Origin of the sequence: Oceanobacter antarcticus (assembly GCF_044962685.1) — a bacterium.
In the GTDB taxonomy this organism is placed as follows: Bacteria; Pseudomonadota; Gammaproteobacteria; order Pseudomonadales; family Oceanobacteraceae; genus Oceanobacter; species Oceanobacter antarcticus.
In genome coordinates, this window is sequence record NZ_JBBKTX010000017.1 from 1 (window position 1) to 57,671 (window position 57,671).

A 57,671-nucleotide genomic window follows, 5' to 3' on the forward strand; every position below is an offset into this window, starting at 1 on the left:
ATATATGTCAGAACTGCCACTGTCATCGCAACGAACAAGTGATGGTTAACAGGAAATAAATCAAGGGCATATGGCAGGTGTCAGGGCCAAGTCATCCTTGATATTGGGGAAGCGTCTATATGTCCCCTATTGAAGAAGGAGTATAGAGAGGAATGGATGCAACGAAGCAGATTTATCGATTAAAGACAGAGCGAATCCTGAGTTCGGAAATTTCTGGGACAGAGTTTGGATCTGTTGGACTTTATGACGGCTGTTTCGGATATGGTGAATAAATACCTTTCGAAAATACTTTTTCTACAGCTTCGTTATATTTTAGGAGTGAAGGTGAGGTTACTATTATTAATGTTGGCGATTTTCTTGTCAGAACAATGCTGGTCGCAAGATGTGCCTGAACATGCATCAAAAAATTCATATGGAGATGGCTGGGCGTGCAATGAGGGTTTTTATAGATCGGGTCGTCAATGCCAAAAAGTCAAAATACCGAAAAATGCAGGATTGGATGTATATGGTAGTGATTGGAAGTGTAATGAAGGATTTAAGAGGGTCGATAATGCGTGTTTGGTAATGATTCAAGGAGAACAGAAGCAACCGCGTGAGAAAATAAAAATACTGACGACGAAAATGCAACGCCTTGCAGTTGGAACTTGTAATTATAGCGCTGATGGCTCGAGTGTTTTTTGTGGTGGTCAGTCTGTAAAATGTGCATATAGCGCTGATGGTTCGAGTGTTTCTTGTGGTGGCCAGTCTGCAAAATGTGCATATAGCGCTGATGGCTCGAGTGTTTCTTGTGGTGGTCAGTCTGCAAAATGTGCATATAGCGCTGATGGCTCGAGTGTTTCTTGTGGTGGTCAGTCTGCAAAATGTGCATATAGCGCTGATGGCTCGAGTGTTTCTTGTGGTGGTCAGTCTGTAAAATGTGCATATAGCGCTGATGGTTCGAGTGTTTTTTGTGGTGGCCAGTCTGCAAAATGTGCATATAGCGCTGATGGTTCGAGTGTTTCTTGTGGTGGCCAGTCTGCAAAATGTGCATATAGTGCTGATGGTTCGGATGTTTCTTGTGGTGGTCAGTCTGAAACTTGTGCATATAGTGCTGATGGTTCGGATGTTTCTTGTGGTGGTCAGTCTGAAACTTGTGCATATAGTGCTGATGGTAAAGATATGTCTTGTACTTGCGACTAAAATGTAACAAGGCACTTAAACGGAACTCTGAATTCAGGTAGCAAATCGGAGCGATTTACCATTTCTGGTCATATTTTGAAACAAATCGCAGAGGTAATCGATCATGAGTCAGCGAGATGTCGGTGCTGAGATCTTGGGCGGCATTAGAGAAATACAGCAGTACAAGAAAGGCAAGGTTCAATTCAAAACGAGGGTGGTCAAAGTTCTGTGTCAGCTCCTTCTCACAGATCCACGTAGGCGTCAATACCGGCAGTGTCCACACAGGGCAGGCTAGTTAAAATGGCAAGCCAAAAATTTCAGTGATACTATAGTGGCACTTTGATTTTTGAGGGCAGAAAGATGAAGGTTGAATTGGTGACCACCCTAAAGAGGCAAGCTACTAAAATCCTTGCAGATCTACATACGTCGAAAGAGGCCGTTTTAATTACTGAACATGGCGAACCATCAGCCTATCTTGTGGATGTTCAAGACTATGAGTTTATGCAACGTCGGTTGGCTCTACTAGAAGCTCTTTCAACAGGAGAAAGGGCGGTACTTGATAAAAAGACGTTGACTCATGCCCAAGCTAAGGAACGAATGGGTAAATGGCTAAAATAGTCTGGACGGAAGCAGCTCTTGATCAGTTGGATAACGTTGCTGAATATATTGCTTTAGATAAGCCGGATGCAGCAAGAGAACTTGTAGCTAGAGTCTTCAAAAAAGTAGACCGCTTGGAGCAGTTTCCGAACTCAGGGAGAGAGCCGCCAGAACTTCCTGACTCTATTTACCGAGAAGTTGTATGTAACCCATGCCGAGTTTTCTATCGTTGTGATGGAAATAATGTGCTTATCCTTCATCTTATGAGAGATGAAATGCAATTGAGGAAGTACTTACTGAGTGATGAGTATGGCAGCAGCTAACAAAGCCTTGCAGGCGGTTCAAGGCATGCCGTCTGCCTTATTGCTGCGGCAAAGTCAGCCAGCATGTCCTGGCCGCTGAAGAGCTGCGTTAGACATTCAGGGGCTGCGTGTTGTAATGGATGCGGAGCATGGTGGGCAGCGGGTCATCAGGTCGACCAGTGGCTTTGACGGGGTGATATTGGCCCCGTTTTTTCTCGAGCTGGGCCCAGGGAATCAGCGGATCCATCTTTTCCAGAAAGATTTTACGACGGGTTTGGCGTTTTTTGTTCTGCTCTTCGAGTTCGGCGAAGGTCATCTGAGTCGTGTTCAGTCATGCTGCTGACTGATCAGGCGATTGTCGCTGATTCGAGTGTGTTTTCAGAGCGTCCCTAGGGGTGATTCAGTAACAACGTCAGCGCGACCAGCAATAAAAGAACACCCATAATCACATCCAGCATCTGCCAGTGACGGGGTGAGCTGAGATAAGGTCTGAGCTGACGGGCAGCAATCACCAGCGTGCCAAACCACAACGCCGATCCGCAGGCTGCGCCCACGACAAACAGGCCCGGATGACTTTGCTGGGCACCGACACTGCCAATTAATACCACGGTATCCAGATACACATGGGGATTGATCAACGACAACATCATCACCTGGCCGGCACTGCGCCAGCGCTTGACCGGCTCCGATGCCGCAGCAACCACCAGGCCATCATTACCTTGCAGTGCCCGTCCAAAAGCTTGCAGCGCCAGCCACAGCAGCAGGGCAATACCGAGCCAGGTTAGCACCGGCACCAAACCCGGCATCAGGGTCTGGATATAATCCAGACCAAATACTCCGGTGGAAACGAGCAGGATGTCCAGCGCCACACAGACGCCCGCGATGGTCCAGGGGTTCTCTCCATGCAGGCTTTTTTGTAACACCCAGGCATTTTGTGCCCCGATGGCGACGATCAACCCCATGGTAATGGCAAAGCCAGTGATGAGCGGTTGTAGATTCAAGAACAGATCAGACAAAAGCAGGGTGCTCCAGTACTCAGAAAACGCAGCGATCATAGTGGCAGCCGCAATACCGCTCCGCCCCCAGGCAGTAGCTGGCAGGCGGATGCGTGGCAGAGTAGGGAGAGACCTGATATAAGTCCAAGTCATAAATCTAATGAGATATTAGAAGGTCTTATGATTGACTACCGCGCTCTGGAAGCCCTGGTCGCTGTGATTGAAACCCGTGGGTTTGAACGCGCCGCACAACGACTGAGTGTCAGCCAATCGGCGATTAGCCAGCGTATTCGTCAGCTGGAATTCAAACTTGGCCAGCCGGTATTACTGCGCACCACACCGCCGAAACCTACCGAACTGGGGCAGCGCCTCGCCAACCATTTGCAGCAGGTGCAACAGTTGCAACAAGGTTTGCTGTTGAACGAAGAGGCAACCGGGCAATCCGTGCGGATACGCTTGGCGGTGAATGCCGACTCCCTGGATACCTGGCTGGTTCCCGCGCTGGCAGCGGCACCAGGCAGTGACAGCATGGACTTTGAGCTGCTGGTGGAAGATCAGGACGTTGGCCTGCGACGGATGAAAAATGGCGAAGTCATGGCCTGTATCTGCGCCGCCGACACTCCGGTTAATGGCGGCCTGGTGCAGCCGCTCGGCATCCTCAGATACCGGGCCTTTGCCAGCCCCGGTTTTGTCGCACGGTATGGTGCTGGTCAGCCGCTGTTAATGCCGCAACCGCCACTGGCACAATTGCCTTGCCTGATTTTTAACCAGGACGACCGTCTGCAGCATCGTTTTTTGCAGGCGCTGTGCCCGCAACAACCGGAACCGCAGCGTTATCATATTTCGCCCACCTCCGAAGGGTTTGTTCGTATGGCGCTGGAAGGCCTCGGCTACGGCATGATGCCGCAACTGCAAGTCGCCAAATACCTCGAAGAGGGCACGCTGGTGGATGTGGTACCGGGTTATCACTTGGATGTGCCGTTGTACTGGCACTACTGGCAAACCGAAAGCCCGGTGATGCGCGGATTGAGGGCAGCGGTGGTGACGATGGCACGAGATCGTCTTATTCTGGCGACTGCATCCGCTTAAGCCAGTGCCCATGTCTCTTACCATATTTTTTAATCGGCGATACCTGCCAAGCCAGTAAAAAAATATCAGCTAGGGTGTATGAGCGGAACGCGTAATATACCCAATCAGTGTGATGTAATACGCCTTCGGCTATTACATCTTGCCTACTTCCCCGGTTTGCCTGGCTCGTTACTTGATCTGACTGAGCCGCCACACGCCGAAGACCACCAGTGCCATACCGGCGATGCTGAGCAGCGACAAACTTTCACCCAGAAAAATCACCGCCAGCGCTGTGGTGGCTACCGGGCCGATTGTGCCGCTCATGCTGGTGCGTTCAGGGCCGATTCGGGCAATGGCGGCACTGATCAGGAAGGAAGGCAGCACCGTGGCAATGATTGCCAGTGCGGCAATTCCCAGCCAGATGGTGGCTGAATACTCTGGCACCAGCGGGTAGTCCACGCCGGTTAACCAGGAATCCACGCGTTGATGCACCAGAATCGCCAGCGTTGCCGAGGTCATGGCGATGCAGGTGAACAGAATGCTGCCAAGCTGGCGAATCGAGTTTTTGCTGAAGAGCAGATAGCAGGCAAAGGTCAACGCCGCGCTGAATACCAGTCCGGCCCCCATCATCAGCTGGTCGTTATTCACTCCGGGAACGGCTGCCAGCATGTCCATGTCATGACCGTACATCAGGGTCAGGCCGCCGTAGGTGATAAGTAGGGGCAGAATGATGGCTGCTTTGAAGGTCTGACCAAAAAACAGCATGCCCAGTATGACAACCATGGATGGGTAGGCGTACAGCACCAGCCGTTCCAGCTGGGCGCTGACGTATTGCAGCCCATACAGGTCGAGTACGGATGACAGGTAGTATCCCAGCAAGCCGATGCTGGCGGCTTTCAGCAGATGCCTGGTGGCCGGTTTGCTGGCCAGTCTGGCCCAGGCCAGATACCCCATGATCAGATAGAAGGGCAGAGCCATCGCCATACGTAGCCAAATGAGTGGCAGCACCTCAACGCCAAGGCTGTACAGCCACTTGATCAGAATGGGCTTGGTGGAAAACAGCGTGGCGGCACACAGGGCAATGATCAGGCCGAAACGCTGATCGTTCTGGGTGGCTGCAGATGAATAGCGGGCAGTCATATTGCATACTCATTCAGGCGGGGTTGGGATCACGGCGTGAAGGCTGGATGTTTGGCTGGTGGGTATGAGGATCTGGCTGAGGCAATCCGACCGGTCGCCGCCATCAGTCCAAGATGGCGAGAATATGGGCGAAACAGGGTAAATCATCGGGTTTTGCTGCAAACAGTCGAGCTATTGACGAAATTACCATGACTTTACTGCCCGGAACAGGCCTAAACAAATTTACCCGAATTGGCGAATCTGCTAACCTGCCCTCCCATCTCGAGTGAAGGTTCTGCACCTTCCGTTTTGATTTATCACCTCTTTTCGCGGACCTTCTATGACACGATTTATCTTTGTCACAGGTGGTGTTGTTTCTTCGTTGGGGAAAGGCATCGCTTCTGCATCTCTGGCTGCCATTCTGGAAGCCCGTGGCCTCAAGGTCACCATGCTCAAGCTTGACCCTTATATCAACGTCGATCCCGGCACCATGAGCCCCTTCCAGCATGGCGAGGTGTTTGTTACCGAGGACGGCGCTGAGACCGATCTGGATCTTGGCCATTACGAACGTTTTATTCGCACCACCATGTCACGTCGGAATAACTTCACCACTGGCCGCATCTACACCGATGTACTGGCCAAGGAGCGGCGTGGTGACTACCTCGGCGGTACTGTGCAGGTGATTCCGCACATTACCGATGAAATCAAGCGCCGGGTACTTGAAGGCGCTGAAGGCGCGGACATCGCGCTGGTCGAAATTGGCGGCACCGTCGGCGATATTGAATCCCAGCCGTTCCTTGAAGCGGTGCGGCAGATGAAAGTCGAGCTTGGCTCGCGCCGGGCGTTGTCTATTCACCTGACGCTGGTGCCTTATATCGCCACCGCGGGTGAGACCAAAACCAAGCCGACCCAGCACTCGGTAAAAGAGATGCGCACCATTGGCTTGCAGCCCGATGTGCTGATCTGTCGTTCCGATCACAAGATTGAAGCCTCGGCGTTACGCAAGATCGCGCTTTTTACCAACGTTGAAGAACGTGCGGTGATTCCGCTGGAAGATGCCGACACCATCTACAAGATTCCGCGTCATCTCCACGACGCCGGGCTTGATGATCTGATCGTTGAGAAATTTGACCTGTCCTGCAAGGATGCCGACCTGTCTGAGTGGGATGCCGTGGCGGATGCCAAGCTGAATCCGGAAAAGGAAGTCACCATTGCCATGGTCGGCAAGTACATGGATTTGCTGGATGCCTACAAGTCGCTGATCGAAGCGATTGATCATGCCGGTATCCAGCACCGTGCCAAGGTACATATCCGCTACATCGACGCCGAAGATGTTGAACGCAAGGGCGTTGATATTCTGGCCGGTGTGGATGCCATTCTGGTGCCTGGTGGCTTTGGTAACCGGGGTGTGGAAGGCAAGATCCGCACGGTACAGTACGCCCGCGAAAACAAGGTACCGTATCTGGGTATCTGTCTGGGCATGCAAGTAGCCGTTATTGAATTCGCTCGTAACGTGGTTGGCTGGGCGGATGCCCATTCGTCTGAGTTCAGCACCGAGACCACGCATCCCGTGGTTGGCCTGATTACTGAATGGACAACCGCCGAAGGCACGACAGAAGTCCGTAGCGAAGCATCGGATCTGGGCGGCACCATGCGTCTGGGTGGCCAGGAATGTGTGCTGTTGCCCGATTCCACCACCTCGCAGGCCTACGGTCAGGATGTCGTACTTGAGCGTCATCGTCATCGTTACGAAGTGAACTCGTCGCTGGTGACAGAGCTGGAAGCCGCTGGCTTGCGGATTTCCGGCCGTTCTGTTGATGGCGAGCTGGTGGAAGTGGTTGAAGTGGCTGATCATCCCTGGTTTGTCGGCTGTCAGTTCCATCCGGAGTTTACGTCGACCCCTCGTGATGGCCATGGCCTGTTTTCCGCCTTTATCAACGCGGCACTGATACACCAAGAAAAAATATAACGACCGGCAATCCTGCCCGACTCAACGGAGTCGGGTCAGAGCATTCAATTTGCCAATTACTCATGGAGAAACCTTATGGCTAAGATCGTAGACATCAAGGCACGCGAAGTGCTGGACTCCCGCGGTAACCCGACCATCGAAGCGGACGTTACTCTTGAAGGCGGCTTTTTTGGTACCGCATGCGCTCCTTCCGGTGCATCGACAGGAACCCGTGAAGCGCTCGAACTGCGTGATGGCGACAAGAGCCGTTACCTGGGCAAGGGCGTATTGACAGCGGTTGCCAACGTCAACGACATCATCAAGCCTGCTCTGCTGGGGATGGACGCCACCGGACAGCGCGCTCTGGACGAAAAAATGCTGGAGCTGGACGGCACCGACAACAAAGCCAAGCTGGGTGCCAACGCCATTCTTGCCGTGTCTCTGGCAGCCGCCAAGGCTGCGGCTGTTGCCAAGGGTGTTGAACTGTACGAACACATTGCCGACCTGAACGGCACGGCTGGCCTGTACTCCATGCCAGTGCCGATGATGAACATCATCAACGGCGGTGAACACGCCGACAACAATGTCGATATTCAGGAATTTATGGTGCAGCCCGTGGGTGCTCCGACGTTTGCTGAAGCCCTGCGTGCCGGTGCTGAAATTTTCCACAGCCTGAAAAAAGTACTGAGCAGCAAGGGCCTGAGCACGTCTGTTGGTGATGAAGGTGGTTTTGCACCCGACCTGGCCTCCAATGCCGATGCTTTGGCGGCTATTCAAGAAGCCGTTGCCGGAGCCGGTTATGAGCTGGGTAAAGACATTACCCTGGCGCTCGACTGTGCATCGTCTGAGTTTTATAAAGACGGCAAGTACGACCTGAAAGGCGAAGGCAAAGTCTTTAGTGCAGAAGAGTTCTCGGACTATCTGTACGACCTGTGTGAGCAGTACCCGATCGTGTCTGTCGAAGATGGTCAGGACGAATCGGACTGGGCAGGCTGGAAATACCAGACTGAAAAGCTGGGTGCCAAGGTGCAGCTGGTCGGTGACGACCTGTTTGTGACCAACACCAAGATCCTCAAAGAAGGCATCGAAAAGCACATTGCCAACTCGATCCTGATCAAGTTCAACCAGATCGGTTCGCTGACCGAAACCCTGGAAGCGATCAAGATGGCGAAAGATGCCGGTTACACAGCGGTGATTTCGCACCGCTCCGGTGAAACCGAAGATACCACCATTGCGGATCTGGCGGTGGGTACCTGTGCGGGCCAGATCAAGACCGGTTCGCTGTGTCGTTCTGACCGGGTTTCCAAGTACAACCGCCTGCTGCGGATTGAAGAGCAGCTGGGTGCCAAGGCCCCTTATAATGGCCTGAAAGAGATCAAGGGTCAGTAATCGACAGCTGATCAGCTAACAAAGCCGGGCCTCTGCCCGGCTTTGTGCGCCTGACTTCCGGACATGCCATGAGCACTATTACCCAGCGCGCTATGTTACTCATCGGTACACTGTTAGTACTGGTTCTCCAGTATCGCATCTGGTGGGATGACAGTGGCGTGCTGGCCAGCCGGACGCTTGAACAGCTGATTGAGCGTATTGCTGAAGATATCGACGTATTGCAGGGTCGCAACGACCAGTTGAAGCTGGAAGTGGCAGACCTGCGCGATGGCAGCGCGATTCTGGAAGAAAAGGCCCGTGAAGACCTGGGCCTTGTACAGGATGGTGAAACCCTGATCCTGTTTGTCGAGCCACAACAGTGACGGTCTGGCCATTAGTTGTCGCGGCGGGTGTTGGCCGTCGTATGCAAGCCGATCGCCCGAAACAATATCTGCGTCTGAATCAGCGCCTGCTGATGGACTATACCCTCGATACCCTGCTGAGCTATCCGGGCGTGACGCGTCTGGTATTGGTGCTGTCCGCACACGACCCCTATTGGCCCGCCAGTGAATTTGCCCATGATGCACGGATTCTGCGTGCCGCTGGTGGTGCGGAACGTTCTGACTCGGTATTAAATGGACTACGTACCCTACAGGCGATTGCTTCAATGGATGACTGGGTGATGGTGCATGATGTGGCGCGTCCGTGTCTGCAACACAGCGACCTCGATGCCTTGCTGGCGCAGCTGACATTCCCCGGTGCTATTCTGGCCAGCCTGACACGAGACACTATGAAGCGTGGCCGTCTCAATGCCGCAGGACAAACTGAAATCAGCGCCACCGTTGAACGCGAACAACTCTGGCATGCCTTGACGCCGCAGGTGTTTCCGCTGGGGTTGTTGATTCGTGCGCTGGAGTTCTGCCTTGAGCAGGGCGTAGCGGTGACGGATGAAGCCTCAGCCATCGAGCACCTCGGCCATGCCCCCAGGCTGGTGGAGGGGCGGGCAGACAATATCAAGGTTACCCGCCCGGCGGATCTGGCGCTGGTGGCATTTTATTTACAGCAGGCCCGGTCTGGGCCAACCAATAAACGAGGTGGGTTGTGAGAATTGGCCACGGTTTTGACGTCCACGCTTTTGAAGATGGCGACTTTATTACTCTGGGTGGAGTCGAGATCCCTCATGATCAGGGACTCAAGGCCCACTCTGATGGGGATGTTGCCTTGCATGCGTTGGCCGATGCCCTGTTGGGCGCTGCCGCGCTGGGTGATATTGGCCAGCATTTTCCCGATACCGACGCGCAATGGGCCGGGGCCGACAGTCGTATGCTGTTGCGTCACGTGGTTTGCCTGCTGGCGGATCGGGGTTATGGAATCGGCAATGTGGATATCACGATTGTTGCCCAGGCCCCGAAAATGGCCCCCCACATTGCGCTGATGCGTCAGACGATTGCTGCTGACCTGAATGTGCGTCTGGACGATGTCAACGTCAAGGCAACCACCACTGAAAAACTGGGGTATGTCGGCCGCAAGGAAGGCATTGCGGTACATGCCGTTGCGCTGATTATGGCAACGCCCTGAGTATTGCAACGAATTGACTGATCTGATTGTAAACCCATTGGCCAGGCCGACCACCGTCGCCAGCCCTGAACGTTGAGTACACCATTCATTGACTGATTCCACCCATATCCATACCACGACTGCTACTCCTGTTTTGCCATTAGCGACCGAGGGAGCCACTACATCGGTTGACTGGCCTATTGGTTGGCCTGCCGCACTCCCGGATACCGGCGCGCGCGGTGTACTCAAGTTTGTCCCGGACGATTTTGTCGTGGATGAACTGCCGCTGGCGTTGCCTCAGGGGGAAGGCGAACACATCTGGTTATGGGTCGAAAAGCGCGGTGCCAATACCGCCTGGGTGGCCGCCGAACTGGCGCGTTATGCTGGAGTCCGGGAGCTGGATGTCGGCTTTGCCGGTCTCAAGGATCGTTATGCGGTAACACGGCAGTGGTTCAGTATTTATTTCCCCAAAGGCGAAACCCCGGATTTTTTGGCTCTGCGACACGACGAGTTTCGCGTGTTACAGCAGCAGCGCCATAACAAAAAACTGCGGCGTGGTGATTTGCTCGGCAACCACTTTGAATTATTAATCCGAGCGGTGGAAGGCCCGATTGAGGCGATAGAGGCCAATCTGACGGCGATTCGTGATCACGGCTACCCCAACTACTTTGGCCCCCAGCGTTTTGGCCATGGCGGCGCTAATGTTCCCCAAGGTATTGCCATGCTGCGCCGCGAAATCCGGGTGCGGAATGCCAGCAAAAAAAGCCTGTATCTCTCGGCTGTGCGATCCTGGCTGTTTAATCAGGTGGTGGCGGCACGTGTGGTGGCCGGTGACTGGGTTGTCCCGCTGGAAGGAGAGCCGCTGACTGCCAGCGGTACGACCACGGCCCCCCTGTGGGGGCGCGGCCGTTCATTGGCCACGGCGCAGGCATTAGCTTTCGAAGACGCTGTGCTGGCACCCTACACCGAAGTGCTCGACGCGCTGGAACACAGTGGCTTGAGCCAGGAACGGCGGGCGCTGGTGGTGAAGCCGGAACGGATGAGTTGGCAATGGCAACAAGCCGACGACCAGACTCCCCAATTGCGAGTCTGTTTTTCCCTGGGAGCCGGTTATTATGCGACGTCACTATTACAAGAAGTGCTGGCGGTGAGTGAGCCGGATCGTATGCTGGCGGTCGCGGCAGACACCACTGCGGCAGGAGAAAACACATGAGCCGGTTGATGCTTTCCAATGACGATGGTGCCCATGCGCTCGGTTTGCGCACGCTGGCCAATGCCTTGCAGCAGGCGGGCTATTTGTTATCGGTGATTGCTCCCGACCGCGACCGCAGCGGTGCCAGCAATTCGCTGACCCTGGATCGCCCGCTGCATCCGGTATTGCTCGAAAACGGTTTTTATTGTGTCAACGGCACCCCGACCGACTGCGTACACCTGGGTACCAACGCACTGTTCCGCGATCAGTGTGAACGGGTGGTGTCTGGTATTAATGCTGGTGCCAATCTCGGCGATGACGTCTTGTATTCCGGCACGGTCGCGGCGGCGATGGAAGGTCGTTTTCTCCGTAAAACTCCAGTGGCGGTATCATTGGTCGGCAAACAGCATTTTGATACCGCCGCTCGTGTGCTGGTAGAACTGCTGCCCCGGCTGGAGCAGCTGCAATTGCCACCGCATTCGGTGATTAACATCAATGTGCCAGATCGGCCATACAGCGAATTACGGGGTCAGCGGATTACCCGTCTTGGTCATCGCCATCGTTCTGACAATCCGGTACTGGCCACCAACCCGCGTGGCAAAGAGTGTTACTGGATTTCTGCCGCAGGCGAGGTGGCTGATGCCGGGCCGGAAACCGATTTTTTTGCCGTGGAAGCGGGGTATGTTTCGATTACCCCGATCCAGATGGACATGACCCAGCACACCGCGCTGGAACATATGCAAACAGTGCTTGGCTAATGGAGGAGTGCGGTTGGATACGCAGCAACTGAGCGGAATTGGCATGACATCCCAGCGTACCCGTAATCGGCTGGTACAGCGCTTGCGGGAAGCGGGTATCAGCAATGAACAGGTACTCAGCGTGATGGCATCGACACCCAGGCATGTGTTTATCGACGAAGCCCTGGCTCACCGTGCCTATGAAGACACGGCCTTGCCGATTGGTTATGGCCAGACTATCAGCCAGCCCTATACCGTTGCCCGTATGACCGAAGAGTTGCTGGGCAACCAGCGTCGGTTGGGACGGGTACTGGAAGTTGGCACCGGTTGCGGTTATCAGTCGGCGGTATTGTCACCGCTGGTGGAGCAGCTGTTTAGTGTCGAGCGTATCGAACCGCTGTTTTCCCGCGCCAGAAACCGTCTTTACGATCTGAAATACCGTAACGTCCATTGCTCACTCTCCGACGGTAGTTGGGGCTTGCCAGACAAGGGGCCGTTTGACGGTATCCTGGTGGCTGCCGCTCCTGAACAGGTGCCTTATGCCTTGCTGGAGCAACTGGTTGACGGGGGCCGCATGGTGATTCCGCTGGGCGGCGAACAGCAAAAATTGACCCTGATTTCCCGCGATGGTGACGAGTTTGTCACCCGTATCCTGGAAGATGCGTTGTTTGTCCCTTTTCTGTCCGGGGTTCAGCGTTAATTTTCTTTTTCTGTTAACAAGGATTAGTCATGCACCACCTCTGGTTGTTTCTGAAAGGTATTGCAATGGGATCGGCAGACGTCGTTCCCGGTGTATCGGGAGGTACGATTGCTTTTGTGACCGGCATTTATGATCAGTTACTGGGTTCCATTCGCAAAGTGGATGCCCAGGCGCTGGTACTGCTGTTCAAACAGGGGCCAAGGGCGGCCTGGCAACATATAAATGGTACTTTTCTAGTGGTGCTGGGGGCCGGTGTACTGACCGCATTGCTGAGCCTGGCCAAAGGCATTCACTTTTTACTGCTGCATTACCCGGTCTGGTTGTGGGCGTTTTTCTTTGGCTTGATCATCGCCTCTGTGTTTCACGTTGGCCGTGAAATCCGCCAGTGGAATGCTGTTACGCTGGTTCTGCTGGCCGCTGGGGCCGTGGTTGCTGGCTGGATCAGTATGGCATCTCCGACGTCAATTGAAGCCACGCCATTCGTGGTCTTTCTGGCGGGCAGTATCGCCATCTGTGCGATGATTCTGCCCGGTATATCGGGCAGTTTTATTTTGCTGTTGATGGGGTTATATGAGCCGATTCTGGGGGCGCTCAAGAATCTTGACCTGGGTATTATGGCGTTGTTTGGTGCCGGTGCCGTGATCGGACTGCTTTCTTTCTCCCGTTTGCTCAGTTGGCTGCTGGCCGGCTGGCGAGAAGCCACATTTGCCGTGCTGACCGGATTTATGCTCGGTTCTCTGGTCAAGGTTTGGCCCTGGAAGGAAACCCTGTCAACCCGGCTGAACAGCAAAGGTGAAACCGTACCCTTCCTGCAGCAGAACATCCTGCCAGAGCCGGGAGCCGATCTGTTATGGGCGTTATTGCTGATGGTCACGGGTGCGGCGCTGGTGTTGCTGCTGGAATGGGTTGCCAATCGCCAGCAAGACGATCAATTAACAGCCTGTTAACGGTATGGGTAATGCGTCCCCGCCGCTGATATCTGGCTGACATTCAATAAAGGAGTAGACCAGGCTGGCGGCAAGTCCAGATGAAAAATAATCTCAATAGTAATAATTCTGAGATATGGGTTTCTTTTTTAGACCTTATTGGAATATAGAATGGTTATTTAATGTCTTGTTGTTAGATTGGTTCAAAAATGCACCTATTAACGGAAATCTGTCACTTCAGGGTGTCAAGAATCAACCGCTCAGGAAAAACCATGAAGCGCCTGACTGCTGTCACTACTGCTGTCACTCTCGTCGCGATTGTTGCCATCACGTCTGGTTGTACAACTGGCAGTGGATTTGTGTCAGTGGAACAAAAATTTGGCAATTCTGAACGACCGGTCTATAAAAAGACGGAGCGTGTCGAAAAATCGTCAGGTTTTCATATCGTCGAAAAAGGCGACACTCTTTATTCAATTGCCTGGCGTTACGGCGTGGATCATCACGATTTGGCCAAAGCGAACGGCATTACCAGTCCCTATACCATTTATCCGGGTCAGAAAATTGACGTCCGAGCAACGGCAGCTGCTGTTGTTACGATAAAAAAACCCACTCCTTCAAGAAGTGTCAGTAAACCGGCAGCTTCGGTGTCAATTCCGCCGACACCGGTTGACGTTCCTGTGGTAACTGGTCAAAACCCGCCAGAACCTGTCGTGGAGAGCACTCCAAACGACTGGGTATGGCCGGTACCGGGCAAAATAATGGCTCAATTCTCAACCAAAAAGCCCGTTAACAAGGGGATTGATCTGGCCGGTGCCATGGGGGAATCTGTGTCTGCAGCAGCGGCAGGAACCGTGGTGTATGCCGGTCAAGGCCTTAGGGGTTACGGCAATCTGGTGATCATCAAGCACGATGAAACCTACCTCAGTGCATACGCCCACACCAGTCGAATTCTGGTTAGCGAAAAAGAAGTTGTTAAAGCTGGACAGATAATTGCCGAAACAGGTTCTACCGGTACCGATAAAGTGAAACTTCACTTTGAGGTCCGCAAGAACGGTAAACCGGTCGACCCGCTGTTGTACTTGCCAAAACGGTAAAGTCCCAGTCGGGATTACTTACCAACCGTTCTGGCACAGTTCCTGTTTAACTATCAGGACAACAAGACAAACCAAAAGGCGGGGAAAAATCATGGCGGTACAACAGCAGCGTGATGTCAACGAAGATATCCTGGATGAGCGTGACACAGCCACTTCTGGCTCAGACGATCATCAAACGGATACGGCACCAGAACGTTTTGCAGCCGACAGCTCCTACAAAGCAATGGATGCCACTCAACTTTACCTGAATGAAATCGGCTTCTCGCCGTTGTTGTCTGCGGAAGAGGAAGTGCATTACGCACGTCTGGCCCGCAAGGGTGACGCGATGGGTCGTCGACGTATGATTGAAAGTAATCTGCGTCTGGTGGTAAAGATTTCCCGTCGTTATATCAATCGTGGGCTGGCGTTGCTGGATCTGATTGAAGAAGGCAATCTGGGTCTGATTCGTGCCGTGGAGAAGTTTGATCCTGAACGCGGCTTTCGTTTTTCAACCTACGCGACCTGGTGGATTCGTCAGACCATAGAACGCGCCATCATGAATCAGACCCGTACCATCCGTTTGCCGATTCATGTGGTCAAGGAACTGAATGTTTACCTGCGTGCGGCACGAGAGCTGACCCAGAAGCTGGATCATGAACCGAGTGCAGAAGAGATCGCCGAACTGCTGGAAAAGCCGGTGGCCGACGTCAAGCGCATGCTCAAGCTGAATGAACGCGTTACCTCGGTTGATACGCCACTGGGGGTGTCTTCCGACAAATCCATACTGGATACCATTGCCGATGAACGCAGTGCCGATCCAGGTGAAGAGCTGCAAAACAACGATATTCAGAACAACCTGGAGCAGTGGATTGACGAGCTGCCAGAAAAACAACGGGAAGTGCTGTCGCGCCGTTTCGGGTTGCGTGGTCATGAAACCAGTACGCTGGAAGATGTCGGTCGTGAAATTGGCCTGACTCGTGAACGCGTGCGTCAGATCCAGGTTGAGGCGTTAAAACGTCTGCGCGAAGTGATGGAAGGTCAGGGTCTGAACGCAGAAACCTTGTTTGGGGAAGCGTGACGCTGATGACTCCGAGGGGGTCGGAGTCATCAGCTTCGGGTTGTGTATAACCTGATCACCCGTTAGTCGTACCGCCTGCGGTTAACGGGTGCTCATTGGTTTTTTGGGCTGGGTTTTCTGAACGGGTTCTCTGAATTCGGTGTTTCGAGCCTGACTGGCTCACTCAGGGCGATCAGTACTGCAAAAAAATACCTCACGCCTCAATCAGACAGACCTCAATCAGACAGGCCTCAACAAGTCAGCGTATTAACGCTCCAGCTGACCAATCTTGTTTTCAACACCATCCCATTCTTCTGCATCGGGTAGCGGTTCTTTGCGCTCGGCGATGTTGGGCCATATTTCTGCCAACTCGGCGTTTAGTTCAATAAACTGTTCCTGACCTGCCGGGATTTCGTCCTCGGAATAAATCGCTTCGGCCGGACATTCCGGTTCGCATAATGCGCAGTCGATGCACTCGTCCGGGTGGATCACCAGAAAGTTGGGTCCTTCGTAAAAACAGTCGACCGGGCAAACTTCTACACAGTCGGTGTATTTGCATTTGATGCAGTTGTCGGTGACAACAAAAGGCATGGAGTATCTCCTCATATCGCGCCGGGTACAGTCAGCGCATGGCGTAATCGGTTATATACCCGAGTTCTTTGCTCAGGCTTGGGAATAATCGTTCATTCTAGGTATCCACCTGTCAGGCCGCAAGCCAAACAACCGCCCGGTGTTGCTGTGCGGCTTATTTCATTCTTGATGGCTACGGTTGCTCATACATCAGACCAGGCGTTTCAGTTCATAGAGTAGCTCAAGTGCAGCGCGTGGCGTCAGGTTGTCCGGGTCGAGTTCGGCCAGCCGGGTTTCGACGGCCGACGGCACGCTGGCAAACATATCCGTCTGGTGGGGCGGGTCGGTGACGCCGGGTTCGACAAACCTCGGGCTGGTCGGGGGCAAGCTGCCCTGTTCCAGTTTCTGCAGTTGAATACGGGCATTTTGAATAACGGCAGCAGGCACACCGGCCAGCTGCGCGACCTGCAAGCCATAACTCTGACTGGCCGGGCCGTCCTCGACCGAATGCAGGAAGATAATCCGGTCGTCGTGTTCAGTGGCCTTGAGGTGTACATTCACGACCCGATGATGGGATTCCGGCAACGCCGTCATTTCAAAGTAGTGGGTAGCAAACAGCGTGTAGGCGGCGGTTTTTTCCGCCAGATGAGCGGCACTGGCCCAGGCCAGTGACAGGCCATCAAAGGTACTGGTGCCACGCCCGACTTCATCCATCAGCACCAGACTGTTGGCGGTGGCGTTGTGCAGGATGTTGGCGGTTTCGGTCATCTCGACCATAAAGGTGGAGCGACCACCGGCGACATCGTCGGCCGAACCCATGCGGGTAAAAATACGGTCAACCGTGGTAAGGGTACACTGATCAGCGGGTACAAAACTGCCGATATGGGCGAGCAGTACAATCACCGCTACCTGACGCATGTAGGTTGATTTACCGCCCATGTTGGGGCCGGTGATGATCTGCATCTTACGGCTGTTATCCAGACGGGTGTCGTTGGCAACAAAAGGGTCGTCGATCAGGGCTTCGACAACCGGATGGCGGCCCTGGCGAATATCAATCACGGCGTCACAGGTCAGGGTTGGGCAAGTCAGTCTCAGGGTGTCGGCGCGTTCACTCAGATTCACCAGAACATCCAGTTGCGACAGTGCTGCCGCGCAGGTTTGCAGTCCCGGCAGCTGCAGCCCCAGATCCACGACCAGTTGATCGTAGAGGTGCTTTTCCCGGCTCAGGGAACGGCTTTTGGCGCTCAGTGCCTTGTCTTCAAAGGTTTTTAATTCCGGGGTGATAAAGCGCTCGGCGTTTTTTAACGTCTGGCGGCGGATGTATTCGGTCGGTGCATCGGCGGCCTGGGCCTTGCTGATCTCGATGTAGTAGCCGTGCACCCGGTTGTAACCGACTTTCAAGGTGCTGATACCACTGCGTTCACGCTCGCGGTTTTCCAGTTGCAGCAGGAAATCGCCGGCGTTTTCGCTCAGGCTGCGTAACTCATCCAGCTCGTCATCATAGCCAGTAGCAATGACGCCACCGTCCCGAATCACCACTGGCGGGTTGTCGATAATAGCGGCCTGCAGCCGTTCCACCCAGTGGGGGAATTCCTGAATCTCGCTCCATAACTGCCGGGCCAGCAGGCTGTCGATGGGTTCCAGCAGGGTTCTGACGGCGGGTAATACCGACAAGGCATCACGCAGGCGGGCAAGGTCACGAGGACGGGCCGACCCCAGTGCTACACGGGACAGAATCCGTTCGATGTCACCAATCTGACGCAACAGCGGTTGCTGATCCTGCCAGGTACCGGTCTCTAGCAGCTGTTTGATCAGGGTCTGGCGTTGCTCCAGCAAAGTGAGGTTGCGGATCGGGCGATTAAGCCAGCGCTTGAGCAGACGGCTGCCCATGGCGGTGGCGGTTTTATCCATGACCCAGGCGAGGGTGTGGCTGCTGTCACCTTGTTGGTTAATATCGATTTCGAGATTCCGGCGGCTGGCCGGGTCGATGACAATGGCATCGTCCGATAGCTCGACCTGTAAAGAACGAACGTGAGGCAGGTCATTACGCTGGGTTTCACGGGCGTAATGCAACAGTGCTCCGGCAGCCCGTACCGCCAGCGTCATGCCCTCGCAGCCAAAGCCCCGCAAGTCTTTGGTTTTTAGCTGCTGGGTCAGCAAACGAAAGGCGCTGTCGGAGTCAAAATGCCAGGGTGCCTGACTGCGCGCCCCGGCACGTTCGTTCACCCCTGCCGGCAGCGGCTGGTCTTCGGCATAGAGCAGTTCAGCCGGCCGCAGCCGCTCGATCTCGGCCAGCAACTCGGCTTCCGAGGCTACTTCCAGTACCGAAAATCGCCCGGTGGATATTTCCAGCACCGAGATGCCATAAGCGTCCTGATGGCGGCAGACGGCGGCAATCAGGTTGTCGGCGCGTTCATCCAGATAGGCTTCGTCGGTCAGGGTGCCGGGGGTGATTACCCGCACCACCTTACGTTCGACCGGGCCTTTGCTGGTGGCCGGGTCGCCAATCTGTTCGGCAATGGCGATCGACACACCCTGCTTGACCAGCCGGGCGATGTAGTTATCGGCAGCATGATAGGGCACACCGGCCATGGGAATCGGTTTACCTTCACTTTGACCGCGTGCCGTCAAAGTGATGTCCAGCAGTTGTGCGGCCTTCCTGGCGTCGTCAAAAAACAGTTCGTAGAAGTCCCCCATGCGGTAAAACAGGATGGTGTCCGGGAACTCGGATTTGATCCGCAAATACTGCGTCATCATCGGGGTTTGAGCGGGTTTTGAGTCTTTTTTTACTGTGGCTTGCATACGCACCGAGGACAATAAGGAATTAGGGGATGTTCTAGCAGGTTGTTGATTTTCTATCTGCGTGGCCACTGCGTTGTTAAAAACAGGCTCAAATCGGTCATTTATCTCGTATAAACTCCCTCTTTTCGCCGGTTTTTGCCTTGCATTGACTGTCTCGAAAACAAAAATCAACAGCCTGCTAGGGCTAGACATAGAGCGGGTAAGGTTACCAAACCACTCTCAACTAGGACACCCATCAAGATACCCATCAAGATACCGTTCGAGGTAACAGCTGCCCTGTTGTCTGGTAGGAAGCACCAATGATGGAACGTAACCACTGGCTGGCCTTGTCGGACTCGCTGCTGGCGTGCCAGTACAGGTAGGAGTCCACTTCCGGTGCCGCAAACGGTGCCCGGCAGATTTGATGTTGCGTCGGCTCGAAGTGATGACTGATCAGACTCTCCGCCACCGTCATCAGCAGGTTCGACTGCCGTACCAGCTCCAGTCCGGTCGTGATTTGCTGGCAGCGCGCCACCACTCTGCGACTGATGCCCTGGCGGGCCAGCATCAGGTCTTCAACACCATGACCTTCCGGTCGCGACGATACCAGCAAGTGCTGTTGGGCAAGATAACGGTCGATATCGATCTGTCCGGCGTTAATCGCCGGGTGATCACGCCGAGCCACTACCACAATCGGGGTGCTGGACAAATGCTGGCGACAGATGGTGTCAGGCAGGGATAGAAACACATCAATCGCGACGCTGAGTTTACCACTGGTCAGTTCAGCGGCCAGATTGTTACGGTCGAACTGTACCGATGACAGCCCGGCAGAGGGAGCGTGCTGAGTGATCTGACGCATCAATGGTGGGAAAAAAGCACCTTCCATCAAGGGCCGCATACCAATTACAAAATGCTGATTGGCGGTCTGGGGGTCAAATCCTTCCAGGTCACTGAGAGAGGATTCCAGCAGTTGCAACGCCTGGCGTACGGGATAAATCAGTTTTTGGGCAACCTGGGTGGGTGCCAGTTTCTGGCCGTTGCGTACAAATAACGGGTCGCCCACACGATCGCGCAAGCGAGACAAGGCATGGCTGACACTGGGCTGGGTCAGATGCAGTACCTCTGCCGCACGGGTCACGCTGCCCTGGGTATAGATGCAGTCAAACACCACCAACAGATTCAGATCGGTTCGGTAAATATGCATGTGGACTCCCGGCTGTCAGATACATGTGATTTATCTATAGGTGATCATGCTAACTATTGATTTTACATATGTATTGGCGGAGCACACTATCAATTCACACCCAATCTGATTCAGGAGCCTGGCTGTGACCACGTCTGCACCAATCACAACTTCGATGGATGCTGCACCGTTTGATCTCGTGCGACTGACAGACTATCTGCGTCAGTATCTGGACTGTGGGCCTGAAGGGGCCACCGCCGAGCTGACGCCGATTGCTGGCGGATTTTCCAATCCAACATTTTTTCTCAAATACTCCGACAGCGCTGACTATGTGCTGCGCAAGAAGCCCGCTGGTGACTTGCTGCCATCGGCCCACGCCATCGACCGTGAATACCGGGTTATGGCGGCGCTGGAGCATACCGACGTGCCAGTACCTAAAATGCTGCATTACTGCGAGGACGACAGCCTGGTGGGGACGCCGTTCTACATTATGGAACGGGTGCCAGGACGGGTATTACACGACAGCACCTTGCCGGGCATGAGTGCGGAAGAACGCGGTCAGTATTACGCCGCCATGAACGCCGCCCTGGCGAAACTACACGCGGTGGATTTTCGTGCCGTCGGGCTGGAAGGTTTTGGTCGCGAAGGTGGTTTTATCGAGCGCCAGATTCGGCGCTGGAGTGCTCAGTACGACAAAAGCGGCAGCTCGGTGGCAGAGATCGAAGCGCTGGGGCAGTGGCTGGCAGACAACCTGCCAGACGACGATGTCACCACCATCGTCCATGGTGATTTTCGCCTGGGCAACCTGATGTTCCACCCGGACAAGCCGGAAGTGGTGGCGGTGCTGGATTGGGAATTGTCGACCCTGGGCCACCCGATGTCGGATCTTGGTTACAACCTGATGGTGTGGAAAATGCGCGGTGACGAATTTCACGGCATAGCCGATCAGGACTTTGCAGCCTGTGGCATTCCGGTGTTTGACGACTATATACAGGCATATTTCGACAATCGCGCTATCAGTAACAACTTTAACCCCTTCTATCTGGCTTTTTCCTTCTTCCGGCTGGCGGTAATTTTCGACGGCGTATTAAGCCGAGGTGGCGGTGACCCGGAGGCACACCCGGGCGTGGACATCAGCCGCTTGCACCATGTTTTTGCCGGTATCGGCTTGCAAGTTGCCCACGGCCAGCTGTAACCGACGCGGCAAGCGTCACCAGACAACTCAATTGACGACAGGACATCATTATGGATTTTGCCTACAACCAGACCACCCAAGAGCTGGCACAGAAGCTCAACAACTTTATGGATGACCACGTGATTCCGCGCAATGCGCAGTTTCTGCGGGAATTTCATGACAATGGCTACCACATATCCTTTCTGGACGATCTGAAAGCGCTGGCCAAATCCGAAGGCCTGTGGAACCTGTTTTTGCCGCACTTGCGTGACGGCGAACCGGGCACGCGTCTGACCAATATGGAATACGCTCCGCTGGCCGAAATTATGGGTCGCCTGACCTGGGCTTCCGAAGTATTTAACTGCTCCGCCCCGGATACTGGCAACATGGAATTGTTGCACATGTTCGGCACCGACGAGCAAAAATCCCAATGGCTGGAGCCCTTGTTGAGTGGCGCGATTCGCTCCTGTTTTGCCATGACCGAGCCCGATGTCGCGTCATCCGATGCCACCAACGTGACCACGCTGATTCAGCGTGACGGCGAAGATTATGTCATTAACGGTCGCAAGTGGTTTATTACCGGAGCGCTGAACCCGAACTGCAAAGTCGCGATCGTGATGGGCAAAACCGATCCCAACGCCGATGTGCATAGTCAGCAAAGCATGATTCTGGTGCCGATGAACACACCAGGACTGACCGTGGTACGTGATCTGTCGGTGATGAATCACCACAGCTACGAAACCCATTGCGAGCTGCTGTTCAAGAACGTCCGCGTGCCCGCCAGTCATTTGCTGGGTGAAGAAGGTTCCGGTTTTGCCCTGGCTCAGGCGCGCCTCGGGCCGGGTCGGATTCACCATTGCATGCGTTGCATCGGCCAGGCTCAGTTGGCACTGGATTTGATGGCGGAACGTTCACTGGAACGTAAAACCTTTGGTCAGTACCTGCATGAGCAGGGTGTGATACGTGAATTCCTGGCCGAATCCATGTACGAAATTGAACAGGCCCGCCTGCTGGTATTAAAAGCGGCCTGGTTGATTGATCAGGGGGGTGCCAAGCTGGCGCGTAACGAAATTGCCATGATCAAGGTGGCTGTGCCACGGATGCAATTGAAAGTGGTTGACCGTGCCATGCAGGTATTTGGTGGGATGGGTCTATCGCCGGATACACCACTGCCGGAACTGTGGACCATGGGCCGCGCCCTGCGTATCGCCGATGGCCCGGATGAAGTGCACCTGCGTTCGATTGCCCGTGGTGCCATCAAAAAAGCCAAGGATAGTTATGGTCAGGCGGCCCGTTTCCTGACCCCGCCGGATCGTGCCGAAGAACGTGATGCCCGTCTGGATTTGCCGTTTGACTACGGCTTGGCCAGCACCGATGAGGCTGAAATGGTATGACAGCCCCGACTCTTGAACCCGTGCGGCAGACCCTGGTGCGGGATGCCGCCCAGCTCAAGCATGCGGATAGCTGGCAGCAACAGTCGATAATGGCTTTGCCTAAGCAGCTAACGGCAGCGGATCGGCAGGGGTTTGAAGATATTCGCAAGGTCGCTGTGATTGGTGCCGGGGCCATGGGGCGCTGTATTGCTATCGCCCTGGCTAAGCTCGGTAAACAGGTGACTCTGGTCGATGCAGACGCCGATTCCCTTGACCTCGCCCAGCGCTTTATTGACCAGTATCTTGCCAGTCAGCAGATACGTGGCCAACTGGATGAAAATGCCGCAGCGCAGCTGCAATCCTGTTTTGAATTCTCGGTCGAGCTGGCCAGTATTGCCGAGTCAGGCCTGGTGGTAGAAGCGGTGCCGGAGATACTCGAACTGAAACAACAGGTGATGCAAGCCATCGAGGCGCTGGTCGCTGATGACTGTGTGCTGGCGACCAATACCTCGACGCTGGATCTGGATGCCATTGCCGCTGCGGTTAACCATCCTGAACGGGTGATCGGTACGCATTTTTTTATCCCTGCGCACATTACCCGGTTGCTGGAAATTGTACCGGCGCAAACCACCTCGGCGGCGGTGACAGGGCTGATCAAAGCCATGGCGCTGGCACTGGGCAAAGTGTTTGTGGTGGCGGGCAACTGTGACGGTTTTATTGGTAATCGCCTGTTTGACCGCTTTCACCAGGAGGCCATGTATTTGCTGGAAGAAGGCGCCACCCCGGCGCAGGTGGATCGGGTGCTGGAAGACTGGGGCATGGCGATTGGCCCGCTGCGGGCACTGGATATGGTGGGCAACGACATCCCCTGGATGGTGCGCTGTCAGCGTCAGCAGCGTACTCCCGATATCCTGCAGCCTCGGATCGGTGATGCTCTGTGCGAACAGGGCCGTTACGGCCAGAAAACCGGTTCCGGCTGGTATTGCTACGAAGCCGGTTCCCGCACCGCCCTGCCCAGTGCCGAGACCGATGCGCTGTTGCAACAGGTGTCTGCCGAGCTGGGACATACGCGTCGGGATATCAGTAATGACGAAATACTGGGGCGCTGCATTCTGGCGCTGGTGAACGAAGGCTGTGCCATTGTGCGGCAAGGTTTTGCCAGTGGGCCGGTGGATATCGACCTGGCATTTGTTAATGGCTACGGTTTCCCGGCCGCCGCCGGAGGGCCGATGTATCTGGCTGAGCAACTGGGGCTGAGCCAGCTGGTTGGAGAAATGCGCCAGTATCAGCGTTACGCCAGCCACGGCAAGGTGCTGTGGGAACCGGATGAATTGATCAGCCGTCAGGCCCAGCGGGGTGGCTCGTTGTTGGCACGAGTGGTTTTTATGAGCGACGCCTGAAGGCCTGGCGCGCTGGTCGGGCACGCACCATCAAGCACTATCAATAAAATAAAACGCCAACCTATAAAAATATAAAAGCAATCACTATAGAGCAGGTACTCCTATGTTTGATCTCTCTGGTAAAACCGCGCTGATTACCGGCGGCTCTCGTGGGCTGGGGTTACAAATTGCCGCAGGCTACCTGCAACAGGGCGCACGGGTGATTCTGACCGCCCGCAAGGCCGCCGAGTTGGAAGAAGCCAAAACGGAACTGCTGCCCGTCGCCAAGGGTGATGCCAGCCGTATCCTGAGCTGCGTCAGCGACTTGCAGGATCTGGATGCCATTCCGGCCATGGTCGAGCAGTTACTGGCCGAGGTCGGCAGCATTGACATTCTGGTCAACAATGCTGGCACCAGTTGGGCCGCGCCGATGGAGGAGCATCCGCTGGAAGCCTGGAACAAGGTCATGACGCTGAATATTACCGCGCCCTTTGTCCTGACCCGTGAAATCGGACGTCAGTGCATGATTGTCCGGCGTTACGGCAAGATCATTAATATCGCCTCTATTGGTGGTCTGAGCGGCAACCCCCCAGGGCTGAATATGAATACCATCGGCTACAACACCTCCAAGGCTGCAATGATCAACTTCACCAAGGCGCTGGCCAGCGAGTGGGGCAAGTACAACATCAATGTGAATGCTCTGTGCCCCGGTTTTTTCCAGTCGAAACTGTCGGCCAAGCTGCTGGAAAGTATCTCCGATCAGGTGCTGCCTGCGGTTCCCTTGCAGCGATTTGGTGCTGAAACCGACCTGCAGGGCCCGGCCGTCTTTTTTGCTGCCGATGCTTCCTGCCATGTAACCGGCACCGCATTGGCCGTCGACGGTGGCGTGACCTGCGCATGAGCCGGGTGAGCCCAAATGGTTTGCGGCTGTTACCTCTGCCACCAGTGCATCCGCACAAAGGCGAGTCAGTACTGCGGCGTATCCTGATTACCAACGATGATGGCTACGATGCCCCCGGTATTCAGTTGTTGGCGGAACTGGCGGCGGAACTGGCGGAAGAAGTCTGGCTTGTGGCTCCGGCAACAGACCAGAGCGGCACCGCCCAGAGTGTGTCGTTACACCAGCCGATTCGTTGTAAACCCCTGGCTGAACGTCACTTTGCGGTGCGTGGTACGCCTTCGGATTGTGTCTTGCTGGGGGCGTTTCATTTGATGCCGGAAAAACCGGATCTGCTGCTGTCGGGCATCAATCAGGGCATCAATATGGCCGATACCGTGGGCTTCTCCGGCACCTTGGGAGCGGCGTTGACCGCCAGTCTGTTTGATATACCGGCCATTGCCCTGAGTCAGGCCTGGAAAGATCGCCACAATATCCACTGGGATACGCCGCGTCGTTATACCGGGGCGCTGATTCGCCAGTTGCTGACTGAGCCGCTCCCTGGCGGTATGGTCACCAACATCAACTTTCCATCGGTAGCACCGCAGCAGGTCAGCGGCATAGCCAACGCCAGCATGAATGGTCAGTCGCTGACCGGAGCCGGTGTTGACCAACGGCTCGACCAGCGCCAGCAGGATTACTTCTGGTTGTCGTTCCAGCATCATTACCGGGCAGTATCTGACCCGAACAGCGATGTAAATGCACTGCGAGAGCGTGCTATCTCAGTGTCGTTTATCGAGCGCCAATTAGCACAGGGCCTGAACCCGGAGCTGTTCAGCCGCTTCGGTCAGGCTGGTTGACGCCGCATCAATGCGGCACACTCCTTGGTGCTGTAAAGACCGATCCATACCGACTGTGACAACTGATCCTGGAGACTGACTATGTCCGAGCCGATATCGAAGCCGATGTCCGAGCCAATTCCTGCCTCACCGCGCACTCCCTTGCACCGTCGCAATATCGATGTACAGGGTTATTTACGTGAAGACGGGCTGTGGGAAATAGAAGGCGTACTGGAAGATACCAAGGGTTATGACATTGAACTGTTTGATCGTGGCCGGATTGAGGTTGGCGGATTTCTTCATCGAATGAGGCTGACCCTGATCATCAACGACGAGCTACAGATACTGGACGCGTGTGCCACCATGTATCACACACCGTATCAGGACTGCCCCGGTGCGGCGCAGCAGTATCAGGCGCTGGTCGGGCTGCACATTGGCAAGGGCTGGCTGGCCGACGCCCGCAAGGCGGTGGGGCGGTTAAGTGGCTGTACCCATCTGACCGAAATGTTGCCAGTGTTGGCGACCGCCGCGATGCAGACCATTCGTGGTTATCACCTCAGCCATACCGCAGGGTACAGCAACGGCAGCGAGGAACGTAAAGCGGTACTGAACACCTGTTATGGTTTTCGGCCCGGAGGCCGGGCGCAGCTTCATCTGTGGCCAGAAGAATAGTGACCAGAAGAAGAGTAGCAGGAGACAAATAGTGGCCGGAGAAAAATGGTAGCCGGAGCAAGAACTCCGGCTTGACGGTTATGCTCAGACACTCAGACCGTGGGTCAGGGCATATTTGATCAGCTCGGCATTGTTGGTCAGATTCAGCTTTTCCAGAATCCGGGTACGGTAGGTACTGACGGTTTTTACACTGAGGAACATGCGGCTGCCAATGTCAGTGAGTGATTCGCCGTTGGCCAGACTCTTGAGAATATCCAGTTCCCGTTCGGACAGTCGTTCGTGAGGATAGCCCTGGTTGGGGGTATCGTCCGTCGCCAGTCTGGCAGACGGGTTCAGCCAGATTCCGCCAGTTACGATACTGCTTAAGGCCAGCTGCAGTTCTTCGTGACAGGCATCCTTGCTCAGATAAGCATTGGCACCGGCTCGATAGGCGGCAGCGGCAAACTGGTCAGGTGGGTACATCGACATGATCAGAATCGGGATGTCGGCGTGGAACTGACGCAACAGTGGGATCTGGTCGAGGGAATTCTGGCCCGCCAGATTGATGTCGAGAATCATCAGCGCCAGTTCAGGTTGCTGCTGCAAACAGGCGCAGGCCTGTTCAATGGTGGCGGCTTCCGCCTGGATCATAAAACATTCGCTTTCGGCCAATAATTTGCTCAGGCCGCTGCGGAATATCGTGTGGTCGTCGACCTGCAATATCGGGTACTTGGACGTTGTCATTGTTTTTCTCCTAAGTCCGACAGGCTGCTAGAGCCTCATGCCGGGTTCCAGCAAGGGCACCGGTTTGCGGTTGCGTTCGTTCAGCGGCAGGATAAGGCACACTCGGGTACCACCCTCCGGTATCCCTGTGACCGTCAATTCACCATCAAAATCTGCCGCCCGTTCACGCATGAACAGCAGCCCCAGAGAGCCTTCTCTGGCAATGGATTCATGAATACCAATGCCATCATCAAGGATACAGGCTTGTAATTGGTCAGCGTCGGCGCTCAGGGTAACGGTTACCTCGGTTGCCCTGGCGTGGCGCACAACGTTGGTCAGGGACTCTTGTACGATCCGGTAAACCATCAACTCAGCATCGGCCGACAGGCGTGGAATCGGCGACTGGGTCACCAGTTGGCAGGCCAGTTCACTGCGTTGCTGGAACTGGTTCAGCAAACTGTCCAGCGAGGGCTTGAGGCCAAGGTAGGTCAACGTGGTGGGGTAGAGCTGTTCTGATTTGTGGCGGGCAAAGTGAATGCTTTCCTGCGCCAGATTGATGATGTCTTCGGCAATCTCCGCGACATTGGCCGACGGCTGGTGGTTGAGGATACGGGTGGCGTCCATCTTGATGGAAGTGAGCAAACCGCCCAGTACATCGTGAATCTCTCGTGCCATTTCCTGCCGCCGCTGTTCCCGCAGCTTGATGGTGTAACGCGTCAGCTGTTGTAACTGGTCGTGGGACTCGCGGAATTCCCGCTCGTATTTCAGTCGTTTGGTGACGTTCACTGCGACACCGGCAATAGCGGGACGGCCTTCGTGCAGGATTGAACGGCCATGTACTTCCAGATCCACCAGATAACCATCTACATGCACCGCCTTGTTGAAATAACGGGTGCTGTTGCCGATGCCCTGGCCAATCCGGTTGTCAATATTGTTGAGCACCCGGTGGATGCTTTCTGGAGCCACCATAGTGGCAATATTTCTGCCTATCGCCTGTTCAGGGGTATGGCCGGTAATGCCAGCAAAGGCGGTGTTGCAATATTTGAGAATGCCATCCTGAATCAGATAGATGCCGACCAAGGATTGCTCTACCAGAACCTGGTAGGGAATCTCATTGATAATACGGCGTTCCAGCTGCTGGTCTCGCTGTGAAGTCATACTGGGCCTCTTTTTTTTGTTGTTTGGCCGATGCGTCTGTCTGTGTTGATCACAGATTACAGGTTTTTTTGTTTAGTGATTCAATAATTGATGTGATCATCGATCAAATCAGAATATTCCTACAGACCGCCTTCTTTGCCCAATGTACCGTAATTACCAGTTCAAATAACAATAACTCACGGATACCGGAACATGGCTTACCGCACTCCTCTGGATGATTTACGTTTTTTACTGCACGAGCTGGTGGATTTTCCGGCAGCGGTCAGTGATCCCGAGATGATGACCCAGGAGCTGGCGCTGACCATCTGGGAAGAAGCAGGCAAATTTGCCGCTGGCGTATTGTCGCCACTGAATGCTTGCGGCGACCGTAGCGGGCTGACCCTGGAAGATGGCGTTGTTACCACGCCGGATGGTTTTGCCGCCGCCTGGCAACAACTGATTGCCAATGGCTGGAACAACATGGCCTTGCCTGAAAGCATTGGTGGGCAAGGGTTGCCATGGCTGATCAGCACGCTGGCGACTGAGATGTTCAGCTCCGCCAACAAGTCGTTCACCATGTGCCCCGGTTTGACTCAGGGTGCAATTGAGGCCATTTATGCAGCCGGCTCCGATGAGCTGAAACAGAAGTATTTACCGAAAATGGTGGCGGGCAAATGGACCGGCACCATGAATCTGACCGAGCCTCAAGCGGGTTCTGATGTGGGGGCTATTTGTACCCGAGCCATGCCCCAGGCGGATGGTAGCTATCGCATAAAAGGCCAGAAGATTTTTATCTCGTTCGGTGAACATGACCTGGCCGACAACATTATTCACCTGGTATTGGCCCGTACCCCGGATGCGCCTGCGGGTGTTCGGGGTATCTCGTTGTTCCTGGTGCCCAAGTTTTTGGTCAACGATGACGGCTCACTGGGTGAACGCAACGATCTGGTCTGTGCCGCACTGGAACACAAACTCGGTATTCACGCCAGTCCCACCGCCGTGATGGCGTTTGGTGAGCAGGACGGTGCCATCGGTTATCTGGTGGGTGAAGAACACAAGGGGCTGGCGGCGATGTTCGTGATGATGAACATGGCCCGGCTGGCGGTAGGAATTGAAGGGTTGGCTTCAGCCGAAGCGGCCTTGCAACTGGCCTGGGCTTACGCCCTTGAGCGGGTTCAGGGGGCAACTCCGGCAGACCCCGGCAAACCGGCGGTGATCGCCGAACACCCGGATGTTCGCCGCATGCTGATGCTGATGCAGTCACGGACGCGCGCCATGCGTGCCATGGCGATGGTGATTGCCGAAGCGCAGGACATGCACGACAACCACGCCGATGCCGAGGTGCGCCAGCAGCAACAGAAGTTTGTTGAGCTGATGATTCCGGTATTCAAGGCCTGGGCGACCGAGTCCGGTGTAGAAGTGGCTTCGCTGGGTATCCAGATCCACGGTGGGATGGGGTTTGTGGAAGAAACCGGTGCTGCACAAATTTGGCGAGATGCCCGTATCAGCCCGATTTATGAGGGCACGACCGGTATTCAGGCGCAGGATCTGATTGGCCGCAAGCTCTGTCGTGACAAGGGCGAAACCTTCGCCCTGCTGGTGAGCCGTATGCGTGAGACGGTGACGGCGATGCAGGGAAATGGGCTGAATACGCTGGCGACAAAACTGGCGGTGGCGATCAACAGTCTGGAAAGTACGGCGGCGGCGGTGATGAAACGCTGTGCCGATGACATGCCGCTGGCACAACTGATGTCGGTGCCATTCTTGATGATGTTTGGTCATGTTGCCGGTGGCTGGTTGCTTGGCCGTTGTGCGCTGGCGGCCCGCTTTCACCAGAATGGTGAAGAATATCCCGCTGCCCAACTGGCCAGCTGGTTACAAAGTGCCGATTTTTATTGTCGCTACAGCCTGGCCGAAGTTGCCGGAATGGAGCGGCAGGTGATGAATTATCTGGCTGATGATGCAGATGCCTGTCTGCCGGATATCCCGGAAGTGGGCGACTGAGTCGGTTTATTCCCGTCATCGCCAAACCCTGCGGCAGCAGGGGGTTGTCCCCGGCTTTTTTGGTAAGGCCGGTTACTGAATAACAATAAAAAGTAATTACAAAAGGTGTATCTATGAAAATCAGAATGCTGTCTCTGACCGTCGCGGCTGCCTCCATGCTGGCGATGGCTGTGCCATCGGTGCAGGCAAAGACCATTCGTGCGGTCAGTGGTTTTGGCCCAGCCCACGTGCTGGCGACCACGGCTTACCCGAAAATGTCTGAAAAACTGCAGGAATTTACCAACGGCGAGTGGAAAATTCGCGATACCCCATCCGGTCTGCTGTCCATCGGCGAAATGAACGAAGGTCTGAAAAACGGCGTCGCCGAGATGGGCACCATTATCATGCCGTATTTTGCGGCCGACTATTCCGAAAGCGCTTTGGTGGCAGAGTTGTCGATTGTGGGTGCTGACAACCGTGCTATTTCCTCTGCGGTGACCGAATACATCTCGACCTGTAATGAATGCCTGGCCGAGTTCAAGGCCAATGGCCAGGTGTATACCGGCAGTGATGCCACCGTCACCTATGAATTGCTGACCACCAAACCGGTGCGCAACAGTGCTGATCTCAAAGGCATGCGTATTCGTACCGCCGGTTCGGTGTTTACCCGTTTTGTCTCGGATATGGGGGGTGTGGCGGTGCAGATGCCTTCCAGTGAGCTGTTTGAAGGACTGTCTTCGGGTGTCCTGGATGGTACTTACAGCTCTACCCCCGACCTGAAAAACTCCCGTCTGTACGACGTCGTCAAGTACGTCACCAATATTCATCAGGGGGTGTTTAACGCCTCGGCCTTCCCCAATATTGGTAGCAAGCTGTGGAGCAAGATGGATGAAAAAGAGCGTCAGGCGCTGGTGCATGCTGCCCAGTACGCCCAGGTCGCCAGTATCTATGGCTGGATAAACACCCTGGAAGAAGCCACTCGTGAAGGCAAAAAAGCCGGTATCCAGTTTCTTGAGCCGGATGATTCACTCAAGGCCAAAGCTGCACAGTTCAAGAAAGATCACCTGGCGACCGTTGCCAAAACCCTGGAAGAACGCGGCGTAAAAAACGCTCAGGCCAAGGTAGATCGTTACATCGCACTGGTTGAAAAATGGAGCAAGCTGGTGGCCAGTGTCAGCAGCGAAGACGAGCTGGCCGAGCTGCGTTACCAGGAAATCTGGGCCAAGCGAGATCTGAGCCACTATGGCAACTAACACACCGGGTAACTGACTGGCTGAGTGGAAGAGAGATGAAACAACTTGAGAACTGGATTGGCCGACTGACTATCTGGATTGGCTGCACCATCCTGATCCTGATGGTGCTGCAGATTGTCATTGATGTGGCCATGCGCTCACTGTTGGGAGCGGGTTTTCCCGCCACTTCAGAGCTGGTCAGCAAGTACTACATGGTGGCGGTCAGTTTTTTGCCGATCGCTTACGCCGAGATTCGCCGTCGCCATGTCGAGGCCACTATTTTCACCGACAAGCTGCCACCGCGAGCCAAGCTGCTGGTGACTCTGATGGGTTTTATCCTCTCGCTGCTGGTCTACGCCGTGCTCTGCTGGGGCACGCTGGTGGAGGCCATTGCCAACACCAGCAAGGGATCGTATGTGGAGTCGGGGGTGGACATGTTTTACACCTGGCCAAGTTACTGGGTTTTACCGGTGTCGTTCGGATTGATGGTGCTGGTACTGCTGTTGCGCGTGATTACCAGCACCGTCGAGCTGGTCACCAACCGTATTCAGGATCATGGCCATGACCCTGACATGATGAATGTCACCCTGGCCCAGGTGGAGGAATGATCATGGAAATCGAACCGGTCACTATCGGTTTTGCCGCCCTGGTTGGCGTGATGGCGCTGATTATGTTGCGCGTCCCCATTGCGGTCAGTCTGATCACCGTCTCTGCGGTTGGCATTATGGCCATCGTCGGAGCCGAGTCGGCGGTCAGTATGTTATCGAATATTCCCTACAGCTTTGCTTCCAGCTGGACGCTCAGCTCGGTGCCGATGTTCCTGCTGATGGGCTATGTCGCCTTTCATACCGGTATGACGCGGGGGCTGTTCAGCGCCGCTCGTGCCTGGCTGGGCTGGATGCCCGGTGGGCTGGCAATTTCCGCTATTGGTGGTGCCAGCGGCTTTGCGGCGGTGACCGGTTCATCGGTGGCCTGTAGCGCTGCGATTGGCCGGATCGCCATTCCCGAAATGCACCGCATGAATTACGACATTCGCACCGCAACCGGCTCGGTTGCAGCCGGCGGCACCATCGGCGCGCTGATTCCACCGAGTATCTTGCTGATTATTTACGGTATTCAGGCGGAAGAATCCATCAACGACCTGTTTGTCGGTGGTCTGGCGTTGGGGCTGCTGTCGATGCTGTTCTACTTCGCAGTGATCTGGCTGACCTACCTGAGTGCACCGGAGCGTTTACCCGGCGTCGAGAGCACGACCTTCAAAGAAAAAATCAGTGCCAGCATGGACATCTGGCCGGTACTGCTGCTGATCATCGTGGTGTTTGGGGGATTGTTTGGCGGCATCTTTACTGCCACCGAGGCCGGAGCGATTGGTGCCTTTTTCACCATCATTATTGGCCTGAGCCGTAAGGAGCTGAACAAAGAACGCTTTATCGACAGCTGTCTCGATACGCTGCTGTCCAGCGGCGCGCTGTTTATGATCGCAATTGGTGCCAGCCTGTTTACCCGCTTGATCGCCCTGACTGGCCTCTCGTATGAAGTGGCTGACTGGATCGACGGCAACGGCTTCAGTGTGCTGGGTATCCTGTTGGTGATCGTCTTTATCTATCTGGCGTTAGGTATGTTCCTGGAGCCGATTGGCGCGATGTTGCTGACCTTGCCGCTGTTCCTGCCACTGGTGGTTGAACACGGTATCGACAAGGTCTGGTTCGGGCTGCTGGTGGCCAAGTTGCTGGAGATCGGCATGATCACCCCACCGGTGGGGTTGAACGTGTTCGTGATTCACTCGGTGGCGAAAGACTACGCCGCGCTGGAAAAAATCTTTGCCGGGGTATTGCCCTTTATTCTTGCCGACCTGGTGCTGGTGGTGGTGATGCTTATTTACCAAAACTACATGTAACCGTCTGAATCAATGCCCCGCTGTGTGCTGGCGGGGGTCTGACTTACCCCATTTTGTTTGGAGAACCACCTTATGAACGTGGAGAGCTTCGTTCGCCTTGAGGAAATGGAAAACGGCCTGTATCAGCTGGTTCTGGACGCTGCCGATGCCCGTATGAATATCCTCAGCAAGGCCGCCATTGCCAGCCTGGAGCAGGCGATTGCGCAGTTGCCGCTGGCATCGATCAAAGGACTGCTGATCACCAGTGCCAAGGACAGCTTTGTTGCCGGTGCCGACATTACCGAATTCTGTGACAGCTTTGCCCAGAGCGCCGATACCATCTTCGACTACAGCATGAAGGTGCACCGGTTGTTTAACCGGATTGAAGATCTGCCCTTTCCGACCGTAGCCGCTGTTCGGGGTGAAGCCCTGGGTGGTGGTATGGAACTGGCGCTCTGTGCCGACTACCGGGTGGTGACCGAGCAAGCGCGCCTGGGGTTGCCGGAAGTGAATCTGGGCATTATGCCGGGTTGGGGTGGCAGCGTGCGTCTGCCGCGACTGATCGGGGTGGATAATGCCCTGACCTGGATGACTCAGGGGCGGCCGATGAAAGCCGCTGACGCCTTGCGGGCAGGGGTTGCGGATGCGGTGGTCGCCGACGACAAACTCGCCGCTGCCGCCTTGAAAGTCTTGCAACAGGCGGTAGATGGTCGCCTCAAATATCTGCCCCGCCGTGGTCTGAAGACCCGCGCCATGACCCTGAATGAACTGGAACTGGCGATGGCCTGTGACACCGCCGAAGGCATGGTGTCGATGTTCAGCAGTGATCATTATCCGGCTGCACGTACCATTGTGCAGTCGGTGCGCGCCAGTGTGCGGATGAACCGTGAAACTGCCGGTGCACACGAAAGCCGCGACTTTATTCAGCTGGCCAATACGGCCGTATCCCGCAGTTTGGTGAACCTGTTCCTCAGCGATCAGGCCCTCAAACGTAAAAATCGCCAGTATGCCAACACTGGCCAAGCGGTCGCCCAGGCGGCGGTATTGGGTGCCGGCATTATGGGAGGTGGAGTGGCTTATCAGAGCGCCTCCACCGGTACCCCGATCTTGATGAAAGACATTACCAGCCAAGCGCTGGAGGCTGGTACGGCCGAAGCTAACCGGCTGATGCTGGGCCAACTCAAACGCAAGAAAATGCAACCGCAACAGGCGCTGGCCACCAGCCAGCGTATTCAGTCAACGCTGGATTACAAGGGCTTTGACCATGCTGATCTGGTGGTCGAGGCAGTGGTGGAAAACCCTAATATCAAACGGGCAGTGTTGGCCGAAGTGGAACAACAGGTTGGCCGTGACTGCGTGCTGGCCACCAACACCTCGACCTTGACCGTCAAGGAACTGGTGAGTGAGTTGCAGCGGCCGGAAAACTTTTGCGGTATGCACTTCTTTAACCCGGTACATCGTATGCCGCTGGTGGAAATTATTCGTGGTGAGCAAACCTCGGATGCCGCCGTCAGCCGGGCGGTGTCGTATGCGCTGGCAATGAAGAAAGTCCCGATCGTAGTGAATGACTGCCCCGGATTCCTGGTCAACCGGGTATTACTGCCCTACGTACACGCCTTCGCCCGGTTGGTAATAGATGGTGTGGATTTCGAACGTATCGACCAGGTGATGGAACGTTTTGGCTGGCCGATGGGCCCGGCCACGCTGGCCGACATCGTCGGTATGGATACCGGTCATCATGCTGAAGGACTGATTGCCGCTGCCTACCCGGATCGTTATCTGACCGGCGTCAAAACCCCGACCGATGCCCTGTTTGCTGCGGGCCGTCTGGGACAAAAAAGTGGTGCCGGTTACTACCGCTATGAAGCCGACAAGCGCGGCAAACTGAAGAAATCCTCCGATCCGGCGGCGTACGACGTTATCCAGTCGGTCGTCAGTGGTTCGCTGCTGCTGACGGACGACGACATTGTGCAGCGCATGATGATTCCGCTCTGTCTGGAAGCGATGCGCTGTCTGGAAGAAGGTATTGCCGATGCGGTTGCGGATATCGACGTGGCGTTGATCAACGGCGTGGGTTTCCCCCGTTATCTTGGTGGAGCGTTTGGCTACATGGACAGCGTAGGGCTGCAAGACTTTGTCAGCCAGTGCGACCACTACAGCGATCTCGGCATGGCCTACCAGCCAACGGCGCGCCTGCGTGATATGGCCGCCGCTGGCCAGTGTTTTTACGCCCCAGAATCAGCCACTTCATCCGTCACTTCAGCATCTGCTAACCGGGTTTGAGGAATCAGTCATGAATTTCAAAGACAACGACGTCGTCATTATTGATGCAGCCCGTACTGCGATGGGTCGTTCACGAGGCGGCGTATTCCGCCATGTACGGGCCGATAGCTTGTCCGCGCGTCTGGTCGAAGGGCTGCTGGCACGTAACCCGAACTTTAACCCCGAACGAGTCGAAGATCTGATCTGGGGCTGTGTTAACCAGACATTGGAGCAGGGGCTGAACATCGCCAAAGGTGTGGCGATTCTGGCTGATTTGCCTATCGGCATTGCGGCACAAACCGTTAACCGCCTGTGTGGTTCGTCGATGGCCGGTTTGCACACCGCCGCCGCGTCCATTAGCGCCGGTCTGGGGGACACTTTTATCGTCGGTGGTGTCGAGCACATTGGCCATCTCGCCATGACCCACGGCATCGACATCAACCCGGAGTTGAGCCGTTCGATCTCCAGTCACTCGATGAACATGGGTCTGACTGCCGAAGCCCTGGGGCGCAAACATGGTGTTAGCCGCCAGATGCAGGACGCCTTTGGCTACCGATCACAACAGCGTGCTCACCAAGCCACGATTGAAGGCCGCTTCGCCAACGAATTGATGGCCATTGACGGTCACGACGCCGACGGTGTGTTGATCGCGGTAACGGAAGACGAAGTGATTCGTGCCGACGTGTCGCTGGAAGGGCTGTCGACCTTGCCGCCGGTGTTTATTCCACAAACCGGCACCATTACCGCAGGTACAGCGTCGGCCATGGCGGATGGCGCATCCGCCATGCTGGTGATGTCGGGCAAGGCCGCCCGTGAAGCGGGGTTGCAGCCCATGGCCAGAATCGTCTCGATGGCCGTCGCCGGGTGTGAAGCCGCAATCATGGGTTATGGCCCGGTGCCTGCCACCCACAAGGCGCTCAAGCGTGCCGGTCTGACCATGCAGGACATGCAAACCGTGGAATTAAACGAAGCCTTCGCGGCGCAGGCGATTCCGGTGCTGCAGGATCTGGATCTGCTGGAGGTGGTGGACGACAAGGTCAACCTCAACGGGGGAGCCATTGCTCTCGGACATCCGTTCGGTTGCTCGGGAACACGCATCTCCACCACGCTGCTGAACGTGATGCAACAGCAAGACACCACGCTGGGCCTGGCCACCATGTGTATCGGCATGGGACAGGGAATCAGCACCATCTTTGAGCGTCTGGACTGAGGAGCGGGCTATGTATCAGAAGAACTTTTCCGTCTGGCCACCGGGCCAGCCCGAAGACCTGGAACTGCCAGAAACCACGGTGTACCAGAATTTTGAACACTCGGTGGCCGAGTGTGCCGACAAGCCAGCGCTGGTGTTTTATGAAACCTGTATCGGCTATCAGGAGATGCACAACGATGTGTGTCGCCTGGCTGCCTGGATGGCCACGAGCGCCGGTGTGTGCAAGGGTGATCGGGTGGGTATCTTTTCGCAAAACAGCCCGCAGTATGTGATCGCTTACTACGCTGCTCTGCGCCTTGGTGCAGTCGTGGTGCCAATGAACCCGATGTATGTTGAAGACGAACTGGCGTACTTGCTGGACAACAGTGGGGCGACCTTGCTGTTTGCTGCGCTGGAGCTTCATCACGCGTTTGTCGGGGTGATGGATCGCCGTGATATCCAGGTGGTCGGGATTGAATACCAGGATTATCTGCGTACTGCTACTGACCTGCCGATTCCGGCGGCTATTCGTCAGCAGGACTGCCCGCCGGATCTCGACCAGCACCCGCATTTTGTCCGCTGGCAGCAGGCCATGTCATGCACTGCGGAGGTTGCCATGGCCGAGCTGGTGATGGATGACCTGGTGATGCTGCCTTATACCTCCGGCTCCACCGGTAGCCCGAAAGGTTGCATGCACAACAATATCAATGTGCAACACGCCTTGCGCGGCGTGTATGACTGGTTCGGTATTGGTCGTGAGGATGTGATTCTGGCGGTTGCGCCGATGTTCCATGTCGTTGGCTTGCAGGCAGGCATGAACACCGCGATGGCACGGGGTAGCACGCTGATTATTCTGCCGCGCTGGGATCGTGAGGTCGCCGCCCATGCCATTCACAATTTTCATGTCACCGTCTGGCCAGCGGTGCCGACCATGGCCATAGACCTGATTAATATGCCGGGCTTTGAGTTGTGCGATGTGTCGTCATTACGGGTGATGTTTGGCGGCGGCTCCAGCATGCCGGAGGCCGTTGCGGCCAAATTGTACCAACTCTGTGGCGTTACCTTCCTGGAAGGTTATGGCATGACTGAAACCTGCTGTCCGGGAACGGCTAATCCGCCCCAGGCCCCGAAAGCCGGTTGTGCCGGTATCCCGGTGTTTAATACCCACTGCCGTATTGTTGATCACGATAGCCTGGCCGATATGCCGGAAGGCGACGTCGGCGAGGTATTGATTGCCGGGCCGCAGGTGATGGTGGGTTACTGGCAGGATGAAACAGCCAATAACGACTCTTTTATCGAACTGGATGGCCTGCGTTATTTACGTACCGGTGATCTGGGTTATGTTGATGAATCGGGGTATCTGTTTATCGTGGATCGTATTAAACGGATGATTAACGCCTCAGGTTTTAAAGTGTGGCCAAATCAGGTGGAAGCGGTGTTGTATCGCCACCCGGCTATCAAGGAAGTCTGTGTAATTGCTCAAAAAGATCCGAAACGGGGTGAAACCGTCAAGGCACTGGTTGTGATGGCTGCTGAATATCCGAATGTTCAGGCCGCTGATATTATCGAGTGGAGTCGTGAGCATATGGCTGCCTATAAAATTCCCCGTTTAATACGGTTTGTGGATGCATTGCCAAAGTCTGGCAGTGGTAAGGTCTTATGGCGCGAAATTCAGGAGGAGGAAAACCGCATTATCCAGATGTAACAGTGACAGAGTGTTAATAAACTGGCTGCAGGGCACATCTATAAATTACTGCGCTCGAAATGACAGCGTTAAAAATCGACTCAAAATGCTCATTTATCAATAATGAGCTGCGCTTTTTCGTCGATTTTTGCCTTGTTCTTTTATCGCGCGCTACATTTTTAGATACACCCTGAAGGTCAAGTCATCGGATGAGTCAAGATTACGAGCATATATAGCCCGCAATGGATCGGCTTGTCTATTGGCGATGAAACGGATCATTTTATAACGATAGATTTTCTGTCGGGGATTCGTTTGCTTGTTCGATATATATCGAAAGGCGCTGCCTTTCATGATGATGAATATTTAATCAAGATAATAATAAATGAGGATTGTTCATGAAACTGAATCGTAAAGTGATGGTGTTGTCCATGGCGCTGCTGGCCGGTGTTGGTGCTACTGCTGTGCAGGCGGAAGGTGATATTCATAAAGGGCCGAATTTTTCCGGCAAACTGAATGCCGGTATTTTGCAGGCAGGCTCCCGTGACTACGATGTCTGGGCATTCAAGGCCGATCTGGGTGTGGATGGCATGTACATTACCGAAAGTGGCGTGAAGCTGAAGTATCAATTTGTTGCCGACTTTGCCGGTGAGCTGAACGGTGTAGACAGCGGCGGTGAAACCTGGACTTCTGGTGAATCTTCCGACCTGGATAACGGCAATTCTGAAGGCGATGTTGACGTTCATACCGCACGGATTTTCGTGATTACCGATTATGGTCTGTTCCTGGTAGCTCCTCGTACTATTTCCGGTCAGTGGGCCCAGCTGTACGGTAATGTCGACAAGTTTGAATATAACCGCATGCACGGCAAAACCGGGCCAAGTGCCATTTTTGCGCAAATCGAACAGGCAAACGATGTCGTCGCCTATATCACACCTGAATTTGCTGGTGGCGTCCGCTTTATTGCCGCCGCATTAACCATTGACGATTATAATAAAGAAGACCTTGATGCACTGGTGTGGCGTTTTGTGTATAACAACAAAAAAGGGTTTAATGCCGGTTTGGGTAATGTCATGGTCAGTGACAAGCTGGTGCCGGAAACCTATAACCGTACCGCAGCGACTATTGGTTATGATTTTGGTTCGTTTTCTCTGGGGGGTACCTATGAAATGAACGATAAACACCCCTCCGGTGATTTTGACTCCTATGCCGTAGTGGCAGAAACCAGTCTTTCCCAACGGGTTTCGGCGAGCCTGGGTTATGCCAATAAAAATCATGACAACGACGCCCTGGATAACAGCGGTGTTATGGCCAAGGTGAAATACCAGACGGGTGACAAATCCTACCTGTATGTGGAAGGTGCTCAGTACGATCATTCGGTTAACAACTTTTTGGCAGGTATTAGTGTGAGCTTCTGATTGATCCTGGAAACACCGCTCAGGTTAATGCTTCAATGTGCATGACTGAAATTGAATCATTAACCTTGTGCTGCGTTGCTGCGAATTACCATCGCTCTCCTTCGTTTGACTCGCGAAAGATGGTTCAGATACAGCCGCTAATATAATGGCCATGCCCGGAATCTTTCCGGGCTTTTTTTGAGGTTGTGCCCAGTCATGATTACGACGAAATTGGCCGATATAGGTAACGCTAATACCATACCCTTAACTTTGCTCGCTCATTGACAGGAAATAATAATGAAAAATATCCTCGGCGCTGCATTTCTGCTGATTGTTGTCGCGCTGGCCAACCAGGTCGCTGCCGCCAGTGGCCCGATCAAACTCGGGTTGAATTACCCCTCAACCGGCCGCTTTTCTTCCGATGGTATTGCGGAGGCCCAGGGGGCCATGCTGGCGGTAGAAGAGATTAATCAAAACGGCGGTATGGAAGGACGTCCCATTGAACTGATAACCGCGAATACTGCCTCGCAACCGGAAAAGGCGATTGACAATGTCCGTCAAATGGCAAAACAGGGCGTCAGTATGGTGTTTGGCGGTGTCACCAGCACGGTGACTATTGCGGCAGGAAAAGAAGCGGCTCAGCATGGGCTGCTGTATTTTGGCACCTTGAGTTATGCCAACCAGACGACGGGGGAAGAAGCCCACCGCTATATGTTCCGTGAGTGTCATAACTCCTGGATGATGGCCAAGTCGCTGGCGGGATACCTGTTGGAGCATCATAGCAAGGATCGGATCGGTTATATCACTGCCGACTACAGTTGGGGCTGGTCGACAGAATCTTCGCTCAGAGGCTTGTCGGGTACGGCCGACAAGGTGGTGCATCCGTCTTTTTTATTACCCTTTCCCAAACCTCGTCACCAGCAAATGGCAGAGACACTGGACGCCGTGCTCCAGAGTGGCGTTGATACTCTGGTCATCACACTGGGCGGGCAAAATCTCGTCGCCATGTTAAGGATGATCAAAAATAATCCTGCTACGGAAAACCTGACGCTTATTGCCACCGCATTTACGTTGGGGATGGCGCGTAATGCCGGGCCTTATCTGCTGGACGGAGTGATTGGTACGGTGCCCTGGAGCTGGAATATCCCCTATGAACTGGGTTACGAAAAAGGCCAGCGTTTTGTTGAAGCCTACGTCCAAAAATATGACCAGTACCCGTCAAGCCCGGCTGCTTCGGCTTATAACATCGTTTATCAATACAAGGATGCCGTTGAACGTGCGGGTACGCTGGACACCGATAGCGTTATCAAGGCGCTGGAAGGTCATCGTTACACTGCGCTCAAGGATGAACAGGTGTGGCGAGCATTTGATCACCAGAATGTACAAAGTGTTTATCTGGTCAAAGGGCGGCCCCGGAATGAAGTTATTCAGGACAAATATAGGGAAAACTTCTTTCAGGTGCTGCAGTCATTTCGTGGTGATGAGCTGGTGCGGAGTTATGACGAGTGGAAAGCCGTGCGTACCAAAGCGGGCAAACCCACGTATCTTGAATAACTGGCTTGTCGGACTGGCCAGCGTAACTGACCCGGACAGCCAGCGCCGCCTGTCTGGGTCAGCTGTCCGGTAATTCTAATAGACCGATGGCTCGTCTGATGTTGCCGGTGCCTTCTCCGGGTTGAAACGGCCAACCAGCTCAGCCGAAGATTTCAGCAGCAAACCGGTATCAGTACCGACACCGACAAACATGGCGCCGAGGTCGATATAGCGTTTGGCCAGGGTTTCATCGCCAATCAGAATGCCGGGAGCCTTGCCTGCTTTGACAATGCGGGCGATGCAGTCTTCGATCACGGCCTGGACTTCCGGGTGGGCGGGGTTGTTCAAATGCCCCATGGAGGCGCTCAGGTCGGCGGGGCCAATAAAGACACCATCAACGCCTTCGACGGTCAGAATGCTGTCCAGGTTGGTTACTCCCAGGGCGGTTTCAATCTGGATCAGCACACAGATTTGTTCATTGGCGGTTTCCAGGTAATCCGCCGTGCGGTTGAACTGGGAAGCACGCGCCAGTGGGCTGCCAACGCCGCGAATACCTTCTGGCGGGTAACGGGTGGCCGCCACGACCCCCGCAGCCTGTTCGGCAGTATCGACCATGGGGGCCAGAATGGTTTGTACGCCCAGATCCAGAATTTGTTTGATACGAACGGAATCTGGCCAGACTGGACGCACGATAGGTGCCGTCGGGTAAGGCGCAATGGCCTGCAACTGTTCCAGAATGGTACGCAAATCGTTGGGGGAATGCTCACCGTCGATCAATAACCAGTCAAAGCCGGCTCCGGCCAGCAGCTCGGCGGTGTAGCTGTTGGCAAGACCCAGCCACAGGCCTATCTGGGCACGGTTGGCCGGTACGGCACCTGTGCGGATGGCATTCTTGAAATGATTAATCGGGGCAGGCATTGGAGATTCCTCAACTATGGATCAGATAGACATACCCGATCATGAGAGAAAGTGGTGGCCGGTTCAAACCATCATTAATGGCAATTAACGAAGCCATTAACGGGATTTACTCTACCCGGCCTCCAATACCCGGCCCCAACACTCGATCTCCGTTACAACACCCGCGTTACAACAGCTGCGTTACAACAGCTGCGTTACAACAGCTGCCGATCCAGTAGTCGTACCAGGCCCAATACCGTGGTGGCAAACGGGGTTTCAATTCCGAGCTGTTGCGCCAGATTGCAGAAGGCACCCAGCAAGGCGTTGATCTCCAGGGTTTTCCCCGCTTCCACGTCTTGCAACATGGACGTTTTGAAGGCCCCGAGTTTGAGGGTTTCCTGATTGCGGCAGGCCGGAGTGGTGTCGAGCTGGCAGCCGATACGTGTTCCCACCTGCTGGGCTTCGGCCATGATGTCTTCCGACAACTGCCGGGTGAGCGGGTCGGCGATGATCTGGTCGGTGGTGGCTCGGGTCAGTGCTGAAATCGGGTTATGGGACATATTACCCCACAGTTTGAACCAGATGTCCTTGTGGATATGATCCGTGGTGCTGGCATCAAACCCGGCACCGGTGAGTAAGTTGGCAATGCCGTCCAGCGCTGCGGAAGGGCCGCCGAGGGCTTCACCGAGAATCATGCGATTACCCATCTTGTGCTGAATCACACCTGGCGTCGGGCAAGTACAGGCCATGTGCAGGACACAACCGATCACCTGTTCAGCGGGCATCAGCGCACTGAGGTGATGATGAGGATCGAGCGGTTCCAGATGCAGCGCCGCGCCGCCTGGCAGCCCGGCACCAAACCACCAGGGAATGCCGTTCATAGCGGTGACAATACGGGTATGGGGCTTGACCAGATGGCGTAATTGCGGCACCAGTCCCGCCAGTGCTGGCTCCTTGACGGCGATAATCACCAGATCCTGTGGCGGCAAGTCACTGGCCTGTGCCACGGCATTCACCGGGAAATACTGCACCGGCTGATTATCTTCGATCAGGCCGATGCCATGCTGTTGCAGTTGGGTCAGCGTTTCGCCTCGGGCAATCAGGTTGACGTGGCAGCCCTGTTGCGACAAACGGGCGGTGATATAACCGCCAATGGCACCGGCCCCCAGAATACATACGTTCATTGGCTATTCTCCTGAATACCTGCGGATGATCCGTTACGGCCGGAAAGCCCGGAGCGGATCTGGCCGCCAATCATTATCGAAATCGAACGCGGACAAGCGGGTGTTGTTGTCCGTGTCACGGCTGTGTGACGGATCTTGTTACGGGAATTGGCTACGGCTGCTCAACGTGATTGACAGCGTGTTGCTGTTCATAAAACAGCGCCTGTTGTTTCAGGTAATTCATTGCCTGGGTAGCATCGACGTTGCGATCTGCAACACTGATAACCCATTCCTCCGGCAAATACGCCAGCCTGTCACGGAAGGCGATTGTTAGCGCGTCTTCTTCGCGTAATTGCAGGATCTTGACCCCTGCGGCACGGGCAGTCTTGTAGCCTTCCTTGTCGCCGGTTTCCCAGGCACGTCCTGCCAGAGCGGACAGCTTTTCACCTGAGACACTGAGAATGGCGTCGCGGTCACGGGGAGCCAGACTGTCCATAAACTCCGGGTTGGCAAAGAAGGCAAAGGAGCTGGCGTAGAGGCCCTTGGGGATAACCGTGAGTTGCTGGCTGACTTCGCTCAGGCGGGAGTATTTCTGCTCCAGTGCTGGCATAAAGGTGCCGTCGACCACGCCTTGCTGCATCATTTCATACGTTTTTGGGGCAGGTGCTTGTACCGGGGTGACACCCAGACGTTCTGCGATTGGCCCCTGCAGACCGCCACCAATCCGAATTTTCATCTGCGACAGTTCTTCCAGAGTATCAAATCGGTTGCGGGTATGAATCTGGGACGGGCCATGGACGAACATCCCCAGTAATTCAAGGCCGTCAAATTCATGGGCACTGGCAAAGTATTTTTCCTGCGTGCGCCACAAAGCAACTGAGGTCGCTTCGGCGCTGTTACTGATATTCGGCAGCTCCGCCACCAGTGGCAGTTTGAAGCGCCCCGGAATATAGCCCAGCACACTGAATCCCATATCAACCACGCCATCTTCCACCAGCGCAAACAGCGATTTGGGATGGCCCATACCGTACTCCAGTTTTACCGTAACACGGCCTTCGGTGGCGTCTTCAACCCATTTGATCCAGGTTGGCCAGACCTCCGCGTTTTGCGGGTTGGACGGCGGCAACCAGGTGGCGATGCGGATAGTGGTTTGTGCCTGGACGCTGACAGACAGCAGCAGGCTAAAAAACAAGCTGACAAGATATTTCATGATTCGCTCTTTTACCGTTGGTTATTTTTTATTGTTATGGCGTACCCGACGACAGGTGGTTGCAACCGGGTACTACACTGTCGAACTAACGAGTGTTTCAGGTCTTGAGGGTGTTACCGGTGTTACCGGTGTTACTGGCTAACCGCTTAGTATCAGTATTTGAACGAAGGATCCTGCTTCTCGACCAGCCGAATAAACGCTGCCAGAGCATCTTCACCGGCACCAAAACGCGGATCGAAATTCAACGAATCTGCGACACAGCGCTTGAGTACATCTTCAGCAATACTTTGCGGCTTGCCCATGCTCAGCGTCGCCAGCTGGCATTCACAGGCACGGTTCACCAGCCACATCAGCGAAAAAGCCTGGGCCAGGGTATGGCCAATAATCACCGGGCCGTGGTTTTTCAGCATCAAGACCGGTTTGTCGCCAGCACTGGCCAAAATGCGATTGCCTTCATCGGCGTGCACGGTAATCCCTTCAAAGTCATGCCAGGCGACCTTGCCGTACAGCTGGGCCGAATAAAAATTACTGTAAGACAGGCCATCTTCAAGACAACACACCGCCAGTGTTGGCGTGGTGTGAACATGCATCACGCAATGACCGTCGGCGACCTGGGCATGAATGGCACCGTGGAAGGTGAAACCGGCCGGATTAATGGGCCAGTCGGAATGACCCATTAACGTGCCGTTGATATCCACTTTCACCAGATTCGAGGCCGTCACCTCGCTGTAATGCAGCCCAAACGGATTAATCAGAAAATATTCAGTGCCGGGAATACGCAGCGAAATATGGTTGTAGATGCCTTCATCCCAGCCCATATAAGCGAACACCCGATAGGTGCCTGCCAGCTTGACACGCGCTTGCCATTCTTCTGCACTGAAACGGGTTGGCTTGTTGAAATTGTTTTGGTCGCGGATCAAGGCGTCATTCTGCACATCAGTCATGGTGTTACCCCGGTGTAGAGGAGAGGTTATTTTTGTTAGCATGTTAATTATTGACATCAAGGGCGGGTAGACTGATCTTTATGGAAGGGGCTATAGGTAAAGCTGATAGCCTTGTGTTGGCAGTCTGTGCCAGTACTCAGATATGGATGGATCACAAGCGTGAATACCCGACAATTGCTGTATTTGATCACCTGCGCCCGCACCGGCTCCATCGCGGCGGCGGCTCGTGAGCTGGATATCGCCCAGCCCAGCATCAGCCAGCAACTGGCCGCGCTGGAACATGAATTAAAAACCCGACTGCTGGAACGCGACCACAAAGGCGTGCGGTTAACAGCGGCAGGACAACGGTTTTTGCCGGTTGCCAGCACGGCCTTGCAACAGCTGGAGGGTGCCAAGGTTGCCTTGCAGGAGTCTGCCGCCGACCCGTTTGGTCGTGTGGTGATTGGTATGACACAACCCACCGGGAACGCCCTGGCAATCCCATTGTTTGCCGACATTAACCGGCGCTATCCAGGGATAGAACTGGATTTGTACACCGGTTTGTCCAGCCGCTTGTATGAGCAGTTGCGCAAAGGCGAAGTGGACGTGCTGGTGTGCCCGGAAGATGCCAGCTCGCACATGGGTATGGTCAGCGAACCACTACTGACCGAACGCTTGTTTCTGGCGGTGAGCACCCGAGCGGATGGTGATTATGCCCAGCTGGCCAGTCGCGACAGCCTCCGTTTCAGTGAACTGGCCAACTACCAGGTGATGTACACCAGCGAACAGGATTCGCTGGGCTTTAGAGTCGCACAGTACGAACGGCTAACCGGTGTTCGGCTGCAACGGCAGATACCTTTCGGCCAACTACTGACCAGCATGCGCTACGTGGCGGAAGGCTACGGTTTGATGATTTGCTCGACGACGGCGGCTTACCCGCAAGTGCATCAGGGAGAGGTGAAACTGCTCCCGCTGATCGAGCCGGACATGACTCGCCAGATGAACCTGGTATACCTGCACGAATACAAGCAAAACGCCGCGTTTATACGAGTGGTCGAAGCGATCCGGCAGCAGTGCCAGCAGTTGGTGGACGACGGCATCTGGGTGACGACCGAGACGCCGCTTTAGCGTTAAGAGATACCGATAGAATGCGTTCAATGTCAGCCTGTCGCTGTTTGTTGATTGGAATCACCTGGTTTTCTATCGTTGTGAGGAATAACGGTGTGAGGAATAACGGCAGAGTAGGCACCGCCATGGTACAGCAGCGGAGCACGGCCAATATCGTCAAACGCCACCACCTTGCCAAGCAGAATCCAGTGATCGCCACCGTCGATACGCTGGTATTTTTCGCACTGAAAACGGGCGGCACAGCCGGGTAACAGGGGGGCGTTACCCAGACCTTTTTCGTAGTCGATGCGGGCAAATTTGTCGTCGGACGGACGGGCAAAGTGGTTCGACAGGTTGATCTGATCGGCGGCCAGCACGTTGACAGCAAAGTGGCTGGCTTGCTCGAAAATATCGACGCTGGCAGAACTTTTCATGATGCTCCACAGCACCAGCGCCGGGTCGAGGGAGACCGAGTTAAAGCTGTTGGCGGTGACGCCTGTTTGCACGCCGTTCGGGGTGCAGGCGGTAATGACGGTGACGCCGGTGGCGAAGTTGCCAAGGGCGCGGCGGAAGGCTTTGGGGTCGAAGTCGGTGGCGGTTTGTGTGGCTGACATGGTGAGTATCCTGTGCTGGCGCAGTGGTGCGCAGTGCGCACCCTGCGGCGTCAATTTCTTGTTCCTACGCTCCGCGTGGTAATGCCCGGGGGGAATTGGGCCTAGGAGTCTGTCGGGTTGGTCCAGCCATTCAGATCGTAGTCTTCCATGCATTGCTGCGACAGCTGCCGCATCTTGGCCATACTGCCAGTGGCGCGAGCCGATCCCAGGCATTGCAGGCGAATAGCGTCGGCAGTGCCCGCGTAGTTGAGTTCATACAGATGATGACGCCCACCAAATTCAGAGCCAACGGCATCCCACAGCAACTTCATGATCTTGATGCGTTCGAGGTGTGAAATATCACCCGAGCCGCGACAGTAACGAGCCAGATCCGTGTTCAACTGCGGATTTTTCAGATCCAGATGACTGCCCGGCAAATAGATCAGGCCGCTGGCGGCGGTGGTCTTGATGATGTGGCAAATCTTGTCGTACGCCATGGGAGCGAAGGCGCGATAGTTGAAAGCCGATTCCGTGGGGGGCAGCCAGGCACCGGATTTCCATTCTTCGGCGGCCAGGCACATATGATCGGTGATAGACCAGAACAGGTTGCGCCAGGCGACCACCTCGCCCAATTCGGCACCCACATTACGGAAATCGATGGCACCGGTGCATTCCAGCGCCTGCTCCAGCAGACCGGCCATAAAGTCGAGCTTTACCGCAAACCGGGTACAGGCCTGCAACGGGTAAAGACGCCCAAAACCGGCGGCAAATCCCCATTGCATCAGCTTTTGTTTGTCTTTGTAGATCAGCACGTCTTCCCATGGAATAAACACATTCTCCAGAATCAGGATGGCGTCGTTTTCATCAAAACGGGACGACAGTGGATAGTCGAATGGCGACGCAGTGTCGGTCGCATTTTTTTCATACGACACCCGAGAAATCAGTTTTACGCCGTTGGCATTCATCGGAGTAATAAACAGCAGAGCAAAATCCGGGTCATCACCAATGTCTTGTACGGCAGTCTGGCCAATAAAGTTGTAATGGGTCAGTGCCGAGTTGGTCGCCACCACCTTGGCACCGTTGACGTAAATCCCGTCACTGGTTTCACGAGTGACATGAACATAAACATCCTTGACCTCATCGCTGGGCTTATTGCGGTCGATCGGCGGGTTAACAATCGCGTGGTTCAAATACAGACAGTTTTCCTGAATACGCTGGTACCAGGTACGGGCGTTATCGGCAAAGTCACCATAAAACTCCGGGTTGGCACCCAGAACATCCCCAAAGGCGGCTTTATAGTCGGCAGTACGACCCATCCAGCCATAACTCATACGCGCCCATTCCGCGATGGCATCCCGCTGTTCCAACAATTCCTGCGGCGAGCGGGCGTAACGGAAAAATTTGTGCGTATAACCGCCATTGCCGGTATCCGTCGCCCAGCACAGTTTGTCTTTGGTTTCCTCAGCGTGCAAAGCATCGTACATGGCGGCAACCGACGCAGCGGCATTCTTGAAGGCCGGATGCGCGGTGACATTCTCGACCCGCTCACCGGCGTAATACACCGCACGGCCATCGTTCAGGCTGGCAAGAAACTCCGCACCATTAAACGGGCGTCCGGTTTGCTGGATATGACTTTCAGGTTTCATCTGAATGCTCCGTATTATAGTTGTTTGATCGTGATGACGAAGCACAGGTTACTGAAAAGCCGGGTGGGGGAATGTCCTCAGAAAATGGGGACACAAAACACCGACGTCGTCCGGGATTCACGCAGGCAGGAAGTGACTTGCCGCCGACACGACGTGCCATTGATCAGCGTTACTGGAAGGTGTTTGGTCATAAACGATGGCCCCTTCACGTGGTAACTCCGCGTAATTGATTCCTCACATACGGAAGTTGGGCAGTGGCTTCGCCACGGCCCAACCTACGCAGAAACTCCGGGGCTGTATTCTTCCTGTGTACCAGACTCCTGACGCCCGTCCGTCCCCCCGACTTTATTATAACTGGATCTGTCCATAAGCCAGCTTGGCGACTTCACTGGCTTGTGGGTCTGGCGGTTCTGGGCGAAGCAGTGTCAATGGCCATCTATTTTGACCCTCCTTTGGCCAATAAAATTGACCCACTTTATGAGCATTAACTGCCCAGTTTCTGCTTTAGCCAGTAGCTTTATCCGCCCATCATAAACACCTGCGAGTGGTGGATAATCCGGTCGATGATTGGTACTGCGACGTCGTCTTCATGGAAGAACTCCCCCCCCAACTGGTGAAGTCCTCATTCCAATGTACCGCATGGTCGTAGCTGTCGAAGCGGCCCGGGTAGTCCGGCTGGTATCTCAGGGGCCGTTAACAACCTGGAGCATAATAAAGGCTTGAAACGGTTCAGCTTGCGGGGTAAAAAGAAGGTGCAAGCCCAATGGTAGTTGTCTGCTCTGGTTCATAACATCGAGAAATTGATGTCATATTTAAGGCGATAAAGAAAAAATCAATGGAAAGGGAGGTCTATCATGCCGTTAATTCGATATATATCCGCTTCAAGGTTCCCCCGGTTTTTGAAAATGACCAGAAAAAGTATTGATGAGGTTGAACTGGATATGATCCAGATGTACTTTTCTAAAATACTTTTTCTACAGTCTCGTTAGCCACAATTAAAAGTATTGACCTTTATGCCTAATATTATGATAAAAATAAATAACCCTTTGTGGTTGGTGCTTGCATTTTTTTCGATAATGATGATTTTCCTCACTCTCTATATCGGAGAATCTGAATTTTTTGAAATGGAGATGAAAGATAACGCTAACAATTATTTTAAAAATATTCAGAATGAAAATGATTCCAGCGTTGGTTTCATAGAGCAATCGAATAGTGATCTCAGTAAGCTAAGCTTGTATGAAGGCGTTGATATACGAATAGAAGGTGTGCAAGTTGATACAGTTTACTTCGATAAAGATAACAGCAATGGAATTGAAAATTATAATGGAAAGTGGCATTGGGATCACAATAGAATAAGACTTGACCCTGATTTGCCTAATAGGGGGTTGCCTGATTTATTGAGCTTTGTCTCCTCTCCCAGACCGCTATTTTCTAGTGACGGATTTTTTGATAAGTTATTTGGTGATAGATATTCACTATCAAAAAATTTAAAAGAGGCATTAAGCGAATTTCGTGTGATTGACAGTTTTAGATGGTTAAACGGTGATGAATATATTGAAATTCAGCAGCATGTGTTGGAGTTTCATGTTGACGTAGGTACGCAATATAATACTAAAAACGATTTTGAATATGATTTACCAAATAATATAAAAATAGATGTATTTGGGAATGATTTTGATAAAGATAGGGAGTGGGACAAACAGAGATACCCTAGTACGCAAGTTGTGCTTAAATTTACACCTCAAATTTTTGAGCTAAGTGCCAATGATAATCCAAGAAAAGCTAATTTTGCTATTGCTGCAGTAGAAATTATCGGGATTGAAAATCCAAAACTGGATAACAAGAAGAATTTTAAAGCTTCCATAAGGAGCGATGGTGGGTTCGGCGCAGATGTAGATATGCCAAAAGGAAGGTTGCTACCTTTATTTAATAAACTTGAAGATATCCCTTTAATAAAATCAAAATACGACCAAGGAAGCGCCTCTCCTCCAAACGAACCTCAAAATATTTCTAGAGCAATACTCCCTTTTAAATCTTTAGAAGGAATGTCTAGTGATGAAATAATAAATAAAAATATATTCAATAAAGAGCAGTATAGTGTGATCAGTATTGCAAATATAGGAACGTGGAAAGAGGGAAATGCTTTTATTGGTAGAGATCTATATGCTGAGGCAGTTAGATATAAGTTTGCCTTGCATTTGTTTGTTTATGGAGATTGGGTTGCAAAGTTTGAACCTGTTACAACATGGGATGCTATAACAACTCAAAGTCATTCGGGCAAATCATTCATTGATCGAGCATTATCAGGCTTGTGGAGTGGATTTATACCTGGCTTCAATTTAGGGGGATATGGTCAGGTCATATTTATAATATTTATGGTTATAGTATTGTCACCATTTATTCCAGTCCTCGCACAACTGGTTCAATTTCTTGTTTTTATTTTTAATGGTTTACTTAAACTAAGTTCAAAAATTGCTAAGAATGGCTAACAAGCGCGTGCACAAGGATCAATTTTCCGTCACACCTTTTGTGCATGGTTTCGCCATTTTGCACAAAATTCGCAACTACAACTTTGCCTGTGACGCGAGCGATGAAGCTGTAGAAAAACCCCTCTCAGCCGCCTCTCTGCGGTAAAGTTCCAGGCAGCAGCGAGGAAGCAATATGCCACAGTATAAGCACTACGATCACGACCAGACTTCAATGGTGGTAATCAACTTCGAAGAACAGATTCAGCCTGGAAGCTTCGAATATGCACTTCACCATCTGATATCCGATCGTCTGGGTTTAACGCCCTTTGATGATTTGTACTGTAACGCTGGCAAAACCGGTGGCCGTCCGGCATATGATCCAGCAATTCTGTTAAAATCAGCTTGTTTGCCTATTTCAAAGGCATTACTTCGGTAACCGCTCCATTAACCCCATCTACCCTTGCTTCTGGTTCCAGGGCAATAATGCTTCTATCGCTTCCAGACTGTCTGCTTGCGCAGGTGAGTGAAGACCATTTTGAGATAAACTTCCGGTTCCAGGCCATTGGCTTTTTGGGCTTCCACAAAATAATACCGGGCGTGGGTCCAACAGCCCGCACGGGCCAGCTGCTGCTGAATGGCTTTGTCATAACCGGCGTAGCCGTCGCAGTGCAGATAGCCCTGATACCCGTCTAACAGCTGGCAAGCAATCTCACCGCTGCGGCCGGGGTGATAATCAAACAGACGGATCGGTCGCGTCGGCGGGCCGCCGACCCGTACCCACATAAAGGATTGTGTTCGAGCTGCGCGTCCGGGCTCCTGCAGGATCTGAACGCGTGCAGTACCGGATATTGCTTTTGCTGGTCGTTCGTTCAGGAGGTTGATTAGGGGCTGGATCCGCTCGCCACAGGTGATCATCCAGCGTGACAGGGTGCCTCGATCCAGGTCAATGCCCTGGCGTTCAAACTGGCTTTCCTGACGATACAGCGGCGGGGCATCCTGGCATTTGCTGATCGAGACCGGGTCAGCAGACTGGCGGAGGCGTTGCTTTTCGGGATCATGGATGCCGGAACCGGGGCCGTGATGACTTCACCTTCACAGGCCGGCCACCCGGCCCGCTGGATCGTGCAGATTACCAGGCTTTGTAGGGCAGGAACTTGCCATTCATCGTTAGTAGTACCCGATCCCCTTTGGGGTCTTCGATTTTTTCGACATCCATAGTGAAATCGATGGCGCTCATGATGCCGTCGCCAAATTTTTCCTGAATCACTTCTTTCAGCGTATCGCCATAAACACCTACGATTTCGTACAGACGGTATACCAGCGGATCTTGTGGCACTTGCTGTTCCCAGGTTTTGGTGGGGTAGGCAATCAATGCCGCTTTGACCTCTTCAGACAGTTCAAGGATGTCGCACAGTTTACTGGCCGCGTTTTCCGGCATGCTGTTTTTACCCAGGCAGGCCGAGGTGACCCAGACAGTCCCCATCGCCATGGAGGCAGCGATGGCTTCCCAGCTTAATGCCTTGGCCTGTTTGGCCAGAATAATGGCTTCAGTCATTTCCAGTTTGTTCATTACAGCACTCCGGGGATTAGAGAGGGTTTGGGAAAGTGATATTTATAATGCCAAAAAATCAAAGGCTGTCAGGAATAGCAACGAGGAGCAGAGTAACCAAGTGGACAATAGGAGTCTTGGTGTTGGAGCATTATTCCAGCAAGTCGCTTTTACTGCTGCCTAATTGCAGCATTTCGGAGACGCTGATGATATTACTGGCGACTTCGACAATACGCTTTTTGTTATCCATCGCTGCCTGACGAATCTGGCGGTAAGCCTCTTCCTCATTGATCCCCTGATTCTGCATCAGCAAGCCCTTGGCCTTTTCGATCAGCTTGCGCTCATCCAGGGCCTGACGGGCCTGCCTTAGTTCATCGCTCATCCGTTCCAGATGCTCAGCCTGGCGCTGTACCAGTTCTGAAATCGAGCTGGCCAGCTTGGTATTAAATCCGGGCGTCACTGTCAGTTTGTCTGATTCGCTAACCGAGTTTGGCAAGGAAGACAGCGCCGACAGCGGCAGCTCCTCGATATCCGTCAACTCGCGGATGTGGTTGTGATGCAGATGCAGATCTTTTTCCGCTTGGGCAATTTTTTGCTGGCAGAGGTGAAGCAGTTCAGAGGCCAGCTCTTTTTCAATTGCCTGCATCTGATCAATTCTGTGCGTTGACAGCTGATACCAGACTTCGCTGATCGCCGTTGGTAGCGTATCGCTACGGCGGAATCTGGCAATCATGTTACGTAACTTGTTCAACTCGATGGTGGCTTCACTACTTTCTGCCTGACGCCATTGGTCGGCGGGCAGCGCTTGGGTCAAACTGGCAAAAATATCGAAACAACGGTGCTGGGCATCCTGAAGGGTCTTGATACGTTCCTGCTGTTTTTTGGTGAATTCGCCGGCGGTAAAACCGATCACTCCCCAAGCCCGCTCTTGGCCAGAATATTCTTTGCCCTGAACAAAGTTGAACATGGCGACCAGTGCGCGAGTGATATCGGGGTCGCTGGCAATATCGGCTGCTTCAAACACCACACTGAGCAAGCCGGAAATGATGCGGTTGAACAGCCGGGTATTTTCAGCCGCAGTGAGTAGCTGCTCACTCACCCGTACTCGCAGTGCTGGCAACTCATCCAAACAGTGCAACACAAACGCCAGGGCACTGAACAAGCGGGCGGAAGCAGGTGAGTCACCCTCAAGATCCAGCAGTGACAGCGCTTCCCGAAAAACATGCTCCGCTTGTTCTGTAGCGTTTAGCTCATCAAGCCGTTGACTGGCGAAGCGCTGCCCGTGAGAGACCAGATAAATATTGGATAAACCGCGTTCACGTTGCAGCTCATGGATCAGATCGGTGACCCTGGTGACCAGACCACTACTGACTAACAGTTGTTTCAGGGCGCTGATCTCAGCGCGTTTGGCAGCCAGCAGAAAATCTTCAGTCGTCAGTATCATCAGCAATCACAGTATGGGTTTGAACTCATATCGGGAGGATAACAAGGGCGGCCATGGTTCCACAGCGCTTTGTCTTGTATCCGCAGGGCCAGCTGACAAAGTGGCTTAAAGGCAGGTAACAGCCCTGACTCTGCGAGGGCTGGAATACTTGATATACATTTTAGGCGTTCGACAACAGGAGGAGACTTTTCTTGAAATCCTTATCGGTAGATTTCCAGTCTTTGTCGAAATCAGTGTTCAGGTCTTCTCAGATGCCTGATTTTTTTAAGTATTTCTGGGCTTTGGAGGTTGGCATAATATTTAGTGATTTAATTGATTCAACAGCCCTGTTTTTTGGAGGGAACTGACTGATCGAAGCTGGAGCTGATGCTCATTTGTTCTTGGTATTCATTAGCTGTCACCTTGTATCGATGAATAAGCAATAGCTCTACTCTTAGAGTAGAGGGGACATCTATTTAATCCGGTGCTCACTCTGGGCTACCGGAGGGTGTCGAATCACGAAGCCGACTTGCAGGCCTGACGGGTCACGTCAAACGTCGGCGACACAGAGTCGAGATCATCCGGCAGCCCCGCAGGGCGCGGGTTGCCGCCGTCCAGTGCGGTGTTGATGAATGTGAAAAGGACTCGTCATTTCGCTGCATTCGTCGCCTTGCCCTGAACAACGGCAACACTCGCGCAGAGCCGTGCAGGATTAAATATGTCCCCTAGAGCTAAGCCAAATCATTTACATCACTCGCATCCCCGGCTGCGAACCTTCATTGGGTTCCAACAGGTAGATCTCGGAGCCACCTGGCCCGGCGGCCAACACCATACCTTCAGACAGGCCAAACTTCATTTTCCGGGGTGCCAGGTTGGCAACCATGATGGTGAGTTTGCCTTCAAGGTCTTCTGGCTGGTAGGCCGCCTTGATACCAGAGAAAACGTTGCGGGTCTCGCCGTTACCAATATCCAGCGTCAGTTGCAGCAGTTTGTCGGCACCTTCAACGTGGTCAGCCTTGATGATGCAGGCAACGCGCAGGTCTACCTTGGCGAAGTCGGGGAATTCGATGGTGTCGGCAATCACTTCGTTGCCGTCTTCCCGGAGTTCTGGCCCTTTGGATTTTTTCTTCTTGTCTTGTTTTTTACTCTCTTTGCTGGCGTTAGCGTTGCTGGCAGCCGCAGGCTCTTCGCCGTTCTCGATGGCCAGTTCGGTTTTGGTTTCTTCCAGAATCGCAGTGACCTTGTCTATTTCGGCGCGGGCCAGCATGGGTTGGAATTTGTTGATGTCATGGCCCAGCAGGATATTGCTGCGGCTTTCCCAGTTCAGGTCGTCGAGGTTCATGAATTGTCCGGTTTTTTCCGCCAGTTCGGGCAGTACCGGGGTCAGGTAGGTCATTAACTGGCGGAACAGATTGAGGGCAACGGAGCAGACGTCGATGACTTCTTGCTGGCGGCCTTCTTCCTTGTTCATGGCCCAGGGGGCTTTTTCCTGGATGTATTCGTTGGCGCGGTCGGCCAGTGCCATGATGTCTTTCATGGCTTTGCCGAAATCGCGGGCTTCGTAGTGCGCAGCGATTTGTTCTCCGGCGTCGATAAATTCTTGCACCATGGCTGGCTCGGCGCAGCGGTCACTGAGCTTGCCACCGGCTTTGAAGACAAAGTTGGCGGTACGGCTGGCGATGTTGACCAGTTTGTTGACCAGATCGGTGTTGGCGCGCTGGACGAAGTCTTCAAGGTTGAGGTCGAAATCATCAACGCTGGAACCCAGTTTGGCAGCAAAGTAGTAACGCAGGTAGGTTGGGTTCAGGTGGTTGAGGTAAGTTCGGGCTTTGATGAAGGTGCCGCGTGACTTGGACATCTTGGCACCGTTGACGGTGACAAAGCCGTGGGCGTTAACGGCCGTTGGAGTGCGGTATTCGGCGGCAGTGAGCATGGCGGGCCAGAACAGCGCGTGGAAGTTGACGATGTCTTTACCAATAAAGTGGTACACCTCGGCGTCGGAGCCGACGTTCCAGTAGTCGTCGAAGTTCAGGCCACTGGCTCGGCCTTTGTCGGAGTCACAGAGATTTTTGAACGAGGCCATGTAGCCAATGGGAGCATCCAGCCAGACATAAAAATATTTGCCTGGAGCATCAGGAATTTCAAAACCGAAGTAAGGGGCATCGCGGGAGATGTCCCATTCTTGCAATCCGGAGTCCAGCCATTCGGCCAGCTTGTTGGCAATTTCCGGTTGCAGGGTGCCGGAGCGTGTCCATTCTTTCAGAAAGGCGTCGAAGTCTTGCAGCTTGAAGAAGTAGTGTTCAGACTCTTTTTCAACTGGCGTGGCGCCAGAGATGGTGGAGTACGGGTTTTTTAATTCGGCCGGACTGTAGGTGGCACCGCAGGCTTCGCAGTTGTCGCCATACTGGTCGGGAGTGGAGCACTTGGGGCAGTCGCCCTTGATGTAACGGTCGGCCAGGAAGATTTCTTTTTCCGGGTCGAACGCCTGTTTGATGGAGCGTACGGCGATGTGGCCCTTGTCGCGCAGGCGAGTGTATATTTGCGCCGACAGTTCACGGTTTTCTTCACTGTGGGTGCTGTGGAAGTTGTCGAAGCCAATCTGGAAAGCGGCGAAGTCGGCTTCGTGTTCCGCTTTGACAGCAGCAATCTGGTCTTCTGGCGAACGGCCTTCTTTTTCGGCGCGCAGCATGATAGCGGTGCCGTGGGCGTCGTCGGCACACACGTAGGTGCACTGGTGGCCACGGGACTTCTGGAAGCGTACCCAGATGTCGGTCTGGATGTATTCCAGCAGGTGGCCGAGGTGAATGGAGCCGTTGGCGTAGGGCAGGGCGCTGGTGACCAGAATTTTGCGAGTGCTGTTTGTCATGGAAGGGCTACCGGTGGAAAAACGGGTGAAAATCAAAGGGCGACATTGTAGCGGGTACGGGGAGGAGGTTCACCCTCGGTGGTGATGGTAAACGCGTCAGCGTTGCGGTTCCTCCGATCGATAAGCAGCAGTATTTCTTCACGACAGCAGCAAGTCACGACAGCAGTACCAGTAAGGCGGAGCTGGTGC

53 protein-coding genes and 1 pseudogene (1 of these 54 running past the window's edge) are annotated in these 57,671 nt (G+C 54.0%); 35 read left to right on the plus strand and 19 right to left on the minus strand.

All coding sequences use genetic code 11. The features are described from left to right. The first annotated feature begins 225 nt into the window (after window positions 1–225). From WG929_RS13860 to WG929_RS13870, 3 genes are all read left to right on the plus strand, one after another. A complete protein-coding gene (locus tag WG929_RS13860; RefSeq protein ID WP_416206518.1) occupies window positions 226–1,179 on the plus strand; it encodes a hypothetical protein in 954 nt (317 codons plus the stop codon). 339 nt (window positions 1,180–1,518) lie between these two features. Then, window positions 1,519–1,776, plus strand: coding sequence for a type II toxin-antitoxin system Phd/YefM family antitoxin (locus WG929_RS13865; protein WP_416206519.1), 258 nt, complete (start codon window positions 1,519–1,521; stop codon window positions 1,774–1,776). Further along, the gene (locus WG929_RS13870) at window positions 1,764–2,078 is read left to right on the plus strand and encodes a type II toxin-antitoxin system RelE/ParE family toxin (RefSeq protein WP_416206520.1); all 315 of its coding nucleotides are present in this window, start codon (window positions 1,764–1,766) and stop codon (window positions 2,076–2,078) included. Before WG929_RS13865 ends, WG929_RS13870 begins: the two co-directional genes overlap by 13 nt. A gap of 88 nt (window positions 2,079–2,166) precedes the next feature. Here the strand turns inward: WG929_RS13870 and WG929_RS13875 are convergent, their stop codons facing one another. Further along, a complete protein-coding gene (locus WG929_RS13875) occupies window positions 2,167–2,373 on the minus strand; it encodes a transposase (RefSeq protein WP_416206521.1) in 207 nt (68 codons plus the stop codon). Window positions 2,374–2,446: 73 nt separating this feature from the next. Then, a complete protein-coding gene (locus WG929_RS13880) occupies window positions 2,447–3,073 on the minus strand; it encodes a LysE/ArgO family amino acid transporter (protein ID WP_416206522.1) in 627 nt (208 codons plus the stop codon). A gap of 159 nt (window positions 3,074–3,232) precedes the next feature. Here WG929_RS13880 and WG929_RS13885 point away from each other — a divergent pair, with 159 nt between their 5' ends. Continuing rightward, entirely contained in the window at window positions 3,233–4,141 is a 909-nt protein-coding gene (locus WG929_RS13885) for a LysR family transcriptional regulator ArgP (protein ID WP_416206523.1), read from the plus strand. A 168-nt stretch (window positions 4,142–4,309) separates the two neighbouring features. Here the strand turns inward: WG929_RS13885 and WG929_RS13890 are convergent, their stop codons facing one another. After that, window positions 4,310–5,260, minus strand: a complete 951-nt coding sequence (locus WG929_RS13890; RefSeq protein ID WP_416206524.1) for a DMT family transporter — start codon at window positions 5,258–5,260, stop codon at window positions 4,310–4,312. A 319-nt stretch (window positions 5,261–5,579) separates the two neighbouring features. Here WG929_RS13890 and pyrG point away from each other — a divergent pair, with 319 nt between their 5' ends. From pyrG to rpoS, 11 genes are all read left to right on the plus strand, one after another. Next, the gene (pyrG, locus tag WG929_RS13895) at window positions 5,580–7,208 is read left to right on the plus strand and encodes a CTP synthase (RefSeq protein ID WP_416206525.1); all 1,629 of its coding nucleotides are present in this window, start codon (window positions 5,580–5,582) and stop codon (window positions 7,206–7,208) included. 75 nt (window positions 7,209–7,283) lie between these two features. Continuing rightward, the gene (gene eno, locus WG929_RS13900) at window positions 7,284–8,576 is read left to right on the plus strand and encodes a phosphopyruvate hydratase (protein WP_416206526.1); all 1,293 of its coding nucleotides are present in this window, start codon (window positions 7,284–7,286) and stop codon (window positions 8,574–8,576) included. Window positions 8,577–8,644: 68 nt separating this feature from the next. After that, window positions 8,645–8,938: an FtsB family cell division protein gene (locus WG929_RS13905; protein ID WP_416206527.1), complete on the plus strand. Its 294-nt coding sequence runs from the start codon at window positions 8,645–8,647 to the stop codon at window positions 8,936–8,938. Beyond that, window positions 8,935–9,660: a 2-C-methyl-D-erythritol 4-phosphate cytidylyltransferase gene (gene ispD, locus WG929_RS13910; RefSeq protein ID WP_416206528.1), complete on the plus strand. Its 726-nt coding sequence runs from the start codon at window positions 8,935–8,937 to the stop codon at window positions 9,658–9,660. The genes WG929_RS13905 and ispD overlap by 4 nt, the downstream gene beginning before the upstream one ends. Continuing rightward, window positions 9,657–10,133, plus strand: coding sequence for a 2-C-methyl-D-erythritol 2,4-cyclodiphosphate synthase (ispF, locus tag WG929_RS13915; RefSeq protein ID WP_369856917.1), 477 nt, complete (start codon window positions 9,657–9,659; stop codon window positions 10,131–10,133). Before ispD ends, ispF begins: the two co-directional genes overlap by 4 nt. 88 nt (window positions 10,134–10,221) lie before the next feature. Continuing rightward, window positions 10,222–11,325 carry a tRNA pseudouridine(13) synthase TruD gene (gene truD / locus WG929_RS13920; RefSeq protein WP_416206529.1) on the plus strand — a complete coding sequence of 368 codons (1,104 nt, stop codon included), beginning with the start codon at window positions 10,222–10,224 and terminating at the stop codon, window positions 11,323–11,325. Next, window positions 11,322–12,062, plus strand: a complete 741-nt coding sequence (surE, locus tag WG929_RS13925) for a 5'/3'-nucleotidase SurE (protein ID WP_416206530.1) — start codon at window positions 11,322–11,324, stop codon at window positions 12,060–12,062. Before truD ends, surE (WG929_RS13925) begins: the two co-directional genes overlap by 4 nt. Before the next feature lie 43 nt (window positions 12,063–12,105). Beyond that, window positions 12,106–12,741 (plus strand): protein-L-isoaspartate(D-aspartate) O-methyltransferase, encoded by a 636-nt coding sequence (locus WG929_RS13930; protein ID WP_369856920.1) that lies wholly within the window; start codon window positions 12,106–12,108, stop codon window positions 12,739–12,741. A gap of 29 nt (window positions 12,742–12,770) precedes the next feature. Next, window positions 12,771–13,688, plus strand: coding sequence for a polyprenyl-phosphate transporter (locus WG929_RS13935; protein ID WP_416206531.1), 918 nt, complete (start codon window positions 12,771–12,773; stop codon window positions 13,686–13,688). A 251-nt stretch (window positions 13,689–13,939) separates the two neighbouring features. After that, window positions 13,940–14,761: a peptidoglycan DD-metalloendopeptidase family protein gene (locus WG929_RS13940; protein ID WP_416206532.1), complete on the plus strand. Its 822-nt coding sequence runs from the start codon at window positions 13,940–13,942 to the stop codon at window positions 14,759–14,761. A 91-nt stretch (window positions 14,762–14,852) separates the two neighbouring features. Next, window positions 14,853–15,818, plus strand: coding sequence for an RNA polymerase sigma factor RpoS (gene rpoS / locus WG929_RS13945; protein ID WP_416206533.1), 966 nt, complete (start codon window positions 14,853–14,855; stop codon window positions 15,816–15,818). A gap of 246 nt (window positions 15,819–16,064) precedes the next feature. Here rpoS and fdxA read toward each other — a convergent pair whose 3' ends face one another. From fdxA to WG929_RS13960, 3 genes are all read right to left on the minus strand, one after another. Then, window positions 16,065–16,388, minus strand: coding sequence for a ferredoxin FdxA (gene fdxA, locus WG929_RS13950; protein ID WP_416206534.1), 324 nt, complete (start codon window positions 16,386–16,388; stop codon window positions 16,065–16,067). A 189-nt stretch (window positions 16,389–16,577) separates the two neighbouring features. Beyond that, the gene (gene mutS / locus WG929_RS13955; protein WP_416206535.1) at window positions 16,578–19,169 is read right to left on the minus strand and encodes a DNA mismatch repair protein MutS; all 2,592 of its coding nucleotides are present in this window, start codon (window positions 19,167–19,169) and stop codon (window positions 16,578–16,580) included. 247 nt (window positions 19,170–19,416) lie between these two features. Then, complete coding sequence (locus WG929_RS13960; RefSeq protein ID WP_416206536.1) at window positions 19,417–20,352, minus strand: LysR family transcriptional regulator; 936 nt, start codon at window positions 20,350–20,352, stop codon at window positions 19,417–19,419. A 124-nt stretch (window positions 20,353–20,476) separates the two neighbouring features. Here WG929_RS13960 and WG929_RS13965 point away from each other — a divergent pair, with 124 nt between their 5' ends. The 6 genes from WG929_RS13965 (at window position 20,477) to WG929_RS13990 (ending at window position 26,645) form a co-directional block, all read left to right on the plus strand. After that, window positions 20,477–21,526 (plus strand): phosphotransferase family protein, encoded by a 1,050-nt coding sequence (locus WG929_RS13965; RefSeq protein WP_369856927.1) that lies wholly within the window; start codon window positions 20,477–20,479, stop codon window positions 21,524–21,526. Between the two features lie 50 nt (window positions 21,527–21,576). Continuing rightward, complete coding sequence (locus WG929_RS13970) at window positions 21,577–22,899, plus strand: acyl-CoA dehydrogenase family protein (protein WP_416206537.1); 1,323 nt, start codon at window positions 21,577–21,579, stop codon at window positions 22,897–22,899. Next, entirely contained in the window at window positions 22,896–24,278 is a 1,383-nt protein-coding gene (locus tag WG929_RS13975; RefSeq protein WP_416206538.1) for a 3-hydroxyacyl-CoA dehydrogenase, read from the plus strand. Before WG929_RS13970 ends, WG929_RS13975 begins: the two co-directional genes overlap by 4 nt. A gap of 103 nt (window positions 24,279–24,381) precedes the next feature. After that, window positions 24,382–25,158, plus strand: coding sequence for an SDR family oxidoreductase (locus WG929_RS13980; protein WP_416206539.1), 777 nt, complete (start codon window positions 24,382–24,384; stop codon window positions 25,156–25,158). Beyond that, the gene (gene surE, locus WG929_RS13985) at window positions 25,155–25,994 is read left to right on the plus strand and encodes a 5'/3'-nucleotidase SurE (protein WP_416206540.1); all 840 of its coding nucleotides are present in this window, start codon (window positions 25,155–25,157) and stop codon (window positions 25,992–25,994) included. The genes WG929_RS13980 and surE (WG929_RS13985) overlap by 4 nt, the downstream gene beginning before the upstream one ends. An 81-nt stretch (window positions 25,995–26,075) precedes the next feature. Then, entirely contained in the window at window positions 26,076–26,645 is a 570-nt protein-coding gene (locus tag WG929_RS13990) for a DUF2889 domain-containing protein (RefSeq protein WP_416206541.1), read from the plus strand. A gap of 84 nt (window positions 26,646–26,729) precedes the next feature. Here WG929_RS13990 and WG929_RS13995 read toward each other — a convergent pair whose 3' ends face one another. Together WG929_RS13995 and WG929_RS14000 are read right to left on the minus strand one after the other, a co-directional pair. Further along, a complete protein-coding gene (locus WG929_RS13995; protein ID WP_416206542.1) occupies window positions 26,730–27,368 on the minus strand; it encodes a response regulator in 639 nt (212 codons plus the stop codon). A gap of 27 nt (window positions 27,369–27,395) precedes the next feature. Continuing rightward, window positions 27,396–28,505, minus strand: a complete 1,110-nt coding sequence (locus tag WG929_RS14000; protein WP_416206543.1) for a PAS domain-containing sensor histidine kinase — start codon at window positions 28,503–28,505, stop codon at window positions 27,396–27,398. A gap of 192 nt (window positions 28,506–28,697) precedes the next feature. On the opposite strand from WG929_RS14000, the gene WG929_RS14005 reads away from it, so the two are divergent. The 9 genes from WG929_RS14005 to WG929_RS14045 all read left to right on the plus strand — a co-directional run bounded on the left by WG929_RS14005 (window position 28,698) and on the right by WG929_RS14045 (window position 41,658). Next, a complete protein-coding gene (locus WG929_RS14005) occupies window positions 28,698–30,488 on the plus strand; it encodes an acyl-CoA dehydrogenase family protein (protein ID WP_416206544.1) in 1,791 nt (596 codons plus the stop codon). 113 nt (window positions 30,489–30,601) lie between these two features. Then, window positions 30,602–31,720 (plus strand): C4-dicarboxylate TRAP transporter substrate-binding protein, encoded by a 1,119-nt coding sequence (locus WG929_RS14010; protein WP_416206545.1) that lies wholly within the window; start codon window positions 30,602–30,604, stop codon window positions 31,718–31,720. Between the two features lie 35 nt (window positions 31,721–31,755). Then, on the plus strand, window positions 31,756–32,307 hold the full coding sequence (locus WG929_RS14015) for a TRAP transporter small permease (protein WP_416206546.1): 552 nt from the start codon (window positions 31,756–31,758) through the stop codon (window positions 32,305–32,307). Window positions 32,308–32,309: 2 nt separating this feature from the next. Then, on the plus strand, window positions 32,310–33,596 hold the full coding sequence (locus tag WG929_RS14020) for a TRAP transporter large permease (protein ID WP_416206547.1): 1,287 nt from the start codon (window positions 32,310–32,312) through the stop codon (window positions 33,594–33,596). Between the two features lie 72 nt (window positions 33,597–33,668). After that, entirely contained in the window at window positions 33,669–35,858 is a 2,190-nt protein-coding gene (fadB, locus tag WG929_RS14025) for a fatty acid oxidation complex subunit alpha FadB (protein WP_416206548.1), read from the plus strand. Window positions 35,859–35,868: 10 nt separating this feature from the next. After that, complete coding sequence (fadA, locus tag WG929_RS14030) at window positions 35,869–37,047, plus strand: acetyl-CoA C-acyltransferase FadA (RefSeq protein WP_416206549.1); 1,179 nt, start codon at window positions 35,869–35,871, stop codon at window positions 37,045–37,047. Between the two features lie 10 nt (window positions 37,048–37,057). Beyond that, window positions 37,058–38,731, plus strand: coding sequence for a long-chain-fatty-acid--CoA ligase (locus WG929_RS14035; protein WP_416206550.1), 1,674 nt, complete (start codon window positions 37,058–37,060; stop codon window positions 38,729–38,731). A 374-nt stretch (window positions 38,732–39,105) separates the two neighbouring features. After that, window positions 39,106–40,125 carry a hypothetical protein gene (locus tag WG929_RS14040; RefSeq protein ID WP_369856942.1) on the plus strand — a complete coding sequence of 340 codons (1,020 nt, stop codon included), beginning with the start codon at window positions 39,106–39,108 and terminating at the stop codon, window positions 40,123–40,125. 276 nt (window positions 40,126–40,401) lie between these two features. Then, window positions 40,402–41,658: an ABC transporter substrate-binding protein gene (locus WG929_RS14045; protein WP_416206551.1), complete on the plus strand. Its 1,257-nt coding sequence runs from the start codon at window positions 40,402–40,404 to the stop codon at window positions 41,656–41,658. A gap of 75 nt (window positions 41,659–41,733) precedes the next feature. On the opposite strand, the gene hpaI is transcribed toward WG929_RS14045, so the two are convergent. The 3 genes from hpaI to WG929_RS14060 all read right to left on the minus strand — a co-directional run bounded on the left by hpaI (window position 41,734) and on the right by WG929_RS14060 (window position 44,907). Next, window positions 41,734–42,555 (minus strand): 4-hydroxy-2-oxoheptanedioate aldolase, encoded by an 822-nt coding sequence (hpaI, locus tag WG929_RS14050; RefSeq protein ID WP_416206552.1) that lies wholly within the window; start codon window positions 42,553–42,555, stop codon window positions 41,734–41,736. Window positions 42,556–42,749: 194 nt separating this feature from the next. Continuing rightward, window positions 42,750–43,718, minus strand: coding sequence for a ketopantoate reductase family protein (locus WG929_RS14055; protein ID WP_416206553.1), 969 nt, complete (start codon window positions 43,716–43,718; stop codon window positions 42,750–42,752). A gap of 151 nt (window positions 43,719–43,869) precedes the next feature. Then, complete coding sequence (locus tag WG929_RS14060) at window positions 43,870–44,907, minus strand: TRAP transporter substrate-binding protein (protein ID WP_416206554.1); 1,038 nt, start codon at window positions 44,905–44,907, stop codon at window positions 43,870–43,872. Here WG929_RS14060 and WG929_RS14065 point away from each other — a divergent pair. Then, the gene (locus tag WG929_RS14065; RefSeq protein ID WP_416206555.1) at window positions 44,906–45,049 is read left to right on the plus strand and encodes a hypothetical protein; all 144 of its coding nucleotides are present in this window, start codon (window positions 44,906–44,908) and stop codon (window positions 45,047–45,049) included. The genes WG929_RS14060 and WG929_RS14065 overlap by 2 nt on opposite strands. A gap of 10 nt (window positions 45,050–45,059) precedes the next feature. Here WG929_RS14065 and WG929_RS14070 read toward each other — a convergent pair whose 3' ends face one another. Then, on the minus strand, window positions 45,060–45,851 hold the full coding sequence (locus tag WG929_RS14070; RefSeq protein ID WP_416206556.1) for a class II aldolase/adducin family protein: 792 nt from the start codon (window positions 45,849–45,851) through the stop codon (window positions 45,060–45,062). A gap of 159 nt (window positions 45,852–46,010) precedes the next feature. On the opposite strand from WG929_RS14070, the gene WG929_RS14075 reads away from it, so the two are divergent. Continuing rightward, window positions 46,011–46,958: a LysR family transcriptional regulator gene (locus WG929_RS14075; RefSeq protein ID WP_416206557.1), complete on the plus strand. Its 948-nt coding sequence runs from the start codon at window positions 46,011–46,013 to the stop codon at window positions 46,956–46,958. 32 nt (window positions 46,959–46,990) lie between these two features. On the opposite strand, the gene WG929_RS14080 is transcribed toward WG929_RS14075, so the two are convergent. Both WG929_RS14080 and WG929_RS14085 read right to left on the minus strand, forming a co-directional pair. Further along, window positions 46,991–47,551: a flavin reductase family protein gene (locus tag WG929_RS14080; protein ID WP_416206558.1), complete on the minus strand. Its 561-nt coding sequence runs from the start codon at window positions 47,549–47,551 to the stop codon at window positions 46,991–46,993. 101 nt (window positions 47,552–47,652) lie between these two features. Next, a complete protein-coding gene (locus WG929_RS14085) occupies window positions 47,653–49,176 on the minus strand; it encodes a 4-hydroxyphenylacetate 3-hydroxylase N-terminal domain-containing protein (protein ID WP_416206559.1) in 1,524 nt (507 codons plus the stop codon). Window positions 49,177–49,874: 698 nt separating this feature from the next. Between WG929_RS14085 and WG929_RS21335 the strand changes: the two are divergent. The 3 genes and pseudogenes from WG929_RS21335 to WG929_RS21410 all read left to right on the plus strand — a co-directional run. After that, window positions 49,875–49,946 (plus strand): annotated as a pseudogene (locus tag WG929_RS21335) (transposase); the annotation flags it as partial. A 243-nt stretch (window positions 49,947–50,189) separates the two neighbouring features. Continuing rightward, entirely contained in the window at window positions 50,190–51,665 is a 1,476-nt protein-coding gene (locus tag WG929_RS14090) for a hypothetical protein (protein ID WP_416206560.1), read from the plus strand. A 211-nt stretch (window positions 51,666–51,876) separates the two neighbouring features. Further along, the gene (locus tag WG929_RS21410; protein WP_494517113.1) at window positions 51,877–52,080 is read left to right on the plus strand and encodes a transposase; all 204 of its coding nucleotides are present in this window, start codon (window positions 51,877–51,879) and stop codon (window positions 52,078–52,080) included. 53 nt (window positions 52,081–52,133) lie between these two features. Here WG929_RS21410 and WG929_RS14095 read toward each other — a convergent pair whose 3' ends face one another. The 5 genes from WG929_RS14095 to menA form a co-directional block, all read right to left on the minus strand. Continuing rightward, window positions 52,134–52,706, minus strand: coding sequence for an IS66 family transposase (locus tag WG929_RS14095; RefSeq protein ID WP_416206609.1), 573 nt, complete (start codon window positions 52,704–52,706; stop codon window positions 52,134–52,136). Between the two features lie 67 nt (window positions 52,707–52,773). After that, window positions 52,774–53,214 (minus strand): cyanase, encoded by a 441-nt coding sequence (cynS, locus tag WG929_RS14100; protein ID WP_369855386.1) that lies wholly within the window; start codon window positions 53,212–53,214, stop codon window positions 52,774–52,776. A gap of 130 nt (window positions 53,215–53,344) precedes the next feature. Continuing rightward, a complete protein-coding gene (locus WG929_RS14105; RefSeq protein WP_416206561.1) occupies window positions 53,345–54,637 on the minus strand; it encodes a nitrate- and nitrite sensing domain-containing protein in 1,293 nt (430 codons plus the stop codon). A gap of 724 nt (window positions 54,638–55,361) precedes the next feature. Next, window positions 55,362–57,482 carry a methionine--tRNA ligase gene (gene metG / locus WG929_RS14110; RefSeq protein WP_416206562.1) on the minus strand — a complete coding sequence of 707 codons (2,121 nt, stop codon included), beginning with the start codon at window positions 57,480–57,482 and terminating at the stop codon, window positions 55,362–55,364. Window positions 57,483–57,636: 154 nt separating this feature from the next. Continuing rightward, window positions 57,637–57,671 carry the 3' end of a 1,4-dihydroxy-2-naphthoate octaprenyltransferase gene (gene menA / locus WG929_RS14115; RefSeq protein WP_416206563.1) on the minus strand. 835 nt of this gene lie beyond the right edge of the window, so the window shows 35 of its 870 coding nt (coding positions 836–870); the start codon falls outside the window, past its right edge — the gene reads right to left on this strand; the stop codon is at window positions 57,637–57,639.

Excerpts from the sequence above, each read along its gene's own strand:
- WG929_RS13865 (WP_416206519.1), top strand. The coding sequence starts at position 1,519 with ATGAAGGTTGAATTGGTGACCACCCTAAAGAGGCAAGCTACTAAAATC.
- WG929_RS13870 (WP_416206520.1), top strand. The coding sequence starts at position 1,764 with ATGGCTAAAATAGTCTGGACGGAAGCAGCTCTTGATCAGTTGGATAAC.
- WG929_RS13875 (WP_416206521.1), bottom strand. The coding sequence starts at position 2,373 with ATGACCTTCGCCGAACTCGAAGAGCAGAACAAAAAACGCCAAACCCGT.
- WG929_RS13885 (WP_416206523.1), top strand. The coding sequence starts at position 3,233 with ATGATTGACTACCGCGCTCTGGAAGCCCTGGTCGCTGTGATTGAAACC.
- WG929_RS13890 (WP_416206524.1), bottom strand. The coding sequence starts at position 5,260 with ATGACTGCCCGCTATTCATCTGCAGCCACCCAGAACGATCAGCGTTTC.
- pyrG (WP_416206525.1), top strand. The coding sequence starts at position 5,580 with ATGACACGATTTATCTTTGTCACAGGTGGTGTTGTTTCTTCGTTGGGG.
- eno (WP_416206526.1), top strand. The coding sequence starts at position 7,284 with ATGGCTAAGATCGTAGACATCAAGGCACGCGAAGTGCTGGACTCCCGC.
- WG929_RS13905 (WP_416206527.1), top strand. The coding sequence starts at position 8,645 with ATGAGCACTATTACCCAGCGCGCTATGTTACTCATCGGTACACTGTTA.
- surE (WP_416206530.1), top strand. The coding sequence starts at position 11,322 with ATGAGCCGGTTGATGCTTTCCAATGACGATGGTGCCCATGCGCTCGGT.
- WG929_RS13930 (WP_369856920.1), top strand. The coding sequence starts at position 12,106 with ATGACATCCCAGCGTACCCGTAATCGGCTGGTACAGCGCTTGCGGGAA.
- WG929_RS13935 (WP_416206531.1), top strand. The coding sequence starts at position 12,771 with ATGCACCACCTCTGGTTGTTTCTGAAAGGTATTGCAATGGGATCGGCA.
- WG929_RS13940 (WP_416206532.1), top strand. The coding sequence starts at position 13,940 with ATGAAGCGCCTGACTGCTGTCACTACTGCTGTCACTCTCGTCGCGATT.
- rpoS (WP_416206533.1), top strand. The coding sequence starts at position 14,853 with ATGGCGGTACAACAGCAGCGTGATGTCAACGAAGATATCCTGGATGAG.
- fdxA (WP_416206534.1), bottom strand. The coding sequence starts at position 16,388 with ATGCCTTTTGTTGTCACCGACAACTGCATCAAATGCAAATACACCGAC.
- mutS (WP_416206535.1), bottom strand. The coding sequence starts at position 19,169 with ATGCAAGCCACAGTAAAAAAAGACTCAAAACCCGCTCAAACCCCGATG.
- WG929_RS13960 (WP_416206536.1), bottom strand. The coding sequence starts at position 20,352 with ATGCATATTTACCGAACCGATCTGAATCTGTTGGTGGTGTTTGACTGC.
- WG929_RS13970 (WP_416206537.1), top strand. The coding sequence starts at position 21,577 with ATGGATTTTGCCTACAACCAGACCACCCAAGAGCTGGCACAGAAGCTC.
- WG929_RS13975 (WP_416206538.1), top strand. The coding sequence starts at position 22,896 with ATGACAGCCCCGACTCTTGAACCCGTGCGGCAGACCCTGGTGCGGGAT.
- WG929_RS13980 (WP_416206539.1), top strand. The coding sequence starts at position 24,382 with ATGTTTGATCTCTCTGGTAAAACCGCGCTGATTACCGGCGGCTCTCGT.
- surE (WP_416206540.1), top strand. The coding sequence starts at position 25,155 with ATGAGCCGGGTGAGCCCAAATGGTTTGCGGCTGTTACCTCTGCCACCA.
- WG929_RS13990 (WP_416206541.1), top strand. The coding sequence starts at position 26,076 with ATGTCCGAGCCGATATCGAAGCCGATGTCCGAGCCAATTCCTGCCTCA.
- WG929_RS13995 (WP_416206542.1), bottom strand. The coding sequence starts at position 27,368 with ATGACAACGTCCAAGTACCCGATATTGCAGGTCGACGACCACACGATA.
- WG929_RS14000 (WP_416206543.1), bottom strand. The coding sequence starts at position 28,505 with ATGACTTCACAGCGAGACCAGCAGCTGGAACGCCGTATTATCAATGAG.
- WG929_RS14005 (WP_416206544.1), top strand. The coding sequence starts at position 28,698 with ATGGCTTACCGCACTCCTCTGGATGATTTACGTTTTTTACTGCACGAG.
- WG929_RS14010 (WP_416206545.1), top strand. The coding sequence starts at position 30,602 with ATGAAAATCAGAATGCTGTCTCTGACCGTCGCGGCTGCCTCCATGCTG.
- WG929_RS14015 (WP_416206546.1), top strand. The coding sequence starts at position 31,756 with ATGAAACAACTTGAGAACTGGATTGGCCGACTGACTATCTGGATTGGC.
- WG929_RS14020 (WP_416206547.1), top strand. The coding sequence starts at position 32,310 with ATGGAAATCGAACCGGTCACTATCGGTTTTGCCGCCCTGGTTGGCGTG.
- fadB (WP_416206548.1), top strand. The coding sequence starts at position 33,669 with ATGAACGTGGAGAGCTTCGTTCGCCTTGAGGAAATGGAAAACGGCCTG.
- fadA (WP_416206549.1), top strand. The coding sequence starts at position 35,869 with ATGAATTTCAAAGACAACGACGTCGTCATTATTGATGCAGCCCGTACT.
- WG929_RS14035 (WP_416206550.1), top strand. The coding sequence starts at position 37,058 with ATGTATCAGAAGAACTTTTCCGTCTGGCCACCGGGCCAGCCCGAAGAC.
- WG929_RS14040 (WP_369856942.1), top strand. The coding sequence starts at position 39,106 with ATGAAACTGAATCGTAAAGTGATGGTGTTGTCCATGGCGCTGCTGGCC.
- WG929_RS14045 (WP_416206551.1), top strand. The coding sequence starts at position 40,402 with ATGAAAAATATCCTCGGCGCTGCATTTCTGCTGATTGTTGTCGCGCTG.
- hpaI (WP_416206552.1), bottom strand. The coding sequence starts at position 42,555 with ATGCCTGCCCCGATTAATCATTTCAAGAATGCCATCCGCACAGGTGCC.
- WG929_RS14055 (WP_416206553.1), bottom strand. The coding sequence starts at position 43,718 with ATGAACGTATGTATTCTGGGGGCCGGTGCCATTGGCGGTTATATCACC.
- WG929_RS14065 (WP_416206555.1), top strand. The coding sequence starts at position 44,906 with ATGATTCGCTCTTTTACCGTTGGTTATTTTTTATTGTTATGGCGTACC.
- WG929_RS14060 (WP_416206554.1), bottom strand. The coding sequence starts at position 44,907 with ATGAAATATCTTGTCAGCTTGTTTTTTAGCCTGCTGCTGTCTGTCAGC.
- WG929_RS14070 (WP_416206556.1), bottom strand. The coding sequence starts at position 45,851 with ATGACTGATGTGCAGAATGACGCCTTGATCCGCGACCAAAACAATTTC.
- WG929_RS14080 (WP_416206558.1), bottom strand. The coding sequence starts at position 47,551 with ATGTCAGCCACACAAACCGCCACCGACTTCGACCCCAAAGCCTTCCGC.
- WG929_RS14085 (WP_416206559.1), bottom strand. The coding sequence starts at position 49,176 with ATGAAACCTGAAAGTCATATCCAGCAAACCGGACGCCCGTTTAATGGT.
- WG929_RS14090 (WP_416206560.1), top strand. The coding sequence starts at position 50,190 with ATGCCTAATATTATGATAAAAATAAATAACCCTTTGTGGTTGGTGCTT.
- WG929_RS21410 (WP_494517113.1), top strand. The coding sequence starts at position 51,877 with ATGGTGGTAATCAACTTCGAAGAACAGATTCAGCCTGGAAGCTTCGAA.
- cynS (WP_369855386.1), bottom strand. The coding sequence starts at position 53,214 with ATGAACAAACTGGAAATGACTGAAGCCATTATTCTGGCCAAACAGGCC.
- WG929_RS14105 (WP_416206561.1), bottom strand. The coding sequence starts at position 54,637 with ATGATACTGACGACTGAAGATTTTCTGCTGGCTGCCAAACGCGCTGAG.
- metG (WP_416206562.1), bottom strand. The coding sequence starts at position 57,482 with ATGACAAACAGCACTCGCAAAATTCTGGTCACCAGCGCCCTGCCCTAC.